The organism is Streptomyces sp. CNX435 (genome assembly GCF_059570575.1).
In genome coordinates this window covers 340865-398535 of the sequence record NZ_JCANTA010000005.1, presented here as the reverse complement: position 1 = coordinate 398535, position 57671 = coordinate 340865, and the positions used below count along the sequence as shown (strand labels likewise).

Genomic DNA, 57671 nt, shown 5'->3' with positions numbered 1-57671 from the left:
AGATCCGAGTAATTGTCGGCATTGCTGACAACTCGATTTCCTGTCACAGCGGCACCGACCCCAATTTCCGGGTTCACTGAAAGTGAATGGCCGACATCGAACCCGCCTCCTGGCTTCTTCGATGACATCAGACAGTAGTCGACGTTCGCACCAACAATTACTGCAACTGAAGCGCTGACACACAATCCTTGGGTTGACTCATCGATGCCCACGATGTTGCCACCGGCGTGCACGAGGGCTCCGATGACGTTCTCGACCGTACTCCCGGAGTCATCGTTCGAATCTACCCCCTGGTAAGGTTTCGCTGTATAGACGCTGGCGCGCGTTCCGGCTTCGAATGTCTTTCCGTTCGGCCTGGTTATGAATGCGGTGTACGTGCTCGTGTGGCTAGCGCTTCCGTCTGGTGCGCGACCTTGCTGCCGGTCCTCCTCGAACCACATGTAGCCGCCGCCTGTGGAGTGGTTGACGCCGTTCTCGTCGGTGTAGGACAGGCTTCCGTCCGCTCGCGTGACTGTGTCGTTGCCGCAGCTGATGTCGTCGCCTTCGCCGCCGCAGGCGAGGCCGTGGCCGTCGAGTTCGATGCCTGTGGTGGGGTTGCCGCCGGTGAAGGCGTAGCGGTTTCCGGTTATCCCGTCGGCGCCGAGACTCATATCTGCCAGGGCGCCGTTGTACATGTCTCGGGTGAGGAAGCGGTTCAGGGAGGGGTCGTAGTCGCGGAAGCCCATGTCGTAGGTTTCCGACGGCTCGTCCCAGCGCTTTGAGTTGAAGCGGTAGGGGTTGTACGCCTCCTGGTCGGGGGTGCCGGCGTCAGGTTTGTCGATGCCGGTGAATTCCGACTCGTCGTTGTTGCCGTAGGCGGTGTAGCCGTACGTGGCCTTGGTGTTGCCTTCGGCGTCGGTGAGGGTTTCGACGTCGGTGTGGCTGTTGTAGCCGTAGACGCCGAGTTCCTGGGTTCCGCCCGCGTTGTGCTTGATCTGGGAGAGCCGGTCGCCCCACGGGCCGTACTGGTAGGACTTGGTGACCTCGCCCGCGACCCGTTCGTCGAGGACCTCCTCGGACATGCCCAGGTAGCTGTAGTCGGTGGTCTTGCCGCCGGCAGCGGTCTTGGAGGTGGTGCGGTCCAGCGGGTCGTAGGCGTACGACGTCTTCTTCGTGCTGCCGTCGTCCTGCAGGCTGCTGTGTTCGCTGATGCGGTCGAAGCCGTCGTAGGTGTTGCGTTCGATGATCTGGCCGGCGGCCGTGACGGTGTCGAGTCGGCCGTAGGGGTCGTAGTTGTAGGAGGCGGTAGTGCCGCCGGTGGCTGCCGAGATCAGTCGGTTGCGGTTGTAGGTGTAGCTGGTGTCGACGTTCTTGACCGACTGGCTGATGACGTTGTCGTTGTCGTCGTGGAGGTAGGTCTCGGTCCCCGCCCCGTGGCCGGTCTTCGTGACCTTCGCGATCCGGTCCACCGGGTCGTAGGCGTAGGCCGTCGTCGATTCCAGGTACGCCGCGTGGTCGTCGGCGTTCATCTTCTTCGCGACGTCCCGGGCCTTGTTGCCGTTGGCGTCCCAGTCGTACTCATGGGAGGCGACCAGGTCGTAGTGGTTGTACTCCTGCGTCGTCTTCAACGCGCCGTTCGCGTAGTACGAGTAGTCGACGAAGTTCTCGTTCGCCTTGTACTCACGTAGCTTCTGGCCCCGCGGCGTGTACTCGTAGGAGGTGATCCGCTTCGTCGGATCATCGGCGCTGTCCCCGGTCTCGACGAGGTCGACCATGTTGCGGACGTCGTAGGCGTACGACTGGAACTCGTCCGGATGCGTCATCGTCTCCGGCTGGCCGTTCACGTCGTACGTCAGGGACGTGGTCTTCTTCGGCTCGCCGGCGAGGTTCTCCGTGACCTTTTCGATCTGGTTGAGACCGGTGTAGGCCATGGTGTACGCGTCGATCTTGGCGCCGCTGGAGGTGTCGTCGATGTCCGTGAGGTTGCCGTTGCGGTCGTAGCGGTAGACGAAGTTCTTGTTCTCGTCGTCCGCCGCTGCGGCCCCCGGGTTGTCGCGGACCAGCTTGACCGCGTCCGCGGTCACCTCGCCCGTGCTGTCGCCGGTGAGGGTGATCCTGCCGTTGTTGCCCTTGGCGAAGTCGTAGGTGCCCAGGGCCACCCAGGTGCCCGCCTTGGCCGACTGGTCCAGACGAGCGGTGTCCTTCTTGCCTTCGGCGTGGGTTATCTCGTAGGCCGCCTTGCCGGAAGCCTTCGGGTACTTCACATAGGCGGTGTAGTCGCCGGTGGCGGGGACGTTCAGCGTCCAGGTGAACGAGCTGTCCGCGCCGGCGGGGCGGGTGTGGTGGTTGAAGCCCTGGCTGGCCCCGGTGTCCGCCAGGGGGCGGGAGCGGGTCCAGTCGCCGGTGGCGGAGGTGTTCTGGGTGTCGGAGTTGTCGACCAGAACCGTCTGCTGGCCGGCCGGTACACCTTCGTCGGTGCGGGCGGCCAGGGAACCATCGGGGTAGTAGCTCCAGCCCATCGGGCGTTCGGAGGAGCCGCCGGCGGAGATCAGGCGGCGGCTCTTCTGCTGGCCGAGCTCGTTGTAGTCGTAGCGGGTGACGATCTCCCACGGGTCGGTGGCGGTCCTGATCCAGCCGTTGTCGAAGTACTCGTAGGCGGTGTCGTTGCGCACCGTCTGGTTGTGCGAGGGCGGCGCCGAGACCGTCTTGACCCGCCCGACCTCGTCATAACGCGTCTCGGTGAAGACATCCGGGTCGTTGTAGCGGGCGTCGTTCGGGTCGTACGGCTGGTACTGCCGTGCGGGGCGGTTCAGCTCGTCGTAGGTGGTGCGCTGGGTGAAGTCGTCCGCCGTGGCGGTGGCCACACCGCGGGGGGTTTCGACCTCGGTGCGGTTGCCGGCCTGGTCATAGGTGAACTTCGCGGTGCGCGTGGTGGTGTCCGTGTACGGGACGCGCTGCTCCACCGCCAGGCCGCGCTGGTCGTAGTCGGTCTCGGTGGTGTGGCCGACCTGGTCCGTCGAGGCCACGACCAGGGAGTCTTTGTCGTAGGTGGTCGTGGTGGTTTCGCCTGCGGCGTCGGTGACGGTGACCGGGCGGTGGTTGAGGTCGTAGTCGGTCCTGGTGGTGAAGTCGGAGGTGTCGGGGGTGGTGTTCTTCCCGGGGTCGATGACGTGGGTGGGGTTGCCGACGTCGTCGTAGCGGTAGGAGAGCTTGTCGCCGTCGGCGTTGACCACGTCGGTGAGCTGGTAGACCGCGTTGTAGTGGTTCGTGGTGACGAAGTCGCCGGGGATGTCGGGTGTGGCGACTCCCTTCGGTTCGGTGGTGGTTTTCAGGTTGCCGACGCGGTCGTAGGTGTAGTGGGTTTCCCGGCCGGTGGTGTTGTTGTCGGGGGCGGTGGCTGCGGTGACCTGGTCGGCCTTGTCGTAGACCGCGGTGGAGACGGCGCCGTTGGGGGCGGTGGCGCGGGTGACGTTGTCGTTGGCGTCGTAGACCGGCGCGGGGGTGGTGATGAACGCCCCGGCGCTCTGGTCCTTGGGCACGACGGTCTCGCCGGAACGGCCGAAGGTGTCGTAGGTCTGGGTGCTGGTCTTGTCCAGGGCATCGGTGACCTCGGTGACCTGGCCGCGTTCGTCGTAGACGAAGTCGGTGCCGTTGCCCTGCGGGTCGGTGATCAGCCGCGGGTAGCCGGTGGGGGTGAAGTCGGCGTTGGTGGTGGTGTTGCCACGCGGGTCGGTGGCCGTCTTGAGCTGCCCGTGGCCGTCGTAGGTGTAGCGGGTGGTGTAGTCGCCGTCGGCGGAGGTGGCGGTGCCCTTGGGGTCGGTGACGGTGAGCAGGTTGCCGTAGGCGTCGTAGCTGAAGGTCCAGGCGCGGCCCTCGGGTGAGGTCTTGCGCCACAAGTCCTTCACGTAGCCGTCGGCGGTGCGGTCGGCGTACTGGAACACGCTGGCGTTGTCGGGAGTGTTGCCGTCGGTGCAGTCGGCCGGGTCTGGGACGCCGCCGGCGGCTTTGTTCTGCTCCGCGTCGCGTTGCCACAGGGGGTAGCCGGTGGCGGGGTCGTAGCAGTAGGCGGTTTCGGCGCCGTTGTCCTCGCGGAGGTAGGTGACGTTGTTGTCCGCGTCCCACGAAAGTTCGGTGGTCTCGTTCTTGGCGTTGACGGTCTTGACCGGGCGGCCGAAGTCGTCGGTGGTGTGGTCGGTGACGTTGCCCTCGGCGTTGGTCACCCTGGTGTCGGTGAACTCCGGTGTGCCGGCGTTGGGCATGTAGACGAAGCCGGTGTCGTTGCCGCGCCGGTCGGTGATGGTCTTGGTCCACCAGTGGTACGCGGGGTCGTCGCCGGTGCTGGGGGCGTGGTATTCGAGCCGGGTGGTGTGCTGGCGTGGGTCCTGGACACCGGTGAGTTTGACGTTCTTGTTGCCCTGGGTGGCGTCGTAGGTGAAGTCGAACTCCTTGGGCTGCGCGCTGCCCGCGCCGTCGGTCATGCGGCCGAGGAGGCCCTTGTCGGTGTAGAAGAAGGCGACCTTGCGGCCGGAGACGTCGGTGACCGACTTGATGTGGTCGTAGATCTTGGAATTGATCAGCTTCGAGCCGGTGACCTGCTGGCCAGCGTCGTTGATGTAGTCATACGACGCGTCACCCTTGTGGTAGTACTCGATCTGGAGGGACTTCCGGCCGGCCGGATCGGTGATGTAGTCGAGGAACTTCACCGGCTTGTTGTTCGACTTGCGCTCGGTGTACGTGTACGTCTGCGTGTTCCCGTTCGAATCAACGACCGAGGTCAGGTAGCCGTCGCAGCCGAAGTAGAACCCGGTGCCATCGGGGCGGGTCGCGGTCCAGGCGTCCGGTATCGGATCCTTGGCCGGGGTGCAGTCCAGACCCGGTTTAGGTTCCAGCTTGTAGTGCACCCCCGCGGGGGCCTTGAAGGTGCCGTCGTCTTGCTTTTCGAAGACGTGCGTGGTGCCGTCCCCGTCCGGCCACCGCACCTCGGTCGGGCGCGGGTTGGGGTGGAAGTCCAGCGGGGCGCCGAGGCGTAAGGGGCCGGCGGCCTGGGCGGACCAGCCGTGGCCGGTGACGGTGTCGGAGGTGTCGAGGGAGTTGTAGGCGACGCGGAAGAAGGTGTTCAGGCCGCGGCCGGGGTTGGTGAAGGCGTCGTAGGACCATACCGAGTTGCCTGCCGCGGCGTTGTTCATCACCGCCGATCCGGCGCCGGTTGACGTGCCGGTGTAGGAGTAGAACTTCTCCAGGCCGAGCTGGTCGGAGGTCGGGGCCTCCACGGCCACGCGCTGGGTGAGGCCCGGGATGCCCTCCTGGTCCGACAGCCACCTGTCCACATCACCGCGGTAGACGTCCCAGGTCAGGTGATAGTCGGTGCGCTTGTTGCCCGAATCGGAGTTGATCGGCGTCTTCACCTGCGCGGTGACGGTGCGTTCCTCGCCTGGCGGGATGCTGGCCGGCAGGCCGGTGACGACCGGCTGTCCGGCGCCGGGCGGGGTGCTGCCGTCGGGCAGGGTCCAGCGGTACGACAGCCCCCACGTGCCCGGGTTGGCGTTCAGGGTGAAGTCGGTGGTGTTGGTGAACGTGACCTCGACGTCGTACGTCGAGTTCGGCGTCATCCGCTGCGGGGTGCCCGGCGCGTAGTACGTCGACTCGGCGGTGGCATCGACATAGATCACCCGCATCAGCGGGCCCAACTGCTGGTCCCGGCCCTCGCTCGACAGCCACAGCGACCGCTCCCGCGGCCCCGAAGCGGACTCGTCGGCCAGCTTGACCATCGCGCCCTTGTTCGAAGACGGCGTGGCCACCCAGTCCTCGACCAACGAGGTGGCATCCCACCAGTGCCGGCCCACTTCCTCGGTCCACTGCGGCACCGTGTCGGCGACCGTCGCACCGTAATCACCACCCGGGGTAGCCCACGTCCCGGTGGAGGTGTTGTTGTTCCAGGTGGCGGCGCCCTCACCGAAGCCCTTCTCCAAAGGCCGCAGCTCATAGACCGCGCCCTGGCTGCCTTCGTCGCGGGTGGTCTGGGTGCCCCACATCTGCAACTGGGATTCCAGCACCGTCGCCGTGGCAGGGATCGCAGAGGTGTCGAAGTCCAGCAACGCACGAGTGGTGCCGTAGGTGTCGGAATTGTTCCCCACGCTCAGCCAGTTCTGCCCCACACCCCAGGACTGGATCGTGTCCTGGCTGGTGTTCGGCTGCGCCGAGGACAACGTGGTGTCCGCCACCGCCCCGCCGGCCGAGCCCTGGATGAGTTTCATCGTCCGGCCCGCCTTCGGTATCCCCACAATCCGTGTGGGCGAGCCCAGCAGATCACCGTCCGCGGTTTTGACCGCGATCTGGTAGTAATACGACTTCCCGATCTCCTTCACCGACGACTCCGGCGTCGGTGTCGCGGTGGTGTCGGTGAAGGTGCCGGTCTCCCGCTCACCGATCGGGGCGATCAGCGTCGCCCCCGAAGGCGTGAACGCCTGCCGGGTCGAGCGATGGATCTGATACTCCGCGAAGTCCGCCCCCGCATCACCCGACGTGTTGGTGTACGGCTTCCAGTGCAACTCCGGACCCGTGCCGTGTACCACGGTCGGGGAGTCGAGTGCCGTGCCGATGCGGCCGTAGGAGACCGTCAGCCGCGGAATGGTGGCTGTCTCGCCGCCGTAGGAGCCGTCACCGGCCTCGTACCGCGGCCCACCGCGCGCGTCGGCGCCTGTGGGGGTCTCGTCGGACGCCTTCAGCACGAAGCCGTTGTTGGGCAGGGTGCCGTTCACCCACTCCTGCACCGAGTTCTTCACCGGGAAGTTGTGCCACTCATTGTACTCCCCGGCGTCCTTCCACACCTCTGCCCGGTTGACCAACCTCACCGCGTCCGCGACGTTCTTACTCGACGCGTTTCCGGTGTCGCCCAGGGTGATCGTATTCGCCGTGCCCTTGGCGTAGCTCAGCTCGCCCTCGCCCAGGTCCACCCACCGGCCCGAGGACCCTCGCTGATCCACGGTGAAACTCGACGTCCCGTCCCGGTGCTTGATCTCATACGGCGCCGCCGACGCCGCGTCCTCCACCCCCGGGACGTACACGTCCGTAAGGTAGGTGGCGGTCTCGGGCACCTCCGGCTGCCAGGTGTACGACTCGCCCGTCGCCGAGTTCTGGTTGTAGCGGAAATCGGACTCGATCCCGGCCCCCGCCACCCGCGTCCAGTCCCCCACCCCGGCCGTACCGGCGCGGCCGTCGTCCAGCTGCAACTTCGTACCCGACAGATCCCCCACCAGGCCCTTGGTGTTCTCCCACGTGGCCGTCGACTCATCCCACGGGCCGGTGGCCTCGTACGCCTGGATCTTCACGCTCTTGCCGCCGGTGGTGTGCGCTTGGTCGTAATACAGGCTCAACCGGGCCGCATCCACCGTCGCTCCGGCCGGGATCTCATCCAGCGGGAACTTGACCAGCGAGCGGGCCACACCCGTCTCCGTAGTGCCCACCGACAGATTCCACGCCGGGGCGAAGTTCACCCCCGGCTGATCCGAGAGCACCATCACGTCCTGCGACTCAGACGGCGACGGCGCGATCGTGATCGTCGGATCGACCTTCACCGGATACCGCCGCTCGTCCGCGGCCAGCCACTTCGCGTCCGGCGTGATCGTCAGCTCCCAGCCCTTGCCATCCCGGGACAGTTTCTGCGTGACCTTGGGGCTCCACACGTGCCCGTACGGAGAGGAGTCGTCCTTGGCCGCATCCGTCATGAACGGCGCCGGGATCACCAGCACCGGAGCACGCCGCGTCTCGTGGAAGAACGCCACCGAACCATCCTTGCGGGCCTTCGGCGTCAGCCCGTCGGTCACCTCCAGCGAAAACGTGAACGACACCGGCCCGTCGGGCCGCTCGTCCAGGACGATGTCCTCCTTCACCTCCCCCGCACCCACCCGATACGACAAGTCCGCACCGTCTACAGCGTCCTCGTAGGTGACCGTGTTCTTCCCCGCCTGCGGCTTGAGCGCCCCGTCCGCGTCCTTCAGCCCGAACGTCACCGACTGGCCCAGTTCCGCCTCGACCTTCAGCAGCCGATCAGCCGAGTCACCGAAATAACTGCGGGCCAGGTTGGTGGTATTGGCGTACGCATAACCCTCGGCGTCCGACTCCGTCACCGCGGTATCGATCGGCTTCCACGCCCCACCCCGCGTCTCATACGACGTCGGCGCCGCCGCCAGCTCCGCCTCCACCCGACCGTCCGACATCCGCCAGAACCGCGCCTCCGGCGTACGCCGCCCCGTCAGCTCCTTCACCCGCTTCGCCGCCGACTCAGCCCTGCCCGCAGCCAGCTTCTCCCGGCTCGCAGAATTCCGGCTGTCGCTCGACGGCGGCTCGTCGTCATCCGGATCGTCGTCGGTGAACCAGTCCCTGACGGTGTCGACGACCCCGCCCGCGCCCGGCGTGGAACCCGCCGCAAAAGCCGTCTGCGGCAACATCGTCACCAAAAACGCCGCCGCCACCGCCGACGAAACGAATCGCCCCAGCCGAGCCCTCATCCCGCATCCCTCCACGCCATTTCCCCGCGCACGAACGAAACGCGGAAAACGGCACGCAGAATAACCGGACGGGCAAACACCCGACCAGCACAACGCACGCATCACATGGGGGGCAGCCGCGATCCTCAACGAGCAGCTATGTACCTGTCAACCGCACGGCGATACCAGACGAAAATTAGGCAAAAGCACTTCAAACTGCAGCACAACATAACGCCAGGCACAAACAGAGATCTCTGCGATCACCCAGGTCAACCCACCACAGTGGCCTGCCCAGTGGCCACATCCCCACCAGAAGCCGCGGCTCAGCCACAGACGGCGAAAACTCGCCAACTACGAGACATGACCGCCGCTCAGCCCTGCGAGCGAGCCCGCGAACCCCAGCTCACCGGGAATTCATCCCCCGGAAAACGAAGGATCCCCTCCACCCGCGCACACTTCTGAGGACTCACAATGCCCCACACCCGATACGCTCTTTCTCTATTCCGCACACCGGGGGAGGGGAATCTCACCCATGCGCACCGCGACAACCGCGGAAACCCCACCGGATAACCCGCGCCCGCCCGCACTCCACCCGCGGCGCCGCCGCATCCTCACCGCCGCGCTCGCGGCCACAGCCGCAGCCAGCCTCCCCCTCCGCGGCGACAGCGACCCCGCACCCCCGAAGCGCCACGTCCCCACCACCTCCGTCACCTACACCGTCCAAGGCAACGGCACCGCCCACATCGCCTACCTCGGCGACAGCGACAACGGCACCGCCACCGTGCTGCCCGACGCCAAACTGCCCTGGACAACCACCGTCGACGTACCGCTGAAGAAGGACGCCACTCTCACCGTCGTCCTCCGCGCCGACGGCACCAACGCCACCTGCACCCTCGCGGTCGCCGGCCAGCACCGCCAGCGCGCCACCGCCACCGGCCCTCACGGCGGCACCGGCAAGACCACCCTCGCCCGCAGGCTGACCGACAAGCACAGCTTCTCCCTCATCCACGCCACCCGCACACCGGACCACCTCGACCTGACCACCCGCTATCTCCACATGCTGGGCACAGACAGCCGCCTGGTCATGGACCGCTCCTTCATCAGCGAACTCGTCTACGGCCCCCTGCAGCGCGGACGTTCCCGGCTAACCTGGGCCCAGGTCCTCGACCTCGCCGAAGCTGTCAACCAGCGCAACGGCGCCTTCATCCACCTCACCGCGCCGGTCGATATCGTGCAGGCACGTCTCCTCCTCCGCGACGGCGAAGCCAACGAACCGAACGCTCTCACCGACCTGCTCGCCGCCTACGAACGTGTCTTCCGCACCCTGGCCGACTACGTCACCGTGATCACGATTGACACAGCACGCCACGATCTCCGCTCAACCGGGTGACGAATCATCGAAGTACCGCTCCTCGCCGGAGCCTGGCTCGCTAGTCTCAGCAGCGCTCGCGATCCCCAGGAACCACTGGAGGAGCCTTGGATATCCGTTCGGCGCAGAAGCTCGCCTGGGAAAACAAGATCAACAAGGGCTTCAACACCACGAACGTCGCCCTTGAGTTCGGTCTGTTAACTGCAGAAGTAGGTGAAGCCTTCACCGCCTGGCGCAAGTCCCTCCCCGACTTCGGCGAGGAACTGGCCGACGTCTTCCTTTACCTCACCGCCTTGGCTGAGATGAACAGCATTGACCTGCAGACAGAGGTAGAGAAAAAGATCACCAAGAACCTCGCGCGCACCTACGAGCCAGACGAGCACGGCGTGCCCATCAAGGCACATGAAGGCAGTTGACGGCCTCTGGCCACCGCCTACTGCACATTTCGGAGCAGGCGCAGCGTGGACTCAATGAGGGACTCCGTCTACCGGGCACGCTCACGCCGTCACCGCACACCATCGTACTGGCAGGGTAGGGAGTGGGTCGGGTGGCCGACCTTCTCATCATCACGCAACAGGTACGGCCAGAGAGTCACCCCCACTCGAGCACGGCGACGTGTCCATCCTCTGTGATGGCCACGATCCTGCGGGTGTCAAGAAGCGGAAGAATCCAGCGGATCGGCTGTGCCGAGACACACGTGCTGAACCTCTCGCGCATGCCGTCCGATTCGGGGCCATCGTTCGACCACAGCGTCACTGTGCCATCAGCCGTTCCTGCGGCCACGAAGGCGCCGTCGGCAGCGACCGCGGTGACCACTTGGTCGACGGCATAGGTGTGGGTGAGTCCGCTGGTGAGCTGTTCGGTACGACACTGGTCGGGCGTGGGCTCGCGGTGAACAGTGACGACGTCGTCCCCGTGACCGGCGCGAGTGCAGCCGCACGCGATCACCGGCTGATCGACGGCCGCGAATGCCGCACGGGTGGGCATCGGTCGCTTCAATTCCCAATCCCACTCCCCCGTCCAGCACATCACCGTCGAACCGACATCGCGGAGTTCATCGCCGACCACAGCGAGACGGCGAATGTCGAAGCCCTCCCCGTCCTGGACGAGGGCCGCCGCACCGGAGCGATGAACGGCCAGGACCTCCCCGGTCACCCAGCCCACCTCAGTGATCTGGCCGTTCGTCTGGACGCGCACCAACTGGTCCTCGGCAGTCCGGCAGATGAAAGAGCCGTCGTCGATGCCGAACGCCTGCACAAGGCCGGGAGCAGCGTTGAGCACTGAGCCGTCGACCGGCGAGATCGCCAGGGGTTCCGCGCAGTGACCGACCTCGGTGACGCGAAGGTCCCGTGGCGCGATGTCGACCACCCGGCCGTCCGTGAGAGCCGCTCGGATCGCGTTCGGATGGCTCAGGCTCACGCAGCAGCGCACGCCCGCACCCACCTCCGTGACCTGCGTGCTCACGTGCAGCTCCGGCCGGAGAACGCGCCACAGCAGGGTGCGGTCGGGCCAGGACCAGGCGTGGATGGCGTACATGTCCAGCAAGTACAGTCGCGTCCCGTCCGCGCTGAAGCGCATGCTGGTCACCAGCTCCGCGAAGGATGGGTCGTCCTCGTCGAGCACCGGCGCCCCGGAGTACCGGCCGTCCTCGTCGTAATCTTCCTCGTCGACGAAAGGGCCGTTGGGCCAGAACGGCCGCCCCTCGAGTGGCTCAGGGCCGTTCCCCGCCAACACGTCCTCGACCCGCCACCACGCGATCCAACCGTGGTCCTCGTGTTTCCAGGTGAACATCGACACGAGCAGCCATTGTCCGGTCGGGTCGATCAGTGGCGGTGTCACCACCCTTCGGTTCCCGCTGTACCACCCAGGGTCCAACTCCCTGGTCCAGTTATCACTGCCTTCCAGTTCCACGGTGAGCTGCGCCCAGCCCCATACCTCCATCACTCTGCCGTCGGCCAGCCGCACTTGGCGTTGGCCCAGTTCCTCTGCGGGGAGTGCGTCAGCGACGACATGGGTGGGGCCCGGCGGACCGGTGGCGTGCTCGTCGACGGTCCAGACCGCCGTGTCGTCGGCGTAGCGCGCCGTCACCCGCGCGTCATCGACCTCGACGGACAGGGGAAGGCCGACCGCGTCGGGCGGCAGCGGCAGTTGAGTCCTGGTCCCGTCCGCTGTCCGGGTGAGCAGCAGCCGGCCAGTGCCCCGCTCCACGCCGACCACAGCCACGCCGCTGTCCGCGACGTAGTAGTCCCAGCCGGCGCCGGCCCGCCGCAGCAACCGCAGGGCCGTCTGCACGTACTGCTCCTGCTGCTCACCGGCGGTCGCTCGGCACAGTTGCTGAATCAGCCTGTGTACGCCGAACTGGACGGGGCCGTCGGCTTCCTGCAGCGTGCGTTCCAGGAGGGAGTACTGCTCGAGTGCACTGAGCGCGTCACGCACCAGGACATCGTCACCGTGCTGCAGGAGGGGCTCGTTCGAGGCGTAGGCGTCGAGGAAGAGCTCTGCCCGGATTCCCGTGGGTGGCAGGTGCGCACAAATGTTGAGGATCACTCCGGCGAGCGGGGCCTCGCGGCTGACAGACTCCAACGACGTCTCCAGCACCGCCTGGAGGGCGGCCTCGCGGCTGTACAACTTCGGCGCCCGCTCGTCCAGCAGACGCAGGTAGGCCACGAAGTCGTAATGGCGGTGAGCACAGTAGGTGGCAGCTTGGCGTACGGCCAAGGAGAGGCCGTCGAGACGGACGGCCAGTTGTGTTGCCGCCTTATCCGTGTCGTACCCGGTGATCGTCGTGAGCAGCTTGACCGAGTCCTGTCGACGCAGCGTCGCCAGGGCCATAGCCGCCAGTCCTTCATCAGCCCAACTCCGCCAGCGGGAGGTGATGATGACGGTCGCATTGGGCTCGATGGGCAGAAGATCGCTGATCCAGCCCGGCTTCTCCACGTTGTCGAAAACCAGCAGCCATCTACCGGCGGAGGCTCCGAGCGCCTCATAGGCTGTTCTGATCGCATCTTCGGCCGAGAGCCGCGTCGTGTCGACATTCATCGCCGAAGCCAGCGCCACCAACCCACGCATCGTCTCCTCGCGCGAGGACGCCACGATCCAGCGGACCAGAAGAAAATCCTGCCGGAGGCGGTGACAGAACTCGGTGACCAGCGCCGTCTTGCCCACACCACCCAGTCCGGTGACGACAGCGACGTTCGTGTCCCCGACCTGGTCGCGTAGCCGATCGAGGTCACCCTCCCTCCCGACGAAATGGGCGACGGGGGGCGGCACCCCCGCAAAGCGGGGAAACGCCGCCAAAGGAGTTGAGGAGCGTGCTTCCGGCTCGGTGGCCGCAGGACGAGCGTCCAGCCGGGTAAGGCGCGGGGGCGAGGAGGGCCGAGCGGGCTGGGCCCGGTCGATCAGGGTGGCCCAGTATCGGCGACTTCGCGGCTTGTCGCCGGCCTGACTGCACCACAGCCGCACCAGGGCCCATATCGCCTCCTCACTGCCGCGCGCGGGGACCTTGGCCTTGGACGGGTCATCAGGCAACCAATCGCTGAGTCGCTGACCCCGGAAATCGGCGACTTCGTACGGTGGTCGGCACAGCATCCGCTCGATCGCCCCCTGGGACAACGGCTGCTTGCCTGCCGCGCGCTGTGCCGCGTCCGCTCGCGCTCTCAACCCTCGCAGTTCGTCGTACAGCCGACGTGCATCCTCCGCCGCGATGATGACTCACCCTTCGACCACTTCCGCCGCCCGCTGCGGGCACGTCCGCGCACGGCCATAACCAGCAGCGTAAGGGGCAATCTGCCCGCCGCACCCGCGTTTGCAGACTACCCACCCATTACACCGCCACCGTGCTGCTGCAACCCGGCACCGGGCCGGGATGAATCGGGAAGAAGGAGTGATGAAGCGATGACTACGCGGAAGCGGCGCCGGTGCGACATGGCACGGCGGCTGGGCCGTGCCACCTTGTTCGGCGCGGTGCGGGGAGCGGCAACGGCGGCCGGAGCCGCGGCGTTGACCTGGATCACCTGGTGGATCCGCAGCTGGTGACGCACATGTTCTGCAAAAACTTCAAGGAAGCCTTGCCACCCAGACGACCATCGCCGTCATCAAGGCAGCACCACCTGAACCGCCCCGGGTCGAGGTGACCTCGATTGATCGCCAAGGACTTGCGGTTCAGCGTCCGGTCGGTGTAGTGGTGGCGGCGGGCCTGGGAGGAAGGCGGCCCTCGGGCGCTTCGTTCCAGCGGGCCGGTGTCCCTGCCGCGGTTCAGTGCCGGACAAGTCACCGTCCTGGAGGCGGAGCTGGCCAAGGGGGACTGCCCATGGCTGGGAATACCAGCGGTGGACCTTGGCGCGGATCAGGACGGTCATCGGCCGGCGCTTCCCGAGAGGCGTAGCGGACCCATCCGTGTCGTGCCCTGCCGAGGACTCAAGAGGGAAACGGGATGGCTGACAGCCCCAACCGGCGGGCCACGCGGGCGCCAAGGGCGCCGTCCACACACGCCGGGAGCCCGGGTACGATCCGCGAAGCGCTCGGCCGACGCGGGCGCACACGCCGTCTGGGAGTGCCCCTGCATTGGCTCGCCGTTCAGCGCGATCCAGCCAATATCCAGCCAGCGTGCGGAGAACGACAGATGACGACAGGTGACGAGCCGTCAGGCCATCCAGCCAAAATCCAGCCACGGTACGCGAACGGGTGCGGCCCGGATCCGGGCCGCACCGGGCTGACCTGGCGGTTTGCTAATTCGCCGGAACCACGGTACGGCGTGGCCTATACATTGAAGCGGAACACCAGGTGCACAGTTTTGACCCGCGGAAACGGCGGATGGCCAGGCTGGATCCAGCCAGGATCCAGCCGCCGGAAACGGCGGGCCAATGCCCCCTGTCTATGCTGGATCCACTGGCCGGCCGATGGCCCACCCCGCGCCTACGCTCGGCCGCAGGGGTGCCCATCCGCGGGGCGTTCTGCGTGATTCGGCAACGTTTGCGCGGGTCATGTCCCACGGCGTGGTGTAGGCAGCGCGCACCCCGCGGTGTGGCTCTCTCAGGTCCGGGCGCCGCCTTCGTGGTCAGCGCGACGAAGAAGCCGCTGCCCGCGGAGGAGGTGCTGGCTACGAGCGGGCGGTGGCCGCACGCCGGGGCCGTGACCTGCGGAGTCGTGGTGCCCAACCCGCTACACCACGTCGCGGGACGGGATCTTTGCATGCTTACCGCCCTGCCCGTATCGGGCTGTATCAGCGTGAGCGGCGTGGAACGGATCGGCGGAGCGGAGGCCCGCCTCGTCCAGTCCGCGCGGCACCTTCTATCAACCCCGCACACCGAAAGACGTCGAGCTTGCCGCATAACCCCAGCAACCCCGAACCACCCCAAACCCGACAGAGACACCTGGACGGAAGACATAGAGGCACCCCCCGCTACGCCAAACTCATCCTGGCCCCGGCACAAAATACCCTCCAGGAAGCCATCATCCTGGGCCGCCCGGCCGCCTACCTCCGCCGCCACGCCCTGGTAGGCCAAAGCGCGGCCCGGTCGAACGAGGTTCTACCTGCGGATCAGGGGTCCCGCGGTCGTTGGTGCTCACCTGGAGCACTGCTCCTTCTCCGCCCTCGACTCAACGAATCATCCAGTATGCCCGACTCGATCAAGACTGACAGAGAGGGCTGGAACGTATCGCGCTCTCCATCCGTGACGAGCTGAACGCCGCGACAGCTGAGATGAGCAACGCGGCCTGGTCCGGGACACTCAACCGCTGCGGTGCCGTACGACGAGTGCCGTCCTTGCCGCAGTCCGCCCCGAGGCCCTCCAAGGTGCACTCGCTCCAGCGCAACGATCGCGGCCGGCGCCACCGGCCTATGGCCGACCATCCAGGCATTCGCCGACATCAAACCCAAACGCACGCACGGCAGGTGGCACCACGTATGGGTCCTCCAGAAGAAGGCCGCCCGTTGAGCCCGGCCGTAGGGTCCAGCGGGGCAGCCACCGGCATACGGCTCGTGTGCAAGACGGGGCGCTCTTTCCCGACCCCAAGGAGCCGCCAACACAGGAAACGGTCTTGTGTAGCGCGAGGGAGATCCTCACGCCACCCACAGCAAGCTGGTCGGCGGGCTTTCGTCGGTGCACCTGTCCCTGGGGATACGCCTCACCGAGAAGTGCCGCTTGATGTTCTCGCCGCTAAGACCCGCCGTCCGATGCCGTCTTGGTTCCTCCACCGTGTCGGGTGACGCGCGGGCGGCACTGGATGCGGACGGTGCCGTGGGTGAATGCCTGATCGGTGGCCTTACTTGACCAGACGTATGCCTCGCCGGGGCCGAGACGGGCCAGCCGCTCCGAGGTCAGGCCGGACAGGGCAGCGTTCGCCTTCTGTAGGTGCTTGAGCCAAGCCGGAGAGGTGAACTTGTGGAGAATCACGTGGTTCGACAGCTCAATCAGCTGGATGGGTACAGACGGTGGATCCTGGCTGGCCACGAGGATGCTCATGCCCTTGTGGCGCATCTCGCGGACGGATTCGACGAGTCCCGCTACCAGGTCGGGGCTGTCGATGTACTTGTGCGCTTCGTCGAAGACGACCAGCTTGTTGAATCGGCGGTCGCCGTCCTGGGCGTCGGCGAAGAGCTGCATGAGGACGACGAACAGGCCGAGGGCATCGTCCTTCTCGATGAGATCGTCGCGCAGGTCCACGATGATGAGTCGGCCGGGCCGGATCTGGTCGCTGAGCCGGACGTGATCGTCGATGTACTCCTCGGCGAGGTCGAGTCGATCCTCAGCGAGGTCCTTGATGTGGTCGGGCATCCTCGAGTCGTCCAGTTCCTGCCTGATAGCGGCGAGGCTCAGGTCGCCTCGACGCTTACGGATGGCTCGGCCGATCTGTTTGATGTAGGTGGAGCGATTTCCGACGGCTCCGAGGAGGAATTTCCAGTGTTCTGCCTTGAGTTCGGACGACGAGAAGGACAGTGGACGCACCTCGATTCCCGGGAACTCTGAGCTGCGCACCTCGACCTGAGCCTCCGGCGTGAGCAGGAGGACATCGCCCAAGGCGCGGGGTTCCGCCCCGTATCGCTCTTTGAGGACCGTCAGCTGGGCCGTGTCGTCGTTCGGGTGCACCATCGAGGTGAACTCGGGGGCGTAGTCCTGGGTCTTGCTGTAGTGGAAGACCACGGTGGCCAGCGGGTGCGGAAGGAGATTGACGGGCGGAGCTGACAGTGACGCTGCCTCAATGAGGGTGCCCAGGGTGTAGCTCTTACCGCCTCCCTGTACTCCGAAGAGGCTGATGGTGTGGGTCTCATCGAGGTCCACGGCAACTGTACGGCCGACCGCCTCACCCAGAACTCCGTACTGCCGCGAGGGCCGAGTAACACCCAGGAAGACGTCGGGCGGTGCGGCTCCGGCATCGGCCCGGGGCGCGGATGGCACCGACTGCCTCGGGGCATTGGCGGTCGGTGCGTTGTGGAAGCTGGTCCGGTCCAGCTCGGTGGCCGCATGAGCTTCCCTGGCTTCCGCAGGGGCTGACGCCCCGGCCGCAGGCTCAGGCTCTGCCTCGGTCGAGGAGATCTCGTCCGGCAACGACGCCGTCTGGTCTTGGGACTGCGGGGCCTGCCCTTCGGCCGAGTCCAACGGATTGTCTGCCTCGCCAGATTCTGCGCTCCTGTCTTGCTCGGCAGAGCGGCGCTGCCCCGTATGCTGGGGCTCCTCCGCACGGAAGCTCGCGTCGCTGAGGCGGGGCACGGTCAGGTTCAGCAATGCCAGCGTGGGCGCTGTAGCGGATCCTTCCGGTGCCGGCTCTTCGTCTGTGCCCTCTTCCGCGGCCGAGTCTTGGGCGGCCTGCAGGCCGGGCCGCACCGTGGGGATCGCCTCGATCAGTTCGTTGATGAGGTCGCTGCCGATCCGGTGGAACTCCACTCCGCCGTCGGTTTCCTGATCTGTTCCCGACCGGGCCAGGTCGAAGATCAGGCCGCTCCGGGTGAACCGCAGCAGGTAGCCGTCATCGAGAGTGTCGAGCACCTCGTGCGCAGCCTCGCGGGCGCTCCGGTCCATGGCACCGTGCCGGGCAGCGCGCTCCAGGTAGAAGCGGAGCATCGTGTCGAGTGCGAGGTTCTTGACCGGGCGGTCGACACGGTCCGGGGTACCGTGCGCGGGGTCGAAGGACTCGGCGAGGACGGTCTGGCTGCGCTCCAGCTGCTGACCGATCTTGGTCTTGAGCCGCTGGTAGTCGCTGATGTCGTCGAGCGCGGTGTAGCACTTCACCTCGACGAGACGGCAGGTGACAGTCCGGGTACGGGCGTTGAGATGGAAGAGCGCGAGGTCGCTGCGCTGGAAGGAGAGGGAGCCGCCGAGTTCGCGGGCCTGGCGGCGGGCTTCGGCGTACAGCTCGGGGTGGGCGTCGAGTGGGACGACGATCTGGTTGCGCAGGACATCCTGGTAGTCCAGGTAGAGGCGGGTCAGCGACAGTCCGAGGACCTCGGTGCGCTGGTTGGGCGCGGTGGAGGCGAGTTTGAAGGCCAAGTTCCCTGACAGCAGCCGCAGCTGGTCGAAGAAGGTGTCGAGGTGGCGTTCCTCGACGATAAGACCGTGCTGCCTCGCGGTCGGGCCGAGCAGGGTGCGCAGTTCGTCGACCGAGTTCGAGCTCACCATGATCTGGTGCCCGAGTCCGCTGCCGGCGGAGGGCGCGTAGTCGATTACGTACTCGGGACGGCCGTGCCGTCCCGCATGGTCGAAGTACTCCAGGCCGAGGGTCCGGTCGATGGTGACTACCCAGTCGCCGGTCTCGTGGGCCTGGTAGAGCAGGGCACGGTCGGCGGTATCCAGGGCGAGGACGGTGCACGGCACGCTCCGCGGGGCCTGCCCGGAGGTGGCCACACAGGCGGCCGCGGTGGTGAGCAGCCTGGGCAGGCGGCTCATCAGAGTCGCGAGGTCCTCGGCCTCCTCCAGAGCGAGGGCGTTGCCGTGCCGCGGGGAGGTGCGCCAGACGATCTGCTGCTCGTTGTCCTCGTAGGTGACGGCGGTCGTCTGAACCAGGCCGTGGACTGGGGCGTGGGCGATGCCCCGGTGCGCGGTGGCGGCGTGCTGCTCTCCACCGAACGCGTCGATGAGGACGGTCAGGTGGGCGTCGAAATCATCGGCCTGGCTGGTGAACTCCGCCACGGAGCGCACGGAGTGGACGAGTTTTACCGTGCGCCCGGAGCCGGTGGTGTGCAGGAATGCCTCCGCCTCGGCGGATGTGATCGCACTCTGCGCACTCTGCAGTTCCATCAGCGCTTCGCCGGTCTCCGGGGCCTGCGGGTCGGTCGCGCAGAGACGAATGTCGTAGGCGAGGTCACGGGTGGTATCGCGGCGCTGCAGTTCGAGGAGGGCGTCGGCCACGATCTCTGCGCGGCCGGCGTTGACGACGTTCATGACGAGCGTGCGGACGTACGGATGGAGCCGTACGTACCGCTCGATACGGTCGGCGAGCGCCGCCCCGGACAGAGCGCCGGAAGCAGACCTGGTACCCGTCGGCGGCAGGTGTAGTGCGGTGGCGAGCCTGCCGAGCAGGCCGCGGGGGTCTGCCGTCTCGCTGGGGAGATAGGCACCCCAGTACGGGGTGAGGTTGTCAGCGGCGGCCATCAGACGGCCGTCCTGCCGCGGGACAGCGAACGGGAAGCCCAGAGGGGCCAGGGTCTCCGTGAGGGAGTCCTTGGCTACGAGGACCGCGCGCTTGTCGCCGGATGCCAGACGCCGTGTCCAGTCCAGGCCCAGGGCGGACCATGCGGCCAGCCACAGAGCCCGCAGAGGGTGGGTCGGGGAGACGAGCAGAACGGTGTCCCGACGCCCCATGCCGTCCGTAAGCGTCGCCGCTACGCAGTCGATCTGCTGGATCCTGGCCAGGGCTGTCAGAGCGTGGCCCCGCCCGGTCTCGCCGGTCCGCTCAGCGTGGAGCGACTGGGCGTCGACCAGCTCTGCGTACGCCTCGGCATACGCGGCGAGTTCGTCCCTGACTCGCTCGAAGTCGACGGCCTCGCTGACGAGAAGTCCGTCCGCTGCGGCCGGACGGTCCTGCGCCATCCGGTCGGTCTGTCCGCCGATCGCGGCGAAATAGGTCCGCCTGGCGGAGAGAAAGTCGTCATACGCCTCGGATGCCCGTCCGGTCAGAGCGTCCTGGAGCTCCTCGTCGGTGCCGGCGGGCATCTCCGCGGTGCCGTCGGGTCGCAAGAGGATCCGGCGCAGCGAGGTGTCGTCCGGCCGGGCAAGGAGATCCTGCTGGGCCCGTACGAGCAGCGGTGAGAGCCGGATCTCACCCATGCCGGCGGTCTGGATCCGTACGTTCAGGATCTTATGAGGGCTGCGTGCGGTGACCGGCCGCCAGCGTGCGTCGAGGGCGGTGACGGCTGCGGGATCCTCCGCGGCGGCCAGGGCGTCGAGCTGCAGGGACCTCAGAGCCTGAGCGACTCCAGCGAAGCGCCCAGCACTGCGCTCCGGGGGCTCCTCGATCTCCCCGCCGGGAACGACGTAGAAGTGTTCGCTCTCACCGCCGGGCAGGTCGTGTGCACCGGGGAGTACGTCGAGGGGCTCGTCGTCCGCGTCCAGAGGAACGACCCTCACGTAGTGCCACCCCTCCTCCCAGTCGACCCTGTTGAGGTGGATGAGGGTCGCCTCGTACTCGGCCTTCGGGCGCGTGCCCTTGCCTTTGTGCACAGTCCGGCCGATCGGGCCGCCAGTCTCCGAGACGATCTCCACGCGGAATCGTGTCAGCCCTTCCACCTTGCGGGGGTCGGGCTGTACCGCGAAGCGCACGGCGAGAGTGCGTGCGCCCTTTTCGCCGGCGAGCAAGTAGGGCTGGCCGACGATGGCAGAGAGGGCCGGGTGGGCATGAGCATCCTCGGCGCTGTCGCCGACAGTCGGCAGGCCAAGGTCCCGCACGTCGATGGAGACGGCGGCACGCCGCCGTTCTTCGATGTGCCAGTTGCCAAAGGACAGCGGCCAGTTCTCCCGCTCGACCACGATGCGGCGCGTCCATGCCGCCGGGTCCTCAAGGCCGCAACGGGAGGCGAAGGCAGCGAGATGCGAAGCGAAGTCGCGGTCACTCAGGCCGAGGTCGAGGACGCGCTGCCGCTCGGAGCGCTGCGAGGCGGTGAGCTGCGCCACCAGGCGATGGTTCTTCGCCACGCGCTCGGAGACTGAGTCCGGGTCGCTGAACAGCTCGAAATCCGGCACGAGTCCGAAGTGATACACCGCCGCCCCGGCTACCTGCTCACGGTAGTCATTGACCAGGAGGGTAAGGAGATACTGGGCGACGGCACGGTCGCCGCCCCGAGTGCCGGGGAGGCCGCGAAGTGTGGCGAACAGCGCGTCGATTCCTGGGCGCAGCCGCTCGGGGGCCTGGTCGAGGAGGTGCTCGGCGAGATAGGCGTAGGCGTCGCCGAGCGGAACCTCTTCGAAGGTCGCGATGCCGAAGGAGTCCTCTGCGCTCACCTTGGTACCGGGCGGGACGAAGACCAGGAGCGGTCCGGGCAGGACGCCCTCGCCCTCAGTCCTGTTGCGGAGTTCGACCAGTTTGGTGCTGGAGACGCCCACGTCGTGGAACGGTCGGCCCGGGGCGAGTTCGGCTTCGGGCAGGAGCAGGCAGACCGTGGCGTCAGGGCCGGTAGCCCCCCGAAGACGGCGCGCCAGTACCGTCGCCAGTTCGGCGTCCACCTCGGTGATCCGCATGCAGTGCCCAGCACCTCGTGCCGCAACGAGCGCGGAGAGCCGGGGCACGAGGACGCCTTCGAGAGCGTCGCGCAGGTCCTTGGCCGTGGTTTCGATCATTCCGGTCGTGCCGCTGCTCATCGAGGGGTGGCTCCTGTCCGTGCCGCGGTGCCGATGGTGTAACGGGGGGTAATGGTCTGCGTCAGGTAGGCGTCGGACATGTCCTGGTAGTAGCCGATCTCCCTCAGCCGGTTGAGGAACGCCTTGGAGTTGGCGCGCAGCGCCGCCTGGTCGTCGAGGTGGGCTCCGGTGAAACCGTCGCCCTCCGGGAGCCGGTCGATGTGGAGCCCGTAACGGTCCCGCAGAAGAGCGAGGAACTCGTCCACCCGCATCGGGGCGGTGGCGAGATTCCCTGAACCGTCGGCCGCCTCGCGGAGGAGGGACACCTGGAGCAGCACTTCGAGGAGGCGCGCGTCCAGGATGAAGCGGCGGGCGGAGACGTCACCACCGCGTCCGCCGCGCGGCTGGGTGACCAGCGCGCCGGGGCGGTGCTTGAGCAGCATGGAATCCAGGCACTTCACGAACTGGCCCCGGTAGTAGCGGCCCCGGTAATGCATGAGCATCTCGGTGTACTCGTCGAAAGGGTCCAGATTGAACTGGGTTATCCCCTTGACCTCGGGAGGAAGCTCCTTCTCCTCGTCCCGTACCCGGGTGGCGCGCTGCTGGAAGAAGGAGTCGCGCTTCTTGGCGTACGACTTGCCGAGCAGCCTCAGCGCCTCGTCGAGGGTGGCGTACTTCCTGCCACCAGACCGGGCCGGGCCATCATCCTGGGCGGCGAGGTCCGCGGCGAACTCGTCCAGCTTCTTGATCTGGAAGGTGGCCTGTACGAAGCGGGGAATCCGCCGATACCAGATGTCCGCACTGTGTTCGGCCAGGGCAGCGGACCGGGTGCCGGGGGCGCCCTCCACATCGAGGAAGAGGCGTACCTGGTGCGGGCAGCGGTCGGCCGCCATCGTACTGGTGTGGCCCTTGCGGCAGGCCGCCGGGGCCGTGCCGTTCGCGAGGGCGGCGGGGAGCAGCTTCACCATGCGGAGGTGGTAGAGCGCCAGGTGGAAGGCGAGGAGCGTCTTGAGGTGGTCAACGAGGACGGTGCGCGGCATGTGGTCCTGGTGGTAGAGGAGCCGCATGACGTCCTGGCAGAGCAGCTGCGCGGGTTCCGCACAGAGCGGCGGGTGGGGGGTGCGAGGTTTGCTGCTGTCCGGCCGGTCCTGCATCTGCCCGCCGGCCAGTTCGACCAGGTGCAGCAGCGCCTGGGTCTCCACGTCGGTGTCCGGGCTCGGGATGATCTCGCCGGTGGAACGGTCGACGTCGGAGAAGAAGAACTCCCGGAGCCCCTTCAGCGCCCCTTCGTCAGCCGCGAGCATCTCGTACAACTGCTCGTCGGCCCCGTAAGGACGGGACTTGCGGCTGTTGCGGAACCGGTAGACGAAACCGTGCAGCGGCCGGGGGCCCGCCACCGACTCGTCCGCCCTTCCTCGGTTGACCAGGTCCAGGAGGTGGGTGGCGGTCCATCGGGCGGTGGTCTCACGCTCGAAGCCGTCGAACGCCTCGGAGTGTTCCAGGAACAGCTTGACGAACACCTCCACATCGAGCGTCTTGTCCCGGCTGATCTTGCTGGGCTTGCCGTCGTGCCACAGCCGCGCAAGGAGGGCGGTGAGGACCCGATCCATGTCCAGGGGCTTGTAGTCGATCCGGCTGACGCCGGGGTGGTGGAATGTGCCGAGCGATCCGGTCAGCGCCATGTCGCCGCCTCCTCCTGCGCCCGGTCGGTGTCGGTGCCGCGCTGTTCGATGTCCCCGTCGGCCTGTCCGTCGCCGGACGGCCCGGCCGGCACTTCCTCCATATGCAAGACCCGGTCCTCACTGCGGTGGATACGGTGCAGGTCGTGCCCGTGCGTGGTGAGGAGTACTTCCTGGTAAGGGACAGCGGACAGTCGGTTCTTGAAGACGGCGAGTGCCAGCTGCTGTCCCTGGAGGTCGGCGACCGAGGGCCGGTAGCCCCGCTCGAAGCGCTGCAGCAGATCGAAGAGGTCGAGTCGAATGTCGAGCTCCGCTGTGCCACCCTGGCGGCCCGCCGGATCCTGGTAGCTGAGACGCAGCGCGGTCCGCCCGGATTCGATGTACGGGGATGAGTGTGGGACGCCCGGTGCGAGGCGGAACCCCTCTGCGGGGAAGCGGCGGAAGCTGCGAACGGTGCCGCCGGTGACCTCGCGCACCTTCAGGGCGAGGGCGTTCCCAATGCGTTCGGGTGCCATCAAGCCTTCTCCCCGGTTGAGGGCGCGCAGGAGCGTGTCACGTTCTTCGGCGAGGTCGCCGTCGGCGGACAGGAGGTCCATGAAGCGCAGCACGGAAGGGTAGGGCAGCATCCGCTGAGCGCGATTCTCGTCGTGGAGCTCGAAGTAGAGCAGGCGGCGGGCGGCGTCCAAGTAGCGGCGGTGTTCGGCGGCGCGGGTCCCGTGGGCGCCGCCTGACCGGGCGAGCTCGGCGAACTGCCCGGAGAGTAGGACCCGGTCGCGGTCGCCCCTCCCGTCCGCGGTTACCAGCGCCCCGTCCTCCAATAGGCCGGAGTAGTCCAGCCGACGGTCAAGCCGGGGCTGGGGGACGGCGGCCACGTCCGCCTCACGGAGCAGCGAGAGCAGGCGGTCGCGCTCGCGCGGGGTGCCGTCGTCCGCCGGGGGCGTGCCAAGGTGCGCAGAGAAATAGAAAGCGTCGAGGATGCGGCGAACATCTCCGTCCGCGTACAGCTGGTGGATCTCGGTGCAATCGCGGCCGGAAGTGAGGGTGAAGGCGAGCGCGGAGCGCAGGTCACGCAGGGTGATGTGGAGCTTGCCTCGGAGCTGGGTGAGCTCGTACACCCGGCGCAAGCGCCGTTTGGCCTGAGGTCCGGCCGACGGGTGCTGGAACGTCTGGGCGTTGTGCCGGGCGTAGCAAACCGCGGCCAGGTCGCAACTCGCGCAGTCCTCCCAGAAATCCTCGTTGGTCATGCGGTCGACCATGCGCTCCAGGAGCGACTCACCGTCCTGAGGGACGCCGGCGGAGTCGATGGACCGGGCTGACACATCGCGGGTGTTGAGGTTGACGACGGCGACAGCCTGACCGGTGCTGCCTCCGGCAAGGCCCAGGTTGACGAGTTTGGCGAGGTGGGGATAACGGTCGTGGCGGTGGCTAAGGAAGTCGATCAGCCGTCCCTCGTTGACGGCGATCAGGCGTGTTTCGCCCTCAATGCTGTGCCACTCCTCCTGCGCCGCGCCGGCGTAGGGGGCGAAGAAGTCCTCCAGGACCTCGTTCCCCGCGGTGTCGCCTTCGTCCTGGCTTCCGTCGTGGTTGGTGCGGAACCGGTGTCCTTCCAGTGTGAAGTCGCTGCCGTTGGGCCGCTGCGGACCGAAGTCGGCGCCCAGTTCGTGGGCCTGACGCTCGAAGCGCTGCAGGAAGGCGGTCTTGCCGTCGCCCGCGTTGCCGGTGACCACGACAAGCGCGTGCTCGCCCCGGCGGAGAGCGGGGATGAGCTCGCGGTCCAGGGCGGTCTCGATGTACACGGACGTGGCACGCGGGTCGAGACCACGGGTGCCGCGGTTAGAGCGGCGGCTCTGGCTGTACAGAGTCTGCAGGTGGGCGACGAACGGATTGCCGTTCGGCTCAGAAGACTCCCCGGCCCCAGGGCCGACGTCGGCGGGCGGGGTTGGTGGGACCTGCGAGAGTGCGGGTGAGGAGGGTGCGGAGGCGTCCCGTGCGGACTGGAGGTCTTCCAGGACCCGCAGCAGTTCTTCGGCGGTGGTGAACCGCTCGCCCCGGTACGGCGAGATCGCCCGCAGGATGGTGTCGGCGAAGCCGGGAGCGAGGTCGCCGAAACCGCTGTAGGCGGTCCGAGGATCGATGGGCCGGACGCCCGGAATGGGACGGTTGGCGTCCCACGGGTAGTTCCCGCCGGTGAGTGCCTCGTACAGGGTGACGCCGAGCCCGAACAAGTCACGGTCGGTGTACCCGCCTGCGTCGGCGGGGACCTGGTCGAGGTCGGGCGGGCTGTAACGGGGGCTAGTGTACGTGTGCCCCTCGGAGGAGTCGGAGGTCTTCGCGATCCCGAAGTCGATCAGCTTGACGCCGTCGTCGGTCCACAGCAGGTTGCCCGGCTTGATGTCGCAGTGCCACACACCGAGGTCGTGGATGTGCCGCAGTCCGCGCGCGGTGTCTATGGCGAGCCGCAGTACGTCCGCCGCGCCCAGCCGTCCGCCCCGGATCACCTCGGCGACATCCTTGCCGTCAATGAAATCGAAGACCAGGTACGGGTACTCGTCCGGGGACGGCAGCCGGTCGGCGTCCACCATTGCCACCACGTTGGGGTGCGGCGCGCCCTGGAGCCGTGCCAGGACGTCGGCCTCACGGCGCAGCCGCTCCAGGACGGAGTCCCGGTCCCGCAGGACCAGTTTCACCGCCCGGTCGACGCTCCTGATCGTGTCGTACACCCGGTAGGCCACCCCGAATGCCCCGGGACGGCCGAGCCTCCGGCGCACCAGGTACTTCGTGCCGAGCTGGAAATCGGCCGGCAGATCTCGGTAGAACTCGGGGCCGCGTGGGGCGTCCAGGTTCTCCGGCCCACTGCCGGCGGTGGGCGGTCGAGCCTGCGCAGCGGAGGAACCGATGCGCTTGGAGGGCGTTCTGCCCGCTCCGACGGCGAGGTCGAGGCGGCGCAGCGCCTCAACGGCGGTGGGCCGTGCGGCGGGGTCCGTGGCGCACAGGGTCTGGAGCCAATGCGCGAGCTCCACCCGCACCCCGGCGTCCTCCAGCCCCCCGGCGGGCAGCCGCCCGGCCGCACCTGCCTGTTCTGTGGCTGAGGAGAAGGGCAGTTCGCCGGTGAAAAGCTGGTATCCGATCACCCCCACCGCGTACACGTCCGCCGCCATGCCCATGGCGGAGGAGTCGGCGTGGCACTCAGGAGCCAGATACGCCGGGTCGGCAACCTGGTGTGCCTGGAGGCCCACGGTGTGCATGCGGCGCTGCGCGGTCTTGGCGTACTCGAAGCCCGTCAGCATCGCCCGGCCGTCCTGGGCGATCAGGATGTTCGACGGGATCAGCTCGCGGTGGGCGATTCGGCGGCTGTGGGCGTGGGCGAGACCGCGCAGGACGTCTCGGATCGTCCGCAGCTTGGAGTCGGCGGTCAGTGGGTCGGCGCTGCCGCCACCAGTCAAGTGCAGCTTCAGGGCATGGCCAGGAACATCCTCGAAGACAGTGACGCACACGCCCTGGTCGTCGTCGGCCAGGAAATCCCGGACCCCGACGATATTGGGATGCGAGGGCAGCTTGCCGAGCGCCTCGTAGGCGATCCCGATCTGCTTCCGCTCGAGGAGCCGCTCAGCCTCCGGGGCGTACGGGTCGGTCTTGCGCACCTGAAGCCGGACGGTTCCCGACCCCTGCACCATCAGGGCGTGCTTGGCCCGGTACTCCGCGAGGACGTCCACGCCCTCGGCGTGCTGGGACTCACTGAGCTTCTCGATCACCTGCCAGTTGCCAAACCGGAGTGGGCCGGAGGGCACGCGGGAGGCGCCGCGAACCGCGCTGACGATCGCCTGGTGATGGGCGGAGACGTCGGTGTCGAACCGGCCTAACGCCACCGGCACCCGGCCGGCATCGGCCAGCCGCGCGATCAGGCCGTCTAGGCCGACGGTGGCCTCCACGTCGCGTTGCAGCGGGGTGGAGTCGATGAGGACGGCGTCCGGGGCAGTCAGGACCACCAAGGCATCGGCGTAGAGACGGGAGAGCGGCCGGTGTGCGGTCTCCAGGATCGTCTTGAGCTGCTTGGCGTGACTCTGCAGCTTGGGGACCGGGCTGCGGAACGGGGCGCGGCGGGCCGGGTACCAGCGGCTCCCGTCGGCCTCGATCCGGCCGTAGGTTCCCTTAACGTCGATGACGTACACGGCGTGCCCGGTCACCACGACGAGGTCGACCTCGAAGAGCCGATCTCGGTCCCGGCTCGGGATTTCGACGGAGTGCAGGACCGTCCAGTCGTCGGGGGCGTGATCACGCAGGTGTGCGATCACCCTCCGCTCGGCATCGTTAACGGCGTCCCCAACAGCAACGATCCTGGCACCCATTACCCGGCGGCCTCCTCGATGGCGGCGGTGAGCAGCGTGAGCGCCTTGTCTTCCAAGATGTCGGCGCGGTCGCGGCAGTTGTAGGCGTAGCGGACGGTGGCGGCGATGCGGGCGCGGTCGGCGGGCGGGGCGAGCGGGACGGGGATCTCGGCGCGCAGGGACTCGTGGATGTCCTGCTGCTTGCCGCCGGCGCTCAGGGAGCGCAGGACTCGGAACGCAGCTTCTGAGCGGAAGAAGGCGAAGAGGTAGGCACCGGAGATCTCTGGGTCGCCGCTGACGATGCGGAGAAAGTGCTGTGTGTACACGAAGTCGAGCCACTTGCCCGTGATGAACAGTGGTCGACAGAACACCTCGTTCTCACCCAGTGTTCCCTGGGCCGCAATCATGACTGTCTCATCCTTCGCGAAGATCCCTCGGGGTGCATGTGCTGCGCTGATCCAACGACCCTCCGGGCGTAGCCAGAATCCCTGCCTCTGCCCAATCAGTTGGACGCCATGCTCGGGTTCACTGTCAACTCTCTTGAACCGGACGCCCGATCCGAGGTGCCCGCCGGCGCAGATCGCCCCTAGCGTATTGCCCGGTACCGAATCGAGCTTCTCCAGCAACTTCCGTGCCCTAGGCGCGAAGTTCAGAGCCCGGAGCGAGGTCGTCCCCACACTCTCCACCGCGAACCCGAGATCCCGCTCCTGCTGGTGCCAGCCAACCTCGTTCAGCTCGGACAGCCCATTGCTGTCGAAGAAGTCCTTCGTCGCGGCTACCAGATCCTTCTGGCAGCGAGCACGCAGCTCCGCGCTCTTCTCGATCAGCTTGTGGATCCGCTCTTCAAACTTTGCCTCGAACCGCGGCACGGGCAGCGATGCGAGGTGGTGCGGCTCGATGTGCTTCACGGCCGACCCGTAGACCGAGCCCCGTACAAGCACCTCGCCGAACTCACTGAGCATGAAGGCGTACAGGTACCCCGGCTTGATCCTGTCCGGATCAGCTTCGACCTTAAGGGTGTCCTGCGAGGACCAGATCCCCCTCATGTCCGGGCGGACGTAGGCGCGCCTGCCGGCGTTGAACCCGGAACACGAGATCAGAGTCATGCCCGGCTTGAGCTCCAGATACGACAGCGCTGCCGACTCCGCGTCAGTCTTCCGCAACCGAGGCAAGCCGGTGAGGTCGGCCGCCATCATGTCCTTCGTCCCCAGGAACGGCACACTGTGCTCGGGATCCGTGAGGTAGACCCGCCGGAACATGGGCCCGTTGAAGACCCCTCCGTTGTGCCCAGCCGTCAGGCTCTCCAGTGGGTCCGTTTCCGGAACGCGTTTGAGCATTTCCTTCATCGCCAGCGCGCCCGAGACGTACGGCGAGGCGTCCAGTCGGAGCCCTTGGTCCTTGAACCAGCCAGACGTCACCGGGTTGGCGAGGTCTGCGACCTTCATGCGCCCGCCCCCGCAGCCTCGCGCGGGTCAGCACCCGGAACCGGGTACTTGGCCCGGAACTCCCGGTACTTTTCCGCGATCACCGGCAAATCGTTGTCGATGACCTTCTTGCTGCGCGTCAGCGGCCGAACGACCTTCTTTCCTCGGATGTTGAGCCGTTCGACCTCGACCGAGGTCTCGACCAGTGGTTCGCCGTCGGGCGTGCGCTTGTACAGCTCATGTCCCCGACGGTCGAAGCCGACCTTCTCGGCGACCGCCATGAAGACGGGGTAGGGCTTCTCTGTCTTCAGCCGCCAGTTGTCCACCTCCCGCTTGGTCTTCCGCTTCAGGAAGAGCAGCGTAGTGAGGATGTTGACGTTGGCGTCGACGATGAAGGTTTCCACGGGAAGCTCGACGCTGGCGAGGACCCAGCAGTACTCCAGGATGTAGCGGCGGATCGCCTCGTCGGTCGGACCAGGGTTCGACAGGATGCCGTTAGGCAGGACGATGCCGATCCGTCCACCGGGCCTGACCCACTCGATGGCCCGCTGGATGAAGAGTTGCTCGGGAGCCATGCTTTTCGGCGTGCTGGTCGTGCTTGCGGTGGGCTCTCCCGTCACCGGGTCACGTCCCCACGACCTGGCGATGCCCTGCCGGAAGTCGCCGAGCACCGACTCATCGCTGATCGGGATGTCCGCGCCGAACGGTGGGTTGGACAGCAGCACGTCCACTGTCTCGCCGAGCGGAATCATCTTCTTCGCCTTCGCGACGTCTGCGAGGTGTCCGCGCGGGAAGGCGAGCGAGTCCATGTGGAAAATATTACCCGTGGTCTGCGCGAGCATCATGACGTCCATGGTCGTGGCCCGCACCAGGAAACGGTCGAAGTCGGCACCGAATAGGTGCTTGTCCGCATAGTCCTTGAGTAGATCGCCGTAGCGCTCCTTCTCCTCCTCGGTATCGGGAAAGCCGAAGGTGCCCGCTTCCTTTTTCCAGCGGTCGCGCAGGTGCTTGAGCGTGGCCTGGAGGAAACCGCCGGTGCCGCAGGTCGGGTCGAGGACGGTCTCGTCCTCCTGCGGGTCGAGCATCTCCACCATGAGGTCGACCGCGACACGCGGGGTGAAGTACTGCCCCCGATCTCCGCGCAGGTTGGTGCCGACGAGTTCCTGGTAGGCGATGCCCTTGGCGTCGATGTCCGAGGCGCTAAGGTCGTAATGGGCGAGTTCGCTGACAATGAAGGCGAGCGCCTGGTCGGATAGCGTGATTTCGTCGGTGGGCTTGAAGACCTCGCTGTACTCGACCTTGACGTCCTCGAAGAGGCTCCGCACCCGCTTGCCGATGGCGGCGCGCCCGTCTTCCTCGAACATCTCCTTCAGGCCGGTGCGGAACCTTCCATGACCCGTGCCCCGGCTGACGCGCTCGTCGTACATCTTGGCAAACAGGAGGTAGAGGAACTGCCAGAAGGCAGCGTCCTTCGGCATGCCCTCATTGCCGTGGATGTAGTTGTGGCAACGCTGGAAGGCGGCTTTGAGTCTTTCCGGCTCGGCCAGCCGCAGCCGCTGGTGCGAGGCGACGGTACGGCTGCCATCCGTCCCGTCGGTGATCTCCCAGTCGCTGCGGTCCTCGAATTTCACACCGAAGTCGTCGACCACCTTCTTGAGGAAGAAGAAGTCGACGCCGTCCGTCCACATGCCGTGTGCGCACAGCGGACGGCCGTCATTGCCCATCAGTTCCTGGAGCTCTTCCAGGTCCTTCCGCGCCTGGTAGGGCATGCGCAGCTTAAAGACGTTCTTGGTCTGCTTGGGCTCGGGCTTGCAGATCACCACCCGGCGCAGGTTGGCGGTGGTGGGGGGCATGCCCGACTCGAAGACCGCGATGTCAGCCTTTTTGGTGCGCTTCCGCTTGGCGCCCTCTTCACTCACTGTGAGGACGAAATCACGCTTCATGTCGCCGGGGTCGATCCCGTACTCGTGGACGAGCGCGCGAGCAATGCGCTGGCGGACTTTCTCCTTGGGTGTCTCTTTGATCGCCTTGCCGCTGATGTAGTCGGCGACCTCGCCCTCCTTCAGGGCGACGACCTGGGACTCATCCTCGCCCGCCGTCTGACCCGCGTTCCCTCCGGGCTGCTGCGGGATATCCAGGTCCAAGGTCAGTTCCTCCATACGCGTGCTGCTCTCTTTCCCGTGCTCAGTCATACCGGCAGCGACCATCTCTGTAGGTACCACAGAATCGTCGCCGCTCTGGCCACCCGGCGATCCTACGACCGTAAGGACGGCCCGGCAGCACTTCGCCCGGGAGGGCGTCACGCAGGCTCCGGCTCTGCGTGACCGTATTGCGGGGCACTGACAAAGAGCCCGCCGGTGACCCGCCGCCGCGTGGCTGTCAGGCTCCCGGTGTGTCGGTCTCCTCACTCGGTGCCACCCCGGGCTCGACCCCGACCAACAGGTCCGCCTCCGCACGGGCCTGCGCCGCGAGCTCCGCGAGCGACCCTGCCTCCGGCACGAACCACCGCACCGGACCCTGCGCGGCGCGGTCGACACCGGATACCTCGTAGCGCATCTTCCGCGCCAGCCCGCTCGGCGAGTACCACTTTCCGTCGTAGCGCCACTGCAACTGGTCACTGGGGCTGTTCCTCCAGACAGCCTGGGCGCGGCTCGGCTCCTCGGCGAGCCACTCCGTCATCTCCCGACGCTCGGGGGCGGAGTGCGGCCGGAATTCCAGAACTGTGCCCTCCTCGATCGTGCCCAGTTCGATGAGGGTCTTCACAGCGTTGACCTGGCGGCCGGCCTGAGGCGCCGCCTGGTAGTCGGAGATGAGCTCCGGCACTGGTTCGTCGGACAGCATGCCGCGCATGGCCATGCGGGCCACCTGACGGATCCGCTCCCTGTTGCGCACCGCGGCGATGATGTGGCTGGTGGGGCCGTACTCGAGGTCGATGGCCTGGAGCGACCGTGTCAGTGCCTCGTCGACCAGTTTCGGCACGCGCTTCAGCTGGGCGTCCCAGTCGAAGCCGGTTTCCGTGAGCTCGCGGGTGTCGAGCTGCCGGAAGACGACGTGCGTGACGAGCAGGTCCCCATAGCTGGCCATGGACGCCGCACGCCACACGAGCTCTTCCCGCTTCTCCTGCAGCCTGTCCCGGACCGCCCGCAGCAGCTGCACGCACCGCCACACCCGACGTGCATCCGGATTCTTCCCGAAGAGAGCCTGATAGGTATCGTCCTCCCAGATCTCTCCCTGCTCACGCTTGGCGATGGCGGCGTACTCCGCATTGGGATGCACAGCGGCGAGTGCCTCCGCGGCCTCCGTTAGTGTGCAGCCGTGCTCAGCGTCGGGCTCCTTCTCGCCCCGCTTGATCACGTAGGCGAGGCTCAGTTCCAGGGCGAACTCGTCGCGCAGCTTGTTCTGCACTGGGTCGAGTGACTTGAAGTCCCGCTCTTCGATCGGGTTCTGCGTGTTGGTGTTGGTCGTCACCTGGTCGCCGAAGCCCGGAGGGCAGTCCTCCAGCGAGATGAGCCGCACCAGAACCCGTCCAGTGCAGGAGACGTCGGGGTTCTCATTGTACGACTTGTAGATGGCGCTGACGGTCTGCGCCCCGTTGACCACGCTCGCGCCGGTGACGAGGAAGTCACCGACACCGCCGGGCACCGCCTTGCGGGTGGCCTTGATGGTCTCGCAGAGGATGGTGATGCCATTGCTGAAGTACCAGAAGTGCTCGGGTGAATCGGTCAGCGTGCTGCGGATCTTGACGTTCACGTCGGTCAGGTCGAGGGCGTCCCGGATATTGCGTGCGAACAGCCCTCTACGGTGCTCCCCGTACAGTTCTGCGATTTCCGGGACCGTCATGGTGCCGTAGAACGCCTTGTACGGGCTGGTCTCCTGACCGAAGCCTTCGAGCCGGATCGTGGAGTCGACCTTGGGGGCCGCGGCATCTCCGAGGACCGCACGGTGGAAGTCGCGGAGGTCGAGCACCTTGTAGTCGACCATTTCCTCGACGTCGTTGAGCTTCTTGATCTTTCGCTCGAGCAGCTCGCGCACATCGCGGCTGATCGGCTCGGTCCTCATCAGGGCGAGAACGAGGGTGATCTTGGGTGCCACCGTCTTGCCGTCGTAGCACTCGTCCAGGACCTTGGCGTGCCGCTGGAACCGCCGATTGAACTTGGAGAACTTGAGATCGAGGAGCAGCTCGACACCCTCCATCATCTTGTGCGCATCGGCCTCGGTGAAGCCGCCTTTGCCCTTGTCGCTCCACTTCGCCTGCACCAGGCAGATGCGAGCAGGTCGCGGGCGACGGTCGATGGCGATGGCATCGAGTCCACGGTCGTCCTCACCGTCGAACACCGCCTGGCCGCAGGCGGTGTCGCTTCCCTGGTGCTCGATCTGCACGGCCAGGGCGGCCAGGGCGCGGCTCAGGAAGCGCTGATGGAGAGTGTCACCGGACAGGTGCGTCACGTCGGACATGTCGATGAGCCCAGAGAACCTCTCCTCAAGGACTCGCCGAACGGATCGGATCTGCACCACGCTCACGCCGCACCCCTGGTCAACCTCGATGATGAGTTCACCGTATCCGGTGAAGAGTCGGGGTGAGAGGTGGATTTCAGGCTCCCGTTTCATCGAGGGCGGGCCTTCGCGCGCGACGACGCCGGCGGGTTTCGTCTCCTTCGCGCCATATTGCCGCGCAAGGGACGGCAGGCGGGATTCCCGCGAGCAACGGCTTCGCTCCGGGCCGGCGCGGTTTCGCGCCGCGGCCTGTAGCCCCGGCCGCCGCCGACTGCCTGTCCGTCCTCCGTCTCGCACATCACGGATTCTTGGTGGAACCACCCGTAGCCCCGGCGGCTGACGTGTCGCGTTGCAAGACTGCGCTCTGAGGAGGGCGAACGCCATCACGGTGCCACCGAGGGGCGGGGCGGCGAGAACCGCTTCATCCGGGTGTACATCGCCCTCTCTGTCAGTCTTGATCGAGTCAGGCATACTGGATGATTCGTTGAGTCGAGGGTGGAGAAGGAGTAGTGCCCCAGGTGAGCACCAACGACCGCGGGACCCCTGATCCGCAGGTAGAACCTCGTTCGGCGGGGCCGCGCCGGTACTCCGCGGAGTACAAGGCGAGGATCCTGGCCGAGTACGGCGCGCTCGGCAAGCAGGGCAAGGGTGCCTTGCTGCGGCGCGAGGGCTTGTACTCGTCGCTGATCACGAACTGGCGGCAGCAGCGGGACCGGGGCGCGAAGCAGGCACTGGCCGCGCCGGCCGGGCGGCCAAGGCTGATCCGCGGGAGAGGGAGATTGCCCGGCTGGAGGCGAAGGTCGCGAAGCTGGAGGCCGAGCTGGGCAAGGCCCACACCGTCATCGAGGTGAACCGCGCCGGGTTTGATGGAGACATCGAAGCCCGGAAGGATCCCGCTCATGCCTGCGCCCAGGAAGTACTCCGACGAACTGCGAGAGCGCGCGACCCGCATGGCGGTCGATGCCCGCAAGGACCCCGCCGCGCGGGCCGGCGCGATCCGCCGCGAGCACCTCCGCCGGCGCCGCCAGGACGCTCCCGGCACTGCGGTCCAGCACCTTTTCGAAGAGATCAAGGCCCTCGGCTACACCGGCAGCCTGAACCTGCTGTACAAGTACATCAACCAGGGCCGCGTCGAAGCCGACCGCAGCCCCCTGTCCCCGGAGCGGCTCGCCCGCGTCCTGCTCACCCGTCCGGACAACCGCAGCGAGGCCCAGCAAGAGATCGCCGCCAAGGTGGCCGCCGCCTGCACCGAGATGACCCTCCTCCTCGACCACGTCGACAGCTTCGCCAAGCTCCTCACCCCCCGCCACGACAACGGCCCGGCTCTCACCGCCTGGATCACCAGCGCGATGTACGGCAGAGCCAGCTTCCACCTCCTGCGCCACCGCATCCTCCCCGGATAACCGCGACGCTCCGTCACCACCGGATACGAGACAGATCCGTCTACTGGACACACCCGGACGGCATTCGTGAACATCACGACGGTGAGCGCTATGAGCAGCAGGGGGATGGTTCAGGCTTCGCGGTACCAGTCTTCGCCGTCAGCTTCCAGGGATCTGATCAGGAAGTCTTCGAGCCTTTCCGCGATCTGGGTGCGCTCGTCCGTCTCGTGGTTCCAGACGTAGATCGCTCCGCTGCCGGAGTCCGGGCGGACGGCGAACTGGTCTCCGCCGCCGTTCTCGCCGAAGAACAGGAGGTCGTCGAACGGCTGGTACAGCTCGGCGAAGGACGGGTTCTGCCGGAACTCCACGTTCGTCCGGATGATCGTGGCCGTGGGCCAGACGAGTTCGGTGCCGTACTCGTCGCTGACTCCGTTGGATTCCAGCAGGAAGCTGCGCAGGTCGGCGGGCAGGGGTTGGTTGACGGTGCGCTCGACGCCAGCGAGGTCGTCTTCGCCTGCCGGCGCGTTCAGCTCCGCCTCGTCGCTTCGGGATTCGACCAACTCGCGCCACATGTCGTGCGACCTTGCCTTTCACCTGATGCGCGGCGTGAACCAGCTGCCCACCATATCGTCGACCTGGGTGGCGTGATCCAGCACCTGCTGGCGGGTGGGGTTGGGGTTCGCGTTGTAGAAGGTGTTCCAGGACTTGCGTATCTCGCTGAGGTGCACCGCGTTGTTGATGGCTCCCTTCGGGATCCCGCGCAGGTTCTCCAGGGAGTGGATCTCGTCCGCGGTGAAGAGGCCAGGGTACTTCTTCAGCGCCTGCTGCTCGATGGCGTGATGCACCACCACCTTCCCCTTCAGGTGGGGGAAGGCGTTGAAGAACGTCTTCTTGTAGCTGTGCGAGGCGGCGGTGCCGACCGAGGCGGGGCGGCGGACGGGGATGGTCGTTCCCAGGTCGGGCTGCTTGAGCCCGCAGCGGAACAGGCCGAGCGGGTCGCTCCAGGTGTGCGGGTTGTCGACGTAGGTGGCCGGGTTGGGCGCCGGGGAAAGGCCGAGTGGGTCGGGGCTGAGGTAGCGGGCCAGCTCGGGGTCGTAGTAGCGCTGGAAGTTGTAGTGGAGCCCGGTTTCCGGGTCGTAGTACTGGCCCGGGAAGCGCAGCGGGGTGTACGCGGTGCTGGTGGCGGACCACGCGGTGCCGCCCCACAGCGTGCGGCGGGGGTGCCAGGCGATCGCGCCTTGCTCGTCGATGAGTTCGGTGGGGGTGCCTACGAGGTCGGTGACGATGGCGAAGAAGCGGGAATCGATCACCTCCTGCGAGGTGTCATCCGTGATGCGCTCCGCCTGCGTGATCGGATGCTGCCCGTCGTATTCCCAGGTGAGCGTGACGGGGTGGGGCAGGTCCTGGCTGACGGAGGTCTGCTCGATGAGGGTGGTGTCATCCCAGACGAAGTGCGTCTCCTCGACGACGCGTCCGTCTTCGGCGGCCAGGCGCTGCTTGGCGATGCGGCGCCCGAGCGGGTCGTAGCGGTAGCGCCAGCGGGTGCGGTCCGGGGTCGTGACGGCGGCGAGGCGGTCCTCGCCGTCCCACTCGTAGCGCCACACGTCGGGCTTGCGTGACAGCCTCTTCTTGATGCGCGTGGTGATCCGCCCGGCGCCGTCGTACTCGTAGCGCGTGTCGCCGGCGGAGATGTGCGTGCCGGAGTAGTGACGCGGGCCCTGGGCCTCGCGGCCCGGATGTTGCTCGGGCCATGCGGCCGCGGTCTGGTTGCCGGCCGGGTCGTAGGCGTAGGTCTCCTGCCAGCCGGGGGCGCGGACTTCGGTGACGCGCTCGGCGGCGTCCAGGTGGAAGCTGGTGCGTCCGTGTGCCTGGTCGTCGACCGCGGTGAGCGCGCCGCCGGGCCGGTAGTGGTAGTCGCGTGTCCGCACGGTATGCCCGCGGGCGAGCACGTGCTGGCTGGTCAGCCGGCCGACCGGGTCCCAGGCGTGCTCCACGGCCAGCGCGCCGCCGAAGGCGCGGGACAGCACCTGACCGGCCGGATCGTATGTGAGGGCGAGGTCGGGACCTGTGCCGGGGGTCAGCGCGACCAGGTTGCCGGCCGGGTCGTAGGCATAGCGGGTGACCTCGCCGGAAGGGGTGCGGCGGCTGGTCCTGCGGCCGGCCGCGTCGTGGGTGTAGCTGGTGACGCGCCCGTCGGTCGCCTCCTTGACCACGCGGCCGCAGCCGTCGTATGCGCGGATGACCTCGCAGTCCGGGCCGGCGGCATACAGGAGTTCACCGGCCGGGCCGTGGGTGAAGGTGCTCGCCACGCCGTCGACGCGCTTCTCGGTCAGCCGGCCCATCGGGTCCCGGGAGAATTTGATGGTCTGGCCGAGGGCGTTCGTGCGCTGCACCATCGCTCCGGCCGCGTTGTAGCGGTAGGCGGTGCGTCGTCCGTCGAAGTCCGTCTCCTCGATCAGGCGCCCGGCCGGATCGTAGCGATAGGACCAGCTCTGACCGAGTGCGTTGGTCACCCTCGTCGGGCGCAGTTGGTCGTCGTAGTCGAAGGTGCACTCGGCGCCGTCCGGGGTGGTCTTGGCCACCGGCACGTCGAAGGGGCCGTAGGCGAAGCGCGTGATGCCGCCGGCGGGATCGGTGTGCTGGAGGCAGTTGCCCTCCGCGTCGTAGACCCAGGTCTCCGCCGCGCCGTCCGCGCTGACCCGGCGTAGAAGGTGGCCCTCGGTGGACCACCACATCCGAATCGTTGCGCCCCGGGCGTCGGTCAGGGCGCAGACCCGGCCGAACGCGTCGTAGTGGTAGCGGCTGGTGTTGCCCAGCGGGTCTGTCAGCGCCGTCAGCAGGCCGGCGGGATCGCAGCGGGCCTGCGTGGTGACGCCTTCCGGATCGGTGACGGCCGCGAGGCAGCCGTTCGAGTCGTAGGCATACCGTGTCGCCGCGCCCATCGGGTCGAACGTGGCCCGGCAGTTGCCGCGCTCGTCGTACTCCCACGCCCAGACCTGGCCCTCGGGCAGTTCCGTACGGATGGGCAGCCCGAGCTCGTCGTAGGCGAGATGAATCTCCACACCGTCGGGCTGGACGCCCCGCACCGGCTGGCCCGCGGCGTTGTTGTCGTAGCGGGTGGTGTGGCCCAGGGCGTCGGTCTTCGCCACGAGGTGGTGATCGGTGTCGTACTCGGTGCGGGTGGTGTGGCCGAGCGGGTCGATCTCGGCGATGATCTGACAGCTGTCGTTGACGACGAAGCGGGTGGCGGCGCCCTCGGCGGTGGTCAGGGTGGTGACGGTGCAGCCCGGCCAGTCCGGGTCGCTGCCGTCGTAGTCGATCGTCACGGCCAGGTGGCCGGCCTCGCCGCCCTCGGCGATGCACCGGTCGCGCTCGTCGTAGGTGAAGTCGTATTGGCGCTCGTTCCGGTCCGTCCAGGACGTGACGCGCAGCCGCTGGTCATAGGCGAGCCTGAAGGGCAGTCCCGAGGAGTTGACGTCCTCGACCAGGTTGCCGTCCGGGTCGTAGCCGAAGCGTTTGATCACCACGTCGGTGCCGTCGTCGGCGGCGCCGGCGAGGGCGAGGCTGGTGATGCGGTCGTCGTCGGCTGTCAGCTTCAGGTGGTAGCCGCCGGAGTGGCGGATGTCGGTGGGCATGCCGGCCTCGTCGTGGGTGAAGTCGACGGCGTGGCCGTTGCGGTCGGCGATCTGCTCGATCAGGGCCAGGCCGTCGGCGTCGGGCGGCGAGAAGCGGCGGGTGTGGCCGGTGACGGGGTCGGCGACCGTGTAGCAGCCGGTCACCAGCCGGGCCAGGGGCCACCGTGGCCCCTGGTCGGGCAGGACGGAGGCGTCAGGGCCCTGTGGGTGGGGGTACGACAGCAGCCGGCCGTCCTCGGTGACGAACACCACGCCCGCTTCGTCGACCTCGAGGCGCTGGTCGACGGTGGAGGCCCAGGTGGGGCCGAACCACCAGCCGCACCGGTAGGTCGAGCCCAGTCGGCGGGTGAACGCCAGCGGCAGCAGGCCAGGCAGCTCGACGTCCGTCTGGTCGAGGAACATCTGCCCGGTGGCCAGGTCGACGGGGTCCGTCAGCTTGGCGACGACGTTCTTGAACCGGTTGAGGGCGCCCTGCGCGGCGTCGTCGAGCATGCCGCGGCCGCGTTTGGCCAGGCCGAGCAGCCCGGCCTTCATGGCCTTCAGGCCCTTCATTGCCTTCAGCCCGCCCTTGAGGCCCTTGGTCAGGCCCTTCAGGGTGGTCAAGCCCTTCATGCCGGGGATGCAATCCAGCGCGGCGAACGCCACGTCCCACAGGGAGGCTTCGCCGTTCAGGTATTTGACGAGGGTGTCGGCGAGGACGACGAGGGCGGCGGCGAGGACGACCAGCGCGAGGGGGCCGCCGATGATGAGGACGACGATGCCGAGGACGGCGACGATGACCTTGCAGACGTTGACGATGGTGTCCCAGTTGTCCTTGACCCAGTCGACCGCCTTCTCCCACCACTTGCGGTTCTGAATACCCGCGTCGGACGCGTCGTCGAGTTTGTCCTTGGCGTCGGACGCGGCGTCCTCGCGCATCTTCTTCGCGTCTGCGGCCAACTTCTTCGCCGCTTCGAGGCCGGACTCGGCGTTGTCGACGGCCGTCTGGGCGCTGGACTGGGCGGACTTGGCGTCGGTGGCATTGCGGGTGGCGGCGCGGACTTCGGAGTCGTCGGGCTTGTCCTTGCCCTCCTTCTCGTCGTACTCCTCGGTCTTCGCGGTGGCACGCTCGACCCAGGAGGTGGCCGAGTCCAGCCGGCCGGTCGCGGACGACAGCTCGTTGCGGGCCTCGCGGCCCCTGGCTAACGCCCTGTCGGCCAAGGACTGGGCGCGCTCCAGCTTCGGCCAGTACGCGGCGAGCGCGTCGCCTGCCAGGTCGTACGAGCGCTGGAGTTTCTTCAGGTTCTTGGGGACTTCCTCGAACTCGTCCTGGAACGCCTTCGCGGTCTTCCCCGCCCACCGAAGGAGTGCGTCCTCGCCCGCCATGCCCTTTATCTGGCGTAACGCGTCGCCGACGTCGTCGGCGAAGTCGTGTAACTCCCGGGCGAGCTGCTTCACCCGGTCCGGATCACCCGGCACCGGATCCTCGTCCAGGTCCAGTACGTGCCAGTCCGTCGGACGATTCCCCAACGTTCCCCCACCCCCTGGACCCACGGAGCGCCCATCGGCGTTCGCTCAACGCTACTGACAAACAGGCGTGCGGTTAAGAAGGCCGGAGGATTGGGCTGGATACAGCGGGTCCATGGCCCCTCACGCTGGATCCCCAGGGCCAGCGGGGCCCCGCTCTACGCCCCTACGCTCGGCCGCGGGTGCGTCCGGTCGCAGGGCGTTGTGCATGATCGTTCGGCAGCGGTCCCAGGAGGCGGGGACGAGGTGGCCGTAGACGTCGACGGTGGTTTTGATCGATTTGTGGCCGAGCCAGCGGGACACCTCGTGGATCGGGATGCCGTGGGCCAGGGCTGTGGAGGCGAAGAAGTGCCGCAGGCCGTGGGGGGTGTACTTCGGGCTGCCGTCCGGCTTGACGATGGCCGCTTGTGTGAGTGCTTTGCGGAAGTGGTAGCCGTAGGTGACGGCGGTGGGCATGGTGCGTTTGCCGCGCTCGCGCGGGGCGAAGAGGGTCTCGACGCCGTCCGCGGTCCTGGTGCCCCATTGCCGTAGGTGGATCTCGATCTCGTCGGCGAGGAAGGCGGGGGTGGGGATGTCGCGGTACTCGTTCTCGGCGCGGTGCTTGAGCGGGATGAACCGGGTGACGCAGTCCTCGCGGTGGGCCTTGGCGCTGACCTGGCGGCGGATACGGAGGAGGCCGTCGCGGTGGCAGTCGGCAGAGAAGGCGAGGGTCTCGCTGATCCGCAGCCCGGCCCCGGCCTGGAGGTAGATGGTGAGCCGGTACTGGGGGGAGATCTGTTTGGCGATGAGGTCCACCTCGTAGAGGGTGGGGATCTCGTCCTGGTCGACCGCGTGGGATCCGGCGCGCGGGAGCTTGATGCCGTCGGTGGGGTCGTCGGAGCGTCGCTTCTCCTTGATCGCGGTTTTGAAGATGCTGGTGACCATCTTCATGCGGTCGCGGACGGTGGTCGGGGCGAGTTTCTTGCTGATGGCGGCTACGAAGGTCTCGATGTCCTTGGTCTGGATGCCGATGAGGGTCTTGTCGCCCAGGGCGGGGAGGAGGTGGATGCGCAGGAAGCTCTCGTAGTTGCGCCAGGTGCCGTCGGCGATGATCTGGCGGGCCAGCCAGTCGGGGGCGTACTCGCGCAGGGGGATGTCGCCGCGCTGGGGATCGAGGTAGAAGCCCTCGTACTTGTCACGTTCCAGTCGTGCGGCGAAGGCGTCGGCCTGGGTCTTCTTCTCGAAGCTGGGCTGGCGTTCGGCTCGCGAGCCCCCCTGCTCGCGGTAGCGGACGGTCCAGGGGTGTCCGCAGCGGTCTCGTGTACAGGGGTAGTTGCTGTTGCGTTTGTCGCTCTTGCAGCGCTGGTAGACGGTGGCCACCGGTCCTGCATCCTCCTCGCAGGCCGGCGCGGGCTCGCGTCAGCCGTAGTGCTTGTCGAGATAGCGGGTGACGTCGCGTGCGCGGAATCGCAGGAGGCGCCCGACCTTCTGAGGCGGGATGCCCCACAGCCGGTACTTGTTCCTGACGCTGGCCTGACTGACCCTGAGCCACGCCGCGACCTCCCCCACGGTCAGCAGCCGATCCGCACTGTCCGTGGCGGGACGTCCCCGCTCCGCGGAGCGGGGACGTCCGCCTCTTCCTTTCCGGGAGTTGACGGTGGGCGGGGTGGGGCTCGGCGGGGTGCCAGTTGCCGGACCGGGGGGCGACCATGGACGCTCCACCTCGGGCACCGCGTCAAGCCCGTGGTCCCGCACCCCGTCGTCCGGCGGCTGGACCGCGGTCATCGTTCGGTCTCCGCTCGCGGGCTGGCGCACTGAGCAGGAACATGTGCGGGGACACCGGCGGGGAGAAGGATCTCCAAGGCGCGGGCGGCTTGGTGTGGGACGACGCTGTTGCCGAGGAGACGGAGCTGGCTGCCGCAGGGCAGCCCCTCGCCGCCGGTGACCCAGCCTTGGGGAAGGCCCATCATCCACTCGACGAAGCCGGTGGACAGCCGGCCCGTGCCGGGCTGGGTGGGGCAGGGCGCGGCCCTTCCGGTCACGTGCTCCCATCGTCGGATGACGGCCAGGTAGGAGCCCCACCAGTGGGCGGGTGAGTGGCGGCCGTGTGTTGGTTCACGCTGACTTTGCATCTCGGAGGCGTGCCTGCGCGGTCCGTCTTGTCGGATGAGGCCGGGTGGGGCAGCGGATACGCGGGGGCGTCCTCCGCGGCAGCCCCGGCCGGCGAGCCGTGCGCAGTGCGTCTCGCCTCGGTGGAGGCACCGTCGTGCTTCTGGTTCGGTGAGTGGCTGATGTTGCCGCTGGCTGGTGGGGTGGGCAGGAGGTGTTCGATCTCGTCGGCCAGGGTGGGGCCATGGCCTTCGGCCTTGCGCTTGTCCGGGTGCTGGGAGCCGCCGTTGCTGCCCAGGTTCGCCGTCGGGGTCTTCAGTAGGGGTCCGGCATCGGCGGGCCTGGGGCCAAGCGGTGAGGACGACGCGTTCGCGGCGGTGCGGGGCGCCGACATCAGAGGCGCGTAGGCACGTCCAGTTCGTGTCGTACCCGAGGTCGGCCAGGTCTGCGAGTAGCACGCCCAGTGCCCGCATGTGGGGTTGATCGGGGCGGTCTCCCACACACCGCGGGCAGGGTTCCACGTGGCGAAGGGCGTGGGTTCCGGCTCGGGTGGAGAGCAGGCCGCGGACATTCTCGATCACCACCAGGCAGGGGTTGAGGGCTTCGATGGCACCGGCGGCGTGGCGCCAGAGGCCGGAGCGGGTGCCGGTGGCCAGCCCGGTGCGGGGGCCGGCGACGGAGAGGTCCTGGCAGGGGAACCCGACTGTGAGGACGCACAAGGGCTCGGCGCGTTGCCAGTCGGTGGCTCGGACGTCTTCCAGGTTGGGGATGTTGGGCCAGTGACGGGTCAGGACCTGGGCGGCGTGGGGGTCGCTCTCGGCGTGCCAGATGATGTGGCCTCCGAGTGCGGCCTGGACTGCGAGGTCCAGGCCGCCGACTCCGGAGAATAGGCTGCCGATCGGGAGATCAGTGGTCGCCACGGCGGCCCCTGTGGGTGCAGGTGCGGGATCGGACGGCTGCAGCGGAGGTCGCGGTGCCAGCGGTTCTGGTCGTGCAGGCCGGTGCATCCGGGCAGTGCTGCGTGGCTGCGGTCCGGCCAGGGTGTCGTCGGGGGCGAGTGAAGACGAGGACGTCTTCGTGCTGGATGACGGCGAGTGGGATGCGCTGGTGGCGCGCGTCTTGGACGTTCTTCATCTGGAAGAACGAGGGGCGGGTGATCAGGCGGCTGTCGCGGATGCCGGCGAGGAGGGCGACGCAGCGCTCGGTGGGGGTGAGTCCGGCGGCCTGGCCGGCGGCGAGGACGGCCGAGGGCAGGTCGATGAGTTCGCCGCGTTCGCGCCAGGGGCGGGTGGTGACGACGACGGTGCCGCCGGGGCGTAGGAGGTGTCGGCACTGGGTGAGGATCTGGGTGAAGGCTTCCAGGAGCCGGTCGGTGGAGACGTGGGCGAGGTTGGAGGGGTCGTGGCTGTAGCGGTAGTCCTTCTTGAGCACTCCTCGTTTGCCGGTCTCGCGGGTGGAGCGGACTTGCCCGTGCACCGAGTGCCCGTAGGGCGGTGAGGTGATGACGAGATCGACCTCGCCATGGTGCTCGGCGTGGATGAGCTGGGTGAGGCGGCGGGCGTCGCCGCAACGCACATCACCAGAGCCTCTGCCGCCTTTGTGGGTGGCGTAGGCGACGTTGCGGCGGGCGAGGTTGGCCCACTTGGATTCGTACTCGACGCCGAGGGCGTGCCTGCCGAGGTGGATCGCTTCGACGAGGGTGGTGCCGATGCCGCACATCGGATCCAGGACCCGGTCGCCGGGGCGGGTGTAGGTGGCGATCGCGTGGGCGGCGATGCACGGGAGCATCTTGGCGGGGTGGACGGCCGAGCCGGGCACGTAGCGGTTCTTGCGCTGCTGCGGGGCGGAGGTGGGTGCGGTGTTCCACACCGAGAGAGGGGAAGGCACGAGCGTCTCCTTGGCGGGTCTAGGCGTGGCGGATCGCGGACAGGGCGATCAGGTCGCAGTGCGCGACGCCGGGCGAGGTGTCGGCGGGGAGGGCGGGCGCCAGTCGGTCGCCGGCCGGGTGGCCGTAGGCGACCACGATGTGCTGGAGGTAGCGGAATCCGGCCGTGCGGGCGGATGCGATCAGGGTGCCGAGCGGGTCGGTGAGTCGGCCGGCTTCCCGACGCTGACGGGTGGCCAGCAGCAGAAGACCGTCCGTCGGCAGGAGCCGGTGGGCCCGGTGGAAGAAGCCGGGCCAGCCGTCTCCGGCTGCGCCGTGTACCTCGCTTCCACCGAGGGCCAGATCCGCGGTGGCAGCAGCGGGGAGGGCGTCGGGGTGCAGTTCGGCCAGGAGGATGGACAGGTCCGCGCTGTCCCCGTCGTCGGCCGGGGTGGTGAAGGGCGTGGTGGGGATCCGGGCGTCCATACCGGGTGCCGTGTCCCGGATCGCGATCTTGAGCAAGGACGCGGGCTGGTGGGCGGGGCGGTCGACGAAGTCGGTGCGGATCTTGTCGATGGCCCAGGCGGGCAGTACGGCGCCGGGGATCGGACGAGCCGGGTCGTCCGGGCCGGGAAGCCAGATGGTCGTCGGCAGCGGCCGAGAGATACGGGAGCGGGGAGCGGTGGGGTTCGGCATGCGATGAGCGGCGCCCGGGACGGAGGGGTCCGGCCGTACTCGTGCTGACGCGACTAATAGAGACTCGCCCGTTGATCTTTGCCACCGCGTTGCGGCTGTTCGATCTCCTCGACAGCGACTTTGCGTCCCGCCGACTGGCTCCCGGCTCTCCTTGTCGTGAACCGTATTTGTGCACTTCGTTGTGGGTGCGAGCCAGTCGTGTGCCACCTGCGAGCCACCCGCGAACCACTGGGGCGAACCAACCTGCGGGGAGACAGCGGAGTGTCGAGAATTTCTGTGTTCGATTCATTTTGCTCCGTCTGAGGCGTCACTCCAGACGATCGAGGGAGGACCAGGGCAGGGCTGTCGCACATGCCGGGCAACTCGGTCGGCGGTGACGCGGCACTGGCTTGCGGGTGGGCCGGTGGTGGCACGGGGCCCTGGGAGGTGTGGCGGCGGAAGTTGTCCACGTCGTCACAGGAGATGCGCCATGCACCACCACCAAGCTCACCGCCCCGCGCCCCGTCCGCACGACAGCCTTCGTTCCCCACTCGGGGACCTGGAGCAGGCATTCCTCGCCCTCGCCCGGGGAATCGAACCGCTCACCTTCCCCGCGCACCTGGTGTGCGACGACCCTGACCATGCGGCATGGACGGTCGACCGGGTCCGCACACACCTGGCCCACCCCTCCACCCGAGCCGAGCTGCGCGAGCAGACATGGCGTGAGGTGGTCCGGCGTGCCCGCGATCTGGGTGAACCGTGGGGCGTGGTCGCTGTGGCCATGACCGTTCCGGTGCTGCGCCGGATGCTCGCCCGGCTGACCCGCCCCGCCCACCTGGAGCGCGCTGAAGTCGAGCAGGAGGCCCTGGCCGCCGTCGCTGTAGCCCTTCGAACGGTGGATCTGCGCTCGGAGCGGCTGGACAGGGAGCTCTTCAACGCAGCCGACCGGGCCGTGCACCGCGTGGTGTACGCCGCGCATCGCCGCGCGAACCGCGAGGCCGGGCCGGCAGCAGCGCGCCTCGACCACCTGTGCGCCTCGCCGCAGGCGGATGCGGATGAGGCGGTGGACGAGTTCACGGTGCTCGCCCACGCCGTAAAGGCCCGGGTGGTCGACGTGGCCGAGGCACGGCTGATCGCCCGTACCCGCCTCGACGGCGAGCCCATGAGCCTCCTTGCGGCCGAGCGCGGAGTGAGTGTGCGTCAGCTCTATCGGCACCGCAGCGCAGCCGAGCAGCACTTGGCCGCGCATCTGCGGAACCGGCTGCATGAGGTGTAGGGCGTCCGAACGGGGGATCTCCGGCGACGGGATGTCAATTCACGCCACCGGCATCTCTATTCACGGTGAACAGCGGCCCGGTCCGGGAGCCGGACCAGGCCGCCTGTTCCGGTCCGGGGCGTCGGCCGACGTCCCGGACCGGAACGCCGCCTGGTGCGGGGTGAGCACGACCGTCTCGTGCTGACACCCGAGAACCCATCCCGCCGCATCCCGTAGGGAGGCCGGCCTCCGGGCCCAGGGTTCTGCTCACCCCGCTCCTGCTCCCCCCATGCCCCGGCCAGGGGCGCTCCCGCCTGTGTCCTGTCTTGCTGTGTGCCCGATGGAGGTGTACTGCCATGCTCGCGCGTCGTCGGCAGTCTCGGCCTGAGCCCTTCAGCCGCTGGTTTGTCCGCCCGGGGTTCATCGTGGCTGTCACCGTGGTGGCGCTGCTGGCCCAGCCGCCGCACGTGTGGGCGGTGGCGGACATCCCGACCGTCATCGACAACCTGCGGAACTGGATCGTCGGCATCCTCGCCGGCCTGGCCACCCTCTTCCTCACCTTCGGCGGGCTGCGTTACCTGATGGCCGGTGGTGATCCCGGTGAGGTCGAGGCCGCCAAGCGTGCGTTGAAGGCCGCGGGCATCGGTTACGGGCTGGCCATCCTCGCTCCGGTCATCGTGACGGTGCTCCAGGGCATCGTCGGGGTGGGCGGGGGCGGACAGTGACCGGCACCCGGTATCTGGGCCACTTCCTGCCTCTGCTGTTCCTGGCGGCCCTGGTGCTGGTTCCGCTCGTCCACTCAGATTCTGCGCAGGCCGTAGGTACAGCCGCGCTGGCTCCGGCCGCCCCCGATCCGCCCGATCCCGAACCGCAGCCTGCACCCGCACCCACTCTGGAACCCGAATCCGGGACGGGGCCGGATCCGACGCCCGGCCCGACCCCCACTCCGGGACGCCCGGATGCCGAGCCAGAGGCGCAGTCCTCGCCGGAGCCGACGCCGAGTCAGACGCCGCAGGCATGCGAGTTGGACGGAGATCCGAGCGACTGCAACAACGGAGGCAGCGCATTCGGCTTCCTCGACGTTCCCGGAATGATCGTGGACGCGATCACCTCGTTCCTGGGCATGCTGGTCGAGCAGATCATGAGGCCGGTCCGGGAATTTCTCGCCGACACTCTGCTGGCGACGCCTGATGTCACCAAGCACGCGGACATCAAGCGGCTGTGGACGGCGATGCTGGGCATCACGGCCGGGATCTACGTGCTGTTCGTGACCGCGGGCGGTATCACGGTCATGGGATACGAGACGGTCCAGACCCGCTACGCCCTGCAGCAGATCGTGCCGCGGCTGCTGCTGGGGATGGTCGCGGCAGCGACATCTCTGACGGTAATGGGCAAGGCGATCAGCCTGTCCAATGCCCTGGCCCACGCGATCATGGCCACCGACATGTCGGACGCCGGGAAGGGCATGGTCGAGCAAGTCCTGCCCTTCGCCCTGTTCGGCGCCGCGGGGTTGAAGCTGTATCTGTTGATCCTGGCGATCGTGATGATCGCGCTGGTCCTCGCGGTGTTGATCGGGTTCCTGGTCCGGGTCGCGGTGATGGCGCTGTTGGCAGTGGCCGCACCACTGATGCTGGCGTGTCATGCTCACCCGCTGACCGATCCGGTCGCTCGGCTGTGGTGGCGGGCCTTGGGCGGATGCCTGGTCATTCAGATCGCGCAGTCGATGACGTTCGTTCTGGCCCTGAAGCTGTTCTTCTCTCCCGGCGCCAAGACTCTGGGCATCCCGAAGTCTGATCAGCTAGGTACGACGCTCGCCGGAGTGGCCTTGTTCTGGGTGCTGTTCAAGATTCCCGGCTGGACTTTGCAGGTTGTCTTGCGTGGCTCTCCGGTCAGCAATCCGCACGCGCCGAGCGGAGTGCGGATGCTCAAGCACCTGGCGATGTACCGGCTCATGGACCACTACTTGCCCGGCGCGGGCCTGCTCCGCCGACGCAGCGCACCGCGTGGCCGTGGCGGGGGCGCCGCCGGGTTGGGCCTTGGCCGCGGCGGACCCAGCGGTGGCGGCGGCCGGCCGGGAGGGGGCAGGGGCGGGCCCGGTGGGGGTCGACCGCCGACCGGGCCCGGACGATGGGGTGCGCGAGGCCGGGGCCGGGCTCCGTCCGGCCGCGGCCGGGCGGCTTTCGCCCGTCCCGGTGCCCGGCCAGGCGCAGCAAATCAGCCAGCCTCCAGCGCCCTAGCCGGGCAGCAAGGAGGGCATCGCACTGGCGCCGCCAACGCGCATCAAGCGCCCACTGCAGCGATTGCTCCTGGCGCCGCCGGCCGACAGGGCCGCGCTCCCCGACGCCGCAGACCAGGGGCGGCTCCCGCCCCCCGTACGCCGAGAGGCCCCCGCGCCGTGATCCACCCTGCCCAGGCCCGCCGGACACGGCAACTGGCCCTGCCCGTCACCGCTCCGCGCAGCCCCACCCGGCCAGGGAGGTTCACTCAGCTATGGCTGCCGATCCGCGCCGAGCGCGTCCCCGCCACACCCCCAGCAGTCCGCACCGCGCCAGCGCCCGGCTCGCCGCCACCGATGACCCGAGCCGCCCCGGTAGCCCGGACGCGCCAACTGGTCCTGCCCGTACCCGCCCGCCGCGTCCGTGTGCGCCCGCCACACCCTATGCAGTTGCGGCTGCCCCTCGAACCACCCCGGAGGTAAGTCCCGCATGAACCCACCCGACGAGCCAACGGATGCCTCGTACTCCACCCGTATTCCGGCCGACATCTCACGCCCGGACCGCGTCTTCGGGCCCTTCACCGCTCGGCAGACCGCCGCCCTCGCTCTTGCCGGAATCGTGCTGTACGGCGGCTGGTGGGCCACGCGCCCCTTCATGGCACCGCTCACCTACGTGGTCCTGGTCATCCCGATCGCCGGGGCCCTCGCCGCCCTCGCGGTCGGCCGACGGGAAGGAATCGGCATGGACCGCTTCCTGCTCGCCGCGCTCGCCCATGCCCGCGCCCGGGGGCGCCGTGTTCAGGCCGCCGAAAGCGTGCCGCCGCTGCCGACCGCCATCCCCGACCGGTGGGCCCGTGCCGCAGGTCCGCCTCCGACCGCGATGCGCATGCCGTATGACGGCATCGCCCCCAACGGAGTGCTCGACCTGGGCGGTGAGGGGAGGGCGGCCCTGGCGACGTGCTCCACCGTCAACTTCGAGCTCCGCTCGGGCGCCGAGCAGCAGGGCCTGACCGCTGCGTTCGCCCGCTGGCTCAACTCCCTGACCGGCCCCACCCAACTGCTTGTGCGCTGCCACCGCATCGACCTCGCCCCGCTCGCCGCTGACCTCCAGCACCAGGCCGCCGCGCTGCCGCACCCCGAGCTGGAACGGGCCGCCCGCGCCCACGCCGACTTCCTCGCCGACCTCGCCGCGGGCGGCAACCTGCTCGGACGGCAGATCGTGCTGATCTCCCGGGAAGAAGAGGCCCAGCCCGGCAGGCGGCACCACGCCGGCGAGGGGCGGGTGCTGCAGCGCGTGGCCGAGGCGGCCCGCGCTCTCACCGCCGCCGAGGTCACTGTCACCCCGCTGGACAGCGAGCAGAGCGCCGAGCTGGTCAGCGCGGCCTGCAACCCCGACACCCCCACCGCGATCGAGGACGGACCGGAAGGTGAGCACGCATGACCTGGATCCGCTTCAACCGCCGCCACGCACAGAGCGACACCTCGGTCGTCGACGCCGCCGACCTGCTGGACGTCCATGGCCCCGAGGCCATCGAGGTGCATGCCCGCACCCTCGCCATCGGTGAGCACCTGGCCACCACACTTGTGGTCAGCGGCTACCCGGCCGAAGTCACCTCCGGCTGGCTGGCCCCGCTGCTGAACTTCCCCGGCCACCTCGACATCGCCCTGCACATCGAGCCGGTCCCCAACCCCGTGGCGGCGGCCGGGCTGAAGAAGCAGCGGGCCCGGCTGGAGTCCGGCCGCCGCACCGGCTTCGACAAAGGGCACCTGGACGATCCGGAGGTAGAAGCCGCCGCCACGGACGCCGCCGACCTCGCCTACCGCATCGCCCGCGGCGAGGGAAAACTCTTCCACGTCGCCCTGTACCTGACCGTGCACGCCCCGGACGAGGAAAGCCTCGCCGAGCAGGCCGCCGCCGTCCGGGCGATCGCCGAGTCGCTGCTGATGACGGTAGCCCCGACGACCTACCGGGCCCTGCCAGGCTGGCTAGCAACCCTCCCGCTCGGTATCGACACCCTCAAGATCCGCCGCACCTTCGACACCGCCGCGCTCGCCGCGTGCTTCCCCTTCACCAGTCCCGACCTACCGATCACCGCAGGCGAAGACGGTACGGCGTCCGGAGTCCTGTACGGGTTGAACGCCGTCTCCGCAGCCCCGGTGATGTGGGACCGCTTCGCGCAGGACAACTACAACTCCATCACCCTGGCCCGCTCAGGAGCCGGCAAGTCGTACCTGACCAAACTGGAGCTGCTCCGCCTGCTGTTCACCGGCGTCACTGCGTCGGTGATCGACCCGGAAGACGAGTACGTCCGCCTCGCCGAAACCGTCGGCGGGAACATCCTCGCGCTCGGCGCTGACGGCGTACGCCTCAACCCCTTCGACCTCCCGGCCGCGGCGGACGGCGGCGAGGACGTCCTGACCAGGCGCGTGCTGTTCCTGCACACCTTCCTCGCCGTTCTGCTGGGCAGCGACCTGACCGCCGCTCAGAAAGCGGTACTGGACCGGGCCATCCTCGCCACCTACGCACATGCAGGGATCACCTCAGACCCACGCACCTGGCAACGCACCCCGCCCACCCTCGCCGACCTCGCCACGGTCCTGGCCGACGACAACGGCGAGACGGCAGCCGATCTCGCCAACCGGCTCGTTCCCTTCACCACCGGCTCGCACGCGCGGCTGTTCAACGGCACGAGCACCGTCTCCACCACCGGTCATCTCGTCGTGTTCGCCCTGCGCCAGCTCCCCGAAGAGGTCAAGGCACCAGCCATGCTGCTCGCGCTGGACACGATCTGGCGACAGGTCACCAACCGCGCACAGCCCGGCCGTCACCTGGTCGTGGTGGACGAGGCGTGGCTGCTGATGCGCGACGGTGCCGGGGCGCGCTTCCTGTTCCGCTTGGCCAAGGCGGCACGGAAGTACTGGACCGGTCTTGCGATGGTCACCCAAGACGCCGACGACGTCCTCGCCTCCCCCCTCGGGCGGGCCATCGTCTCCAACGCAGCCACCCAGATCCTGCTCCGCCAGGCACCTCAGGCCATCGACGTGATCAGTGAGAACTTCCACCTCTGCCACGGCGAGCGGGAGTTCCTGCTCTCCGCGACCCGCGGCGAGGCCCTGCTGCTGACCGGCGACCGCCGCCACAAGGTCGCCTTCATCAGTGTCGCCGCTCCCGGCGAACACGGGGTGATCACCACAGACCCGAGCGAACTCACCACCGATCAACCGGGAGGCGAAGAACCCGACAGCGATGGCCTCATCGGCTCCGACGCGGCAGAGGACTTCTGATGGCGCACCCGGCGTACGCCGCATCCCAGCCCAGCGGGCCACTCGTGGACTTCCTCACCAACCCGGGCGGCCTCTGGGCCACGATCAGTGCCCAGGGCACCGGTTGGCTCGCCACGCACGCACCCGTCCTCGCCCCGTGCAGCGCTGTCGCCGTGGCCAGCGGCTATGCGCTCAAGACCCGTCTGCGGCGGTGGCGCGAGCAGCAATTCGCCCAGGGCGCGCGCTGCGTGGAAATCCTCTCACCACCCACCGTCGCGCCCCGGGGCGGTGAAGTCCTGTGGGCCCAGCTCGCCGGCCTCCTGCGCCCCTGGTGGCGCCGGATCACCACCGGCCAGCCGCACCTCGCCTTCGAGTACACCTGGTCATACACCGGGCTGTCCATCCGCCTGTGGCTGCCCGGCACCGTACCGCTGGGCCTGGTACGCGGCGCCGTCGAGGCCGCCTGGCCCGGCGCCCACACCCGCGTCACCGAACCCGCCGCACTCCTCACCCCAGGCCATGCCGTATCCGCTGGACGGCTACGTCCAGATCGCCACGATGTCCTGCCGCTGCGCACTGACCACTCCACCGACCCGCTCCGCGCGTTGCTCCAGGCCGCGAGCGGCATGGGCGAGGACGAGTCCGCGTGCGTGCAGATCCTGGCCCGCCCCGCCACCGGCAGCGCACTGCGCCGGGCCCGCCGCCACGCCCGCAGCCTCAAAGCCGGACGAACTCCCGCCCGGCTCCCCGCCCTGACCGCGCTGCTCTTCCACCGCGCCCAGCCCGCCGCCACCGGCAAACAGGACCCCGAACACGGCGCCGCCGTACGGCAGTCGGCCACCAAGCTCTCCGGCCCGCAGTGGCAGTGCGCCCTCACCTACGCCGCCACCTGCTCCGCCGGCACGGAACGGTCCGACGAGGTGGCGCGCGGCCGGGCCCACGCCCTCGCCTCCGCCTTCGGCCTCTACGCCGACCGCAACTACCTCGCCCGCGCCCGGCTGCGCCGCCCCGAACCGCACCTGAGCGCCCGCAGCTTCCCGCGCTCGCGCCCCGCGCTGCTGTCGGTCCCCGAACTCGCCGCCATCGCCCACCTGCCCGTCGACCCTGACGCCCCCGGCGTCCGACGGGCCGGCGCCCGCTCGGTCCTGCCGCCCCCGCAGGTCCCCCAGCCCTCCCCCGGCATCGGCGTCAAACCCCTCGGCCGCTCCGACACCGGCGCGCGCCGCGATGTCGGCCTCGCGGTCACCGACGTCCGCCACCACCTCCACGTCATGGGCGCGACCGGATCCGGCAAGTCCACCCTCATCGCGAACCTCGCCCTGGACGACGTACGCCACCACCGGGGCGTCATCGTCATCGACCCCAAAGGCGACCTCGTCACCGACCTCCTCGACCGGCTCCCCGACACCTGCGCCGACCGCCTGGTCCTCATCGACCCCGACGACCCGCACACCCCGCCCTGCCTGAACGTCCTCGACGGCACGGACATCGACGTCGTCGTCGACAACATCACCGGCATCTTCCGCCGGATCTTCAGCGCCTTCTGGGGCCCGCGTACCGACGACGTGATGCGGGCCGCCTGCCTGACCCTCCTCAAACACCGCGAACGCACCCGCCAACTGGTCACCCTCGCCGACGTCCCCAGGCTGCTCGGCGAATCCGCCTACCGGCTGCGCATCATCCCCGCGCTCAAGGACCCGGTGCTGCGCGGCTTCTGGGCCTGGTACGAATCCATGTCCGAACCCTCCCGCGCCGCCGTCATCGGCCCGGTCATGAACAAGCTGCGCGCCTTCCTGCTACGCGACTTCGCCCGCCGCACCATCTCCGCCGGCCCCTCCACCTTCGACCTCGGCCACGTCCTCGACGGCGGCATCCTCCTCGCCCGCCTCCCCAAAGGAGCCCTCGGCGAGGAGACCGCCCGCCTGCTGGGCTCGTTCATCGTCGCCGGCACCTGGCAGGCCGCAGCAGCCCGCGCCCGCGTCCCCGAGCACACCCGCATCGACGCCACCCTGAGCATCGACGAGGCACACAACTTCCTCACCCTTCCGTACCCGCTCGAAGACATGCTCGCCGAGGCCCGCGGCTACCGCCTGTCCATGCTCCTCGCCCACCAACACCTCGCACAGCTGCCGCGCGACCTGCGCGAAGGCATCTCCGCCAACGCCCGCAACAAGGTCTTCTTCAACGCCTCCCCGGAAGACGCCAACGCCCTGGAACGGCACACGCTGCCCACCCTGGCCGCGCACGACCTCGCCCACCTCGGCCCCTACCAGGCCGCCGCCCACCTGCTCACCGGCGGCGCGGAATCCGCCGCCTTCACCCTCACCACCCGGCCCCTACCGCCCGCAGTACCCGGCCGGGCCAAGGACCTACGAGCCGCCGCCGGCGGCCACACCGGACCCCGCCCGGCCACCCGCCCCTGACACACACCCTCGCGCCCCACACCCCTGGTGGAGATCGATCATGCCCGCACTGCCCCGCCCTGCCTCCGGCCCCGGCTCGCGCTACACCGCCCGCGCCGCCACCTCCCGCCGACGCCCTCCCCGGCACACCGATGTCGCCGCCCTCTCCCGCGTCCTCACCGCCAGGGACCTGTGGCTGGCCCGGATGCTGAACGAACACCGCGTCCTGACCACCCACCAGATCGCCAGCCTCGCCTACACCTCCCTGCGCTCGGCCCAGCGCCGCCTGCGCACCCTGCACCACCACGGCGTGCTCGACTCCTTCCGCCCTCTCACCCAGACCGGATCCGCCCCCGAGCACTACACCCTCGGCCCCGCCGGTGCTGCCGTGCTCGCCGCCCACGTCGGATGCGACGTCGCCGACGTGGGCTGGCGCCCCAGCCACACCGGCCGCATCGCCTACTCGCCCTCCCTGGGCCACGATCTCGGCGTCAACGAACTCCTCGTACGCCTCGCCGCCCGCAGCCGCACCACCCCCGGAACCAGGCTCCCGCTCTGGCTGTCCGAGCGGTCCTGCGCCCGCCGCTGGGGCGACATCGTCCGCCCCGATGCCTACGCCCACTACGCCGACGACGACCTGCTGCTGCCGTTCTTCCTCGAATACGACACCGGCAGCCAGCCCCTCCCCCGCGTCGAAGCGAAACTCACCGGCTACGCCGCCTTCACCACCACGGCAAGCGCCCGCCCGGCCCTGCTCATCCACACCCGCACCGCCTCCCGCGACCAGGCCCTACGCCGCCGCCTCACCACCCCCGCACGCGAACTGGGCCTGAACATCGCCACCTCGTCCGCGGACTTCACCACCACCGAGCCCTGGGGCCCCTGGTGGAGCCCTCTGGCGCCCGGAGACACGCGCCGCACCACCCTCGACCACCTCGCCACCCGCTGGTCCACACTCAGCCCGGCCTGCGAACTGGAGCCCACCGATGCCGACACCGCCCTCACCCTCCCCGTGCCGCCTCTCCCACCCCCCGTAAGGGCCGAGGCGGGCTCGTGACCTCGCTGTTCGCCAAGACCGCCGGAGGCATCGGCTGCGCCATCCTCGCCCTTCCGCTGCTGGCCGCCGCCGTCATCGCCGCGCTGCTGGGCGGTCTCTCGCCGAGCAAGCACGCGCGGATGGACATCCCCGCCTACCTGCTCGCCCTGTACCAGCGCGCTGCACCAGAATGCCCGGGCCTGTCCTGGACAGTCCTCGCCGCAATCGGCAAGGTCGAGACAGACCACTCGCGCGACCCCACCATGACTTCCCCGGCCGGCGCGGTCGGGCCGATACAGTTCCTCCCCTCCACCTTCAAGAGATACGCCCATCCGGTACCGCCGGGCGGAAAGAAGCCACCGACTCCCTGGGACCCGGTCGACGCCGTCCACGCCGCCGCCCGGCTGCTGTGCGCCAACGGCGCAAAGAACGGCCAGAACCTACGCCGCGCCATCTGGCACTACAACCACTCCGACACGTACGTAAACCGTGTCCTCGCCATCGCCGACAGGTACCAGTCCGCCGGCCCGGCCCCAACCGAGCCCGCGGCCAAGGCGGTCGCCTTCGCCCGCGCCCAGCTCAGCACCCCCTACGTGTGGGGCGGCGACGGCCCCGCCGAGGGCGGCTTCGACTGCTCTGGATTGACCAAGGCGGCATACGCCTTCGCCGGCATCGCTCTGCCCCGCGTGGCCCAGGACCAGTTCCGCCACGGCCCACGCGTACCCCGCGGTGCCCCGCTGCTTCCAGGGGACCTGCTCTTCTACGGCCCAAGTCCGAGCCGTATCACCCATGTCGCCCTCTACAGCGGCTCCGGCCGCTCAATCGACGCCCCGCGGCCCGGAGCCGTCGTACGCGAAGGCCCAGCCGACACGCAAAGCCCGACCTTCCAAGGCGCGACCCGCCCCGCGGCCGGCAAGAGTCGCCGGTGAGCGGACCACCGCCCGACGAGGCGACGCGGATGCTGCGCGCCCTCACCGCCGTGCTGTGCGCGGTCGGCTTTCTGGCGCTGGTGTTCACCGCGGTGAACGTGACCGGCTTCGCCACCAGCCGCGGCATCCCTCTGCCGATCGCCATCCTGCTAGACCCCATGATCAGCCTGGCTCTCGCCAGCACCCTCTACGCCGACGCCCGCCTGGCCGGCTGGGGCCTCACCCCGCCGGGCTGGTCGACCACCATGCGCTGGGGCGCAGGCCTGTGCGCGGCGCTCATGAACACCTGGGCCTCTCTCTGGCCCGACGGACACATCGGCCTGCCGCGCCAGGCGGACCCGGCCGCGGTCCTACTCCACCTCACGCCCCCGCTACTGCTGATCGCCCTGGCCGAGACCATCGCCGCCTACCGCCGCCTGCTGACCGAAGTGCACCACCGCACCCCACCCGCACCCGCCACCGCACCCGCGCCCGATCCAGCCAGGACCACCACGCAACCGCACCCGCTCCCGCACGAAGCCGCCACCACCGCGCCACCGCCCCTCGCACCGGCAGCCGCCACCCGCACCCGGGCGCACCTCGACCGCGCCAGATCCCGCCCCCAGGCCCGCCATGTGTACCCCGCCGACGGCGACCTGTTCGCGCGCGCCATGGCCCTGGACACCGCCTGGCGGGACCGAACGGGCCATCCCATCTCCATCCGCCAGTTGCGCCGCCAACTGCACCTCGGACAGCAGCGCGCCCGCACCTTGCGCACCCGCCTGGACAACGCGCAATCAGCAGGTGCACCCGCACCCGACACCGCACCCCGACATCTCTGTGACCAGGAGCGATCCGGCGCTTGACGAACGCACCAGAGTCGAGCGTCCATGGTCGCGGGACGACCGGAATCACCCGCGATGCGCACGCGACCGGCCGCCCCAGCGGCCACCCCTACGGCCGCACCCCGGCCGGGGTCCACCCACCGAACCACCATGGGAGGCCCCACTCCATGACGAACCAGACACCCCCCCACCATGACCCAGCCTCCGGGCTCGACACCCAAGACACCGCCGAACTCACCGGCCCTGCCGCAGACGTCTTCACCGCCCTGACGGGCAAGACCGACTGCACCGCCGCCGACCTGGCCCGCGCCACCGGACTCGGCCGCTCCACGGCCACCAAAGCCCTGGCGTACCTGGAACGATGCGGCCTCGCCGTACGCACCCGGGGCCAGCTCCAAGGCGGCCGCCGCACCCCCGACCGCTGGGAGCCCGCCCGCGAACAAGCAACCCAACCGGACACCACGGAACACACCGAGACCACCGTCGAGCTGGACACCAACCCGACAACCGCGCAGGACAACACGGCGCACGCACCCCGCACCAACACCGTACAACCCGCCGACAACCCGGCCTCCGCCGCCGAGGACGGCTACCACACCACCCCCAACAACCACCCCAACTCGTCCATCGAGCCCGACGAGACACAACGTCACGCCAATGACGCTCCGGCAACTCGGCAGACACTCGGCACGCCAGCCGCGGATCCGGAGGCACGACCCGCGCCCACGCCCAGTGCTGGTCGGCTAGCCCCCGGAGCCCTGCGCGAACAGGTCCTCACGCACCTGCAAGCACATCCCACCGAGGCATTCACCGCCACGCAGATCAGCCGCGCGATCGACAGAAGCTCCGGGGCAATCGCAAATGCCCTGGCCACCCTGACCACCAAGGGACTGGCCAAACAGGTCACCGACGCACCCCGCCGCTACCGCCTGACCGACACGGGCGCCGACACCCGCTGACACCAACTGCCCCCACTGGCCCCGTGCCCGCCGCACCCGCGGCGGGCACGGGCCTCGATTACGCCTGCCCTGTGGCCACTTCCGAACGGCAACAACACCGCAGCGTCACGGTG

General features: G+C 68.5%; 29 protein-coding genes and 2 pseudogenes (1 of these 31 cut by a window edge). 15 read left to right on the top strand and 16 right to left on the bottom strand.

Annotated elements, in window-relative coordinates; all coding sequences use genetic code 11:
* Positions 1 to 8426: the 5' portion of a DNRLRE domain-containing protein gene (locus tag T328_RS12660; RefSeq protein WP_496496096.1), read on the bottom strand. Its footprint begins 226 nt before the window's first position; the window shows 8426 of its 8652 coding nt (coding positions 1-8426); its start codon is at positions 8424 to 8426; its stop codon lies off the left edge, out of view.
* A 571-nt stretch (positions 8427 to 8997) separates the two neighbouring features.
* Here T328_RS12660 and T328_RS12655 point away from each other — a divergent pair.
* Together T328_RS12655 and T328_RS12650 are read left to right on the top strand one after the other, a co-directional pair.
* Complete coding sequence (locus T328_RS12655; protein ID WP_496496074.1) at positions 8998 to 9855, top strand: MmpS family transport accessory protein; 858 nt, start codon at positions 8998 to 9000, stop codon at positions 9853 to 9855.
* Between the two features lie 86 nt (positions 9856 to 9941).
* The gene (locus T328_RS12650) at positions 9942 to 10250 is read left to right on the top strand and encodes a nucleoside triphosphate pyrophosphohydrolase family protein (RefSeq protein WP_496496073.1); all 309 of its coding nucleotides are present in this window, start codon (positions 9942 to 9944) and stop codon (positions 10248 to 10250) included.
* Positions 10251 to 10425: 175 nt separating this feature from the next.
* Here the strand turns inward: T328_RS12650 and T328_RS12645 are convergent, their stop codons facing one another.
* Positions 10426 to 13446, bottom strand: a complete 3021-nt coding sequence (locus T328_RS12645) for an AAA family ATPase (protein ID WP_496496072.1) — start codon at positions 13444 to 13446, stop codon at positions 10426 to 10428.
* A gap of 282 nt (positions 13447 to 13728) precedes the next feature.
* Between T328_RS12645 and T328_RS12640 the strand changes: the two genes are divergently transcribed.
* Both T328_RS12640 and T328_RS12635 read left to right on the top strand, forming a co-directional pair.
* Complete coding sequence (locus T328_RS12640; protein ID WP_496496071.1) at positions 13729 to 13869, top strand: hypothetical protein; 141 nt, start codon at positions 13729 to 13731, stop codon at positions 13867 to 13869.
* A gap of 104 nt (positions 13870 to 13973) precedes the next feature.
* A pseudogene (locus T328_RS12635) lies at positions 13974 to 14205 on the top strand (IS630 family transposase); the annotation flags it as partial.
* Between the two features lie 1787 nt (positions 14206 to 15992).
* On the opposite strand, the gene mads8 reads toward T328_RS12635, so the two are convergent.
* The 6 genes from mads8 to T328_RS12605 all read right to left on the bottom strand — a co-directional run bounded on the left by mads8 (position 15993) and on the right by T328_RS12605 (position 33485).
* Positions 15993 to 21623, bottom strand: a complete 5631-nt coding sequence (gene mads8 / locus T328_RS12630; protein ID WP_496496070.1) for a methylation-associated defense system ATP-binding protein MAD8 — start codon at positions 21621 to 21623, stop codon at positions 15993 to 15995.
* Positions 21620 to 23284, bottom strand: a complete 1665-nt coding sequence (gene mads7, locus T328_RS12625) for a methylation-associated defense system protein MAD7 (protein ID WP_496496069.1) — start codon at positions 23282 to 23284, stop codon at positions 21620 to 21622. The genes mads8 and mads7 overlap by 4 nt, the downstream gene beginning before the upstream one ends.
* Entirely contained in the window at positions 23275 to 27573 is a 4299-nt protein-coding gene (gene mads6, locus T328_RS12620; protein ID WP_496496068.1) for a methylation-associated defense system protein kinase MAD6, read from the bottom strand. The genes mads7 and mads6 overlap by 10 nt, the downstream gene beginning before the upstream one ends.
* Before the next feature lie 53 nt (positions 27574 to 27626).
* On the bottom strand, positions 27627 to 29051 hold the full coding sequence (mads5, locus tag T328_RS12615) for a methylation-associated defense system restriction endonuclease subunit S MAD5 (RefSeq protein ID WP_496496067.1): 1425 nt from the start codon (positions 29049 to 29051) through the stop codon (positions 27627 to 27629).
* Positions 29048 to 31189, bottom strand: a complete 2142-nt coding sequence (gene mads2 / locus T328_RS12610; protein ID WP_496496066.1) for a methylation-associated defense system DNA methyltransferase MAD2 — start codon at positions 31187 to 31189, stop codon at positions 29048 to 29050. Before mads2 ends, mads5 begins: the two co-directional genes overlap by 4 nt.
* A 220-nt stretch (positions 31190 to 31409) precedes the next feature.
* A complete protein-coding gene (locus T328_RS12605; protein WP_496496065.1) occupies positions 31410 to 33485 on the bottom strand; it encodes an AIPR family protein in 2076 nt (691 codons plus the stop codon).
* Positions 33486 to 34423: 938 nt separating this feature from the next.
* Between T328_RS12605 and T328_RS12600 the strand changes: the two genes are divergently transcribed.
* Complete coding sequence (locus T328_RS12600) at positions 34424 to 34927, top strand: hypothetical protein (RefSeq protein ID WP_496496064.1); 504 nt, start codon at positions 34424 to 34426, stop codon at positions 34925 to 34927.
* Between the two features lie 110 nt (positions 34928 to 35037).
* Here T328_RS12600 and T328_RS12595 read toward each other — a convergent pair whose 3' ends face one another.
* The 8 genes and pseudogenes from T328_RS12595 to T328_RS12560 form a co-directional block, all read right to left on the bottom strand.
* On the bottom strand, positions 35038 to 35478 hold the full coding sequence (locus tag T328_RS12595) for an SMI1/KNR4 family protein (protein WP_496496063.1): 441 nt from the start codon (positions 35476 to 35478) through the stop codon (positions 35038 to 35040).
* Positions 35479 to 35496: 18 nt separating this feature from the next.
* Positions 35497 to 40050, bottom strand: coding sequence for an RHS repeat-associated core domain-containing protein (locus tag T328_RS12590; protein WP_496496062.1), 4554 nt, complete (start codon positions 40048 to 40050; stop codon positions 35497 to 35499).
* Positions 40051 to 40170: 120 nt separating this feature from the next.
* Positions 40171 to 41406: a tyrosine-type recombinase/integrase gene (locus tag T328_RS12585; RefSeq protein WP_496496061.1), complete on the bottom strand. Its 1236-nt coding sequence runs from the start codon at positions 41404 to 41406 to the stop codon at positions 40171 to 40173.
* Positions 41407 to 41445: 39 nt separating this feature from the next.
* Positions 41446 to 41811 (bottom strand): helix-turn-helix domain-containing protein, encoded by a 366-nt coding sequence (locus tag T328_RS12580; protein ID WP_496496060.1) that lies wholly within the window; start codon positions 41809 to 41811, stop codon positions 41446 to 41448.
* Positions 41808 to 42068, bottom strand: a complete 261-nt coding sequence (locus T328_RS12575; RefSeq protein ID WP_496496098.1) for a hypothetical protein — start codon at positions 42066 to 42068, stop codon at positions 41808 to 41810. The genes T328_RS12580 and T328_RS12575 overlap by 4 nt, the downstream gene beginning before the upstream one ends.
* A 459-nt stretch (positions 42069 to 42527) precedes the next feature.
* Positions 42528 to 43142, bottom strand: a pseudogene (locus T328_RS12570) (DNA cytosine methyltransferase); the annotation flags it as partial.
* The gene (locus tag T328_RS12565; protein ID WP_496496059.1) at positions 43042 to 44022 is read right to left on the bottom strand and encodes a TRM11 family SAM-dependent methyltransferase; all 981 of its coding nucleotides are present in this window, start codon (positions 44020 to 44022) and stop codon (positions 43042 to 43044) included. The gene T328_RS12565 and the pseudogene T328_RS12570, both read right to left, overlap by 101 nt.
* A gap of 19 nt (positions 44023 to 44041) precedes the next feature.
* Positions 44042 to 44695 (bottom strand): hypothetical protein, encoded by a 654-nt coding sequence (locus T328_RS12560; protein ID WP_496496058.1) that lies wholly within the window; start codon positions 44693 to 44695, stop codon positions 44042 to 44044.
* A 469-nt stretch (positions 44696 to 45164) separates the two neighbouring features.
* Here T328_RS12560 and T328_RS12555 point away from each other — a divergent pair, with 469 nt between their 5' ends.
* The 10 genes from T328_RS12555 (at position 45165) to T328_RS12510 (ending at position 57558) form a co-directional block, all read left to right on the top strand.
* Complete coding sequence (locus tag T328_RS12555; RefSeq protein ID WP_496496057.1) at positions 45165 to 45950, top strand: hypothetical protein; 786 nt, start codon at positions 45165 to 45167, stop codon at positions 45948 to 45950.
* Positions 45951 to 46354: 404 nt separating this feature from the next.
* Positions 46355 to 46654, top strand: a complete 300-nt coding sequence (locus T328_RS12550) for a pilin (protein ID WP_496496056.1) — start codon at positions 46355 to 46357, stop codon at positions 46652 to 46654.
* Positions 46651 to 48627, top strand: coding sequence for a TrbL/VirB6 family protein (locus T328_RS12545; RefSeq protein ID WP_496496055.1), 1977 nt, complete (start codon positions 46651 to 46653; stop codon positions 48625 to 48627). Before T328_RS12550 ends, T328_RS12545 begins: the two co-directional genes overlap by 4 nt.
* Positions 48628 to 48634: 7 nt before the next feature.
* Entirely contained in the window at positions 48635 to 49585 is a 951-nt protein-coding gene (locus tag T328_RS12540; protein WP_496496054.1) for a PrgI family protein, read from the top strand.
* Positions 49582 to 51429 carry a VirB4 family type IV secretion system protein gene (locus T328_RS12535; RefSeq protein WP_496496053.1) on the top strand — a complete coding sequence of 616 codons (1848 nt, stop codon included), beginning with the start codon at positions 49582 to 49584 and terminating at the stop codon, positions 51427 to 51429. The genes T328_RS12540 and T328_RS12535 overlap by 4 nt, the downstream gene beginning before the upstream one ends.
* Positions 51429 to 53831 (top strand): DUF8128 domain-containing protein, encoded by a 2403-nt coding sequence (locus T328_RS12530; RefSeq protein ID WP_496496052.1) that lies wholly within the window; start codon positions 51429 to 51431, stop codon positions 53829 to 53831. The genes T328_RS12535 and T328_RS12530 overlap by 1 nt, the downstream gene beginning before the upstream one ends.
* A 40-nt stretch (positions 53832 to 53871) precedes the next feature.
* Positions 53872 to 54867 carry a replication-relaxation family protein gene (locus T328_RS12525; protein WP_496496051.1) on the top strand — a complete coding sequence of 332 codons (996 nt, stop codon included), beginning with the start codon at positions 53872 to 53874 and terminating at the stop codon, positions 54865 to 54867.
* Positions 54864 to 55775 (top strand): C40 family peptidase, encoded by a 912-nt coding sequence (locus T328_RS12520; RefSeq protein WP_496496050.1) that lies wholly within the window; start codon positions 54864 to 54866, stop codon positions 55773 to 55775. Before T328_RS12525 ends, T328_RS12520 begins: the two co-directional genes overlap by 4 nt.
* Entirely contained in the window at positions 55772 to 56620 is an 849-nt protein-coding gene (locus T328_RS12515) for a hypothetical protein (protein WP_496496049.1), read from the top strand. Before T328_RS12520 ends, T328_RS12515 begins: the two co-directional genes overlap by 4 nt.
* A gap of 146 nt (positions 56621 to 56766) precedes the next feature.
* Positions 56767 to 57558, top strand: a complete 792-nt coding sequence (locus tag T328_RS12510; protein ID WP_496496048.1) for a MarR family transcriptional regulator — start codon at positions 56767 to 56769, stop codon at positions 57556 to 57558.
* The last annotated feature ends 113 nt before the right edge of the window (positions 57559 to 57671 follow it).

What these genes read in the sequence shown, in the direction of transcription:
- T328_RS12540 (WP_496496054.1), top strand. Translation starts at nt 48,635, where the DNA reads ATGAACCCACCCGACGAGCCAACGGATGCCTCGTACTCCACCCGTATT.
- T328_RS12525 (WP_496496051.1), top strand. Translation starts at nt 53,872, where the DNA reads ATGCCCGCACTGCCCCGCCCTGCCTCCGGCCCCGGCTCGCGCTACACC.
- mads5 (WP_496496067.1), bottom strand. Translation starts at nt 29,051, where the DNA reads ATGAAGGTCGCAGACCTCGCCAACCCGGTGACGTCTGGCTGGTTCAAG.
- T328_RS12530 (WP_496496052.1), top strand. Translation starts at nt 51,429, where the DNA reads ATGGCGCACCCGGCGTACGCCGCATCCCAGCCCAGCGGGCCACTCGTG.
- T328_RS12605 (WP_496496065.1), bottom strand. Translation starts at nt 33,485, where the DNA reads ATGTCCGACGTGACGCACCTGTCCGGTGACACTCTCCATCAGCGCTTC.
- T328_RS12580 (WP_496496060.1), bottom strand. Translation starts at nt 41,811, where the DNA reads ATGACCGCGGTCCAGCCGCCGGACGACGGGGTGCGGGACCACGGGCTT.
- mads7 (WP_496496069.1), bottom strand. Translation starts at nt 23,284, where the DNA reads ATGGCGCTGACCGGATCGCTCGGCACATTCCACCACCCCGGCGTCAGC.
- T328_RS12510 (WP_496496048.1), top strand. Translation starts at nt 56,767, where the DNA reads ATGACGAACCAGACACCCCCCCACCATGACCCAGCCTCCGGGCTCGAC.
- T328_RS12555 (WP_496496057.1), top strand. Translation starts at nt 45,165, where the DNA reads ATGCACCACCACCAAGCTCACCGCCCCGCGCCCCGTCCGCACGACAGC.
- T328_RS12655 (WP_496496074.1), top strand. Translation starts at nt 8,998, where the DNA reads ATGCGCACCGCGACAACCGCGGAAACCCCACCGGATAACCCGCGCCCG.
- T328_RS12600 (WP_496496064.1), top strand. Translation starts at nt 34,424, where the DNA reads ATGCCTGCGCCCAGGAAGTACTCCGACGAACTGCGAGAGCGCGCGACC.
- T328_RS12535 (WP_496496053.1), top strand. Translation starts at nt 49,582, where the DNA reads ATGACCTGGATCCGCTTCAACCGCCGCCACGCACAGAGCGACACCTCG.
- T328_RS12560 (WP_496496058.1), bottom strand. Translation starts at nt 44,695, where the DNA reads ATGCCGAACCCCACCGCTCCCCGCTCCCGTATCTCTCGGCCGCTGCCG.
- mads2 (WP_496496066.1), bottom strand. Translation starts at nt 31,189, where the DNA reads ATGGAGGAACTGACCTTGGACCTGGATATCCCGCAGCAGCCCGGAGGG.
- T328_RS12595 (WP_496496063.1), bottom strand. Translation starts at nt 35,478, where the DNA reads ATGTGGCGCGAGTTGGTCGAATCCCGAAGCGACGAGGCGGAGCTGAAC.
- mads8 (WP_496496070.1), bottom strand. Translation starts at nt 21,623, where the DNA reads ATGAGCAGCGGCACGACCGGAATGATCGAAACCACGGCCAAGGACCTG.
- T328_RS12640 (WP_496496071.1), top strand. Translation starts at nt 13,729, where the DNA reads ATGACTACGCGGAAGCGGCGCCGGTGCGACATGGCACGGCGGCTGGGC.